Annotated in this window: 53 protein-coding genes and 1 other RNA gene (1 of these 54 running past the window's edge); 28 read left to right on the top strand and 26 right to left on the bottom strand. The window is 32.7% G+C overall.

Annotation, left to right across the window (positions count from 1 at the left end; translation table 11 throughout):
- Positions 1-118, top strand: partial view of a hypothetical protein gene (locus Q0822_RS17400; protein ID WP_299126183.1) — the end only. 1181 nt of this gene lie to the left of the window's left edge; 118 of the gene's 1299 nt are visible here — the last part of the coding sequence; its start codon lies beyond the left edge, outside the window; it ends in the stop codon at positions 116-118.
- A gap of 114 nt (positions 119-232) precedes the next feature.
- Here Q0822_RS17400 and Q0822_RS17395 read toward each other — a convergent pair whose 3' ends face one another.
- From Q0822_RS17395 to Q0822_RS17380, 4 genes are all read right to left on the bottom strand, one after another.
- Positions 233-1693: an oligosaccharide flippase family protein gene (locus tag Q0822_RS17395; RefSeq protein WP_299126181.1), complete on the bottom strand. Its 1461-nt coding sequence runs from the start codon at positions 1691-1693 to the stop codon at positions 233-235.
- A 52-nt stretch (positions 1694-1745) separates the two neighbouring features.
- Positions 1746-3035 (bottom strand): glycosyltransferase family 4 protein, encoded by a 1290-nt coding sequence (locus Q0822_RS17390; protein WP_299126179.1) that lies wholly within the window; start codon positions 3033-3035, stop codon positions 1746-1748.
- Between the two features lie 10 nt (positions 3036-3045).
- Positions 3046-5514 (bottom strand): YfhO family protein, encoded by a 2469-nt coding sequence (locus Q0822_RS17385; RefSeq protein WP_299126178.1) that lies wholly within the window; start codon positions 5512-5514, stop codon positions 3046-3048.
- Between the two features lie 76 nt (positions 5515-5590).
- The gene (locus tag Q0822_RS17380; RefSeq protein ID WP_299126273.1) at positions 5591-5884 is read right to left on the bottom strand and encodes a DUF4834 family protein; all 294 of its coding nucleotides are present in this window, start codon (positions 5882-5884) and stop codon (positions 5591-5593) included.
- Positions 5885-5987: 103 nt separating this feature from the next.
- On the opposite strand from Q0822_RS17380, the gene Q0822_RS17375 reads away from it, so the two are divergent.
- Both Q0822_RS17375 and Q0822_RS17370 read left to right on the top strand, forming a co-directional pair.
- Positions 5988-6968 (top strand): transporter, encoded by a 981-nt coding sequence (locus tag Q0822_RS17375; RefSeq protein WP_299126177.1) that lies wholly within the window; start codon positions 5988-5990, stop codon positions 6966-6968.
- Positions 6969-6976: 8 nt separating this feature from the next.
- Positions 6977-8098, top strand: coding sequence for a GNAT family N-acetyltransferase (locus Q0822_RS17370; RefSeq protein ID WP_299126176.1), 1122 nt, complete (start codon positions 6977-6979; stop codon positions 8096-8098).
- A 48-nt stretch (positions 8099-8146) separates the two neighbouring features.
- Here Q0822_RS17370 and Q0822_RS17365 read toward each other — a convergent pair whose 3' ends face one another.
- The 3 genes from Q0822_RS17365 to Q0822_RS17355 form a co-directional block, all read right to left on the bottom strand.
- Positions 8147-9406 (bottom strand): aminotransferase class I/II-fold pyridoxal phosphate-dependent enzyme, encoded by a 1260-nt coding sequence (locus Q0822_RS17365; RefSeq protein WP_299126174.1) that lies wholly within the window; start codon positions 9404-9406, stop codon positions 8147-8149.
- Positions 9407-9619: 213 nt separating this feature from the next.
- The gene (locus tag Q0822_RS17360) at positions 9620-10657 is read right to left on the bottom strand and encodes a cysteine synthase family protein (protein WP_299126173.1); all 1038 of its coding nucleotides are present in this window, start codon (positions 10655-10657) and stop codon (positions 9620-9622) included.
- Positions 10658-10729: 72 nt separating this feature from the next.
- Positions 10730-12793: a S9 family peptidase gene (locus Q0822_RS17355; protein ID WP_299126172.1), complete on the bottom strand. Its 2064-nt coding sequence runs from the start codon at positions 12791-12793 to the stop codon at positions 10730-10732.
- 78 nt (positions 12794-12871) lie between these two features.
- Here Q0822_RS17355 and Q0822_RS17350 point away from each other — a divergent pair, with 78 nt between their 5' ends.
- Entirely contained in the window at positions 12872-13195 is a 324-nt protein-coding gene (locus Q0822_RS17350; protein ID WP_299126171.1) for a YbaB/EbfC family nucleoid-associated protein, read from the top strand.
- On the opposite strand, the gene Q0822_RS17345 is transcribed toward Q0822_RS17350, so the two are convergent.
- Positions 13188-14207 (bottom strand): GntG family PLP-dependent aldolase, encoded by a 1020-nt coding sequence (locus Q0822_RS17345; protein ID WP_299126169.1) that lies wholly within the window; start codon positions 14205-14207, stop codon positions 13188-13190. The genes Q0822_RS17350 and Q0822_RS17345 overlap by 8 nt on opposite strands.
- 2 nt (positions 14208-14209) lie before the next feature.
- Complete coding sequence (locus Q0822_RS17340; protein WP_299126167.1) at positions 14210-16624, bottom strand: zinc-dependent metalloprotease; 2415 nt, start codon at positions 16622-16624, stop codon at positions 14210-14212.
- A 103-nt stretch (positions 16625-16727) separates the two neighbouring features.
- Between Q0822_RS17340 and prfB the strand changes: the two genes are divergently transcribed.
- From prfB to Q0822_RS17305, 7 genes are all read left to right on the top strand, one after another.
- Positions 16728-17838, top strand: a protein-coding gene (gene prfB / locus Q0822_RS17335) for a peptide chain release factor 2 (RefSeq protein WP_299126166.1) whose coding sequence is annotated in 2 segments (ribosomal slippage) — positions 16728-16790 and positions 16792-17838 — 1110 coding nt in all. Because the reading frame shifts where the segments join, the coding sequence is not laid out codon by codon here.
- A complete protein-coding gene (locus Q0822_RS17330; RefSeq protein ID WP_299126164.1) occupies positions 17839-18456 on the top strand; it encodes an HAD family phosphatase in 618 nt (205 codons plus the stop codon).
- 3 nt (positions 18457-18459) lie between these two features.
- Positions 18460-18801 (top strand): arsenate reductase (glutaredoxin), encoded by a 342-nt coding sequence (gene arsC / locus Q0822_RS17325; protein ID WP_299126162.1) that lies wholly within the window; start codon positions 18460-18462, stop codon positions 18799-18801.
- Positions 18802-18803: 2 nt separating this feature from the next.
- Positions 18804-19277 carry a hypothetical protein gene (locus Q0822_RS17320; protein ID WP_299126160.1) on the top strand — a complete coding sequence of 158 codons (474 nt, stop codon included), beginning with the start codon at positions 18804-18806 and terminating at the stop codon, positions 19275-19277.
- A gap of 323 nt (positions 19278-19600) precedes the next feature.
- Complete coding sequence (locus Q0822_RS17315) at positions 19601-20629, top strand: histidine kinase (protein WP_299126158.1); 1029 nt, start codon at positions 19601-19603, stop codon at positions 20627-20629.
- Positions 20629-21312, top strand: coding sequence for a response regulator transcription factor (locus tag Q0822_RS17310; RefSeq protein ID WP_299126155.1), 684 nt, complete (start codon positions 20629-20631; stop codon positions 21310-21312). The genes Q0822_RS17315 and Q0822_RS17310 overlap by 1 nt, the downstream gene beginning before the upstream one ends.
- Positions 21313-21343: 31 nt before the next feature.
- Positions 21344-23830, top strand: coding sequence for a TonB-dependent receptor (locus tag Q0822_RS17305; protein ID WP_299126153.1), 2487 nt, complete (start codon positions 21344-21346; stop codon positions 23828-23830).
- Positions 23831-23908: 78 nt separating this feature from the next.
- On the opposite strand, the gene Q0822_RS17300 is transcribed toward Q0822_RS17305, so the two are convergent.
- Positions 23909-26500, bottom strand: coding sequence for a zinc-dependent metalloprotease (locus tag Q0822_RS17300; RefSeq protein ID WP_299126151.1), 2592 nt, complete (start codon positions 26498-26500; stop codon positions 23909-23911).
- 125 nt (positions 26501-26625) lie between these two features.
- The gene (locus Q0822_RS17295) at positions 26626-27288 is read right to left on the bottom strand and encodes an HAD family phosphatase (RefSeq protein ID WP_299126149.1); all 663 of its coding nucleotides are present in this window, start codon (positions 27286-27288) and stop codon (positions 26626-26628) included.
- Positions 27289-27358: 70 nt separating this feature from the next.
- Here Q0822_RS17295 and Q0822_RS17290 point away from each other — a divergent pair, with 70 nt between their 5' ends.
- Entirely contained in the window at positions 27359-27523 is a 165-nt protein-coding gene (locus Q0822_RS17290; protein WP_299126147.1) for a hypothetical protein, read from the top strand.
- Between the two features lie 2 nt (positions 27524-27525).
- On the opposite strand, the gene acs is transcribed toward Q0822_RS17290, so the two are convergent.
- Genes acs through Q0822_RS17270 form a run of 4 tightly spaced genes read right to left on the bottom strand, consistent with a single transcriptional unit; the run spans position 27526 to position 32841 of the window.
- Complete coding sequence (gene acs / locus Q0822_RS17285; protein ID WP_299126145.1) at positions 27526-29433, bottom strand: acetate--CoA ligase; 1908 nt, start codon at positions 29431-29433, stop codon at positions 27526-27528.
- 4 nt (positions 29434-29437) lie between these two features.
- Positions 29438-31192: a sodium:solute symporter family protein gene (locus Q0822_RS17280; protein WP_299126271.1), complete on the bottom strand. Its 1755-nt coding sequence runs from the start codon at positions 31190-31192 to the stop codon at positions 29438-29440.
- Positions 31193-31211: 19 nt separating this feature from the next.
- The gene (locus Q0822_RS17275) at positions 31212-31469 is read right to left on the bottom strand and encodes a DUF4212 domain-containing protein (protein ID WP_299126143.1); all 258 of its coding nucleotides are present in this window, start codon (positions 31467-31469) and stop codon (positions 31212-31214) included.
- On the bottom strand, positions 31453-32841 hold the full coding sequence (locus Q0822_RS17270; protein WP_299126141.1) for an alanine/glycine:cation symporter family protein: 1389 nt from the start codon (positions 32839-32841) through the stop codon (positions 31453-31455). Before Q0822_RS17270 ends, Q0822_RS17275 begins: the two co-directional genes overlap by 17 nt.
- Before the next feature lie 161 nt (positions 32842-33002).
- On the opposite strand from Q0822_RS17270, the gene Q0822_RS17265 reads away from it, so the two are divergent.
- The 8 genes from Q0822_RS17265 (at position 33003) to Q0822_RS17230 (ending at position 37712) form a co-directional block, all read left to right on the top strand.
- Complete coding sequence (locus Q0822_RS17265; RefSeq protein WP_299126139.1) at positions 33003-33215, top strand: hypothetical protein; 213 nt, start codon at positions 33003-33005, stop codon at positions 33213-33215.
- A gap of 10 nt (positions 33216-33225) precedes the next feature.
- The gene (locus Q0822_RS17260; RefSeq protein ID WP_299126138.1) at positions 33226-33915 is read left to right on the top strand and encodes a HupE/UreJ family protein; all 690 of its coding nucleotides are present in this window, start codon (positions 33226-33228) and stop codon (positions 33913-33915) included.
- Positions 33916-33926: 11 nt separating this feature from the next.
- Positions 33927-34556 (top strand): hypothetical protein, encoded by a 630-nt coding sequence (locus Q0822_RS17255; protein WP_299126137.1) that lies wholly within the window; start codon positions 33927-33929, stop codon positions 34554-34556.
- A gap of 88 nt (positions 34557-34644) precedes the next feature.
- Positions 34645-34965, top strand: a complete 321-nt coding sequence (locus tag Q0822_RS17250) for a hypothetical protein (protein WP_299126135.1) — start codon at positions 34645-34647, stop codon at positions 34963-34965.
- Between the two features lie 118 nt (positions 34966-35083).
- Positions 35084-36181: a heparan-alpha-glucosaminide N-acetyltransferase domain-containing protein gene (locus Q0822_RS17245; RefSeq protein ID WP_299126133.1), complete on the top strand. Its 1098-nt coding sequence runs from the start codon at positions 35084-35086 to the stop codon at positions 36179-36181.
- A gap of 49 nt (positions 36182-36230) precedes the next feature.
- Complete coding sequence (locus Q0822_RS17240; protein WP_299126131.1) at positions 36231-36683, top strand: hypothetical protein; 453 nt, start codon at positions 36231-36233, stop codon at positions 36681-36683.
- Positions 36684-36685: 2 nt separating this feature from the next.
- Positions 36686-37168, top strand: a complete 483-nt coding sequence (locus Q0822_RS17235) for a nuclear transport factor 2 family protein (RefSeq protein WP_299126129.1) — start codon at positions 36686-36688, stop codon at positions 37166-37168.
- Between the two features lie 130 nt (positions 37169-37298).
- Positions 37299-37712 carry a DUF3052 domain-containing protein gene (locus Q0822_RS17230; RefSeq protein ID WP_299126127.1) on the top strand — a complete coding sequence of 138 codons (414 nt, stop codon included), beginning with the start codon at positions 37299-37301 and terminating at the stop codon, positions 37710-37712.
- A 4-nt stretch (positions 37713-37716) separates the two neighbouring features.
- Here Q0822_RS17230 and Q0822_RS17225 read toward each other — a convergent pair whose 3' ends face one another.
- Genes Q0822_RS17225 through Q0822_RS17200 form a run of 6 tightly spaced genes read right to left on the bottom strand, consistent with a single transcriptional unit; the run spans position 37717 to position 42873 of the window.
- On the bottom strand, positions 37717-38265 hold the full coding sequence (locus Q0822_RS17225) for a 1-acyl-sn-glycerol-3-phosphate acyltransferase (protein WP_299126125.1): 549 nt from the start codon (positions 38263-38265) through the stop codon (positions 37717-37719).
- Between the two features lies 1 nt (position 38266).
- Positions 38267-39349 carry an iron-containing alcohol dehydrogenase family protein gene (locus Q0822_RS17220; RefSeq protein WP_299126123.1) on the bottom strand — a complete coding sequence of 361 codons (1083 nt, stop codon included), beginning with the start codon at positions 39347-39349 and terminating at the stop codon, positions 38267-38269.
- A gap of 35 nt (positions 39350-39384) precedes the next feature.
- A complete protein-coding gene (locus tag Q0822_RS17215) occupies positions 39385-40098 on the bottom strand; it encodes an HAD family hydrolase (RefSeq protein WP_299126121.1) in 714 nt (237 codons plus the stop codon).
- A complete protein-coding gene (gene kdsB, locus Q0822_RS17210) occupies positions 40089-40802 on the bottom strand; it encodes a 3-deoxy-manno-octulosonate cytidylyltransferase (RefSeq protein WP_299126269.1) in 714 nt (237 codons plus the stop codon). Before kdsB ends, Q0822_RS17215 begins: the two co-directional genes overlap by 10 nt.
- 48 nt (positions 40803-40850) lie before the next feature.
- Complete coding sequence (locus tag Q0822_RS17205) at positions 40851-41426, bottom strand: DUF4126 domain-containing protein (protein ID WP_299126118.1); 576 nt, start codon at positions 41424-41426, stop codon at positions 40851-40853.
- Between the two features lie 4 nt (positions 41427-41430).
- Complete coding sequence (locus Q0822_RS17200) at positions 41431-42873, bottom strand: ATP-binding domain-containing protein (protein ID WP_299126116.1); 1443 nt, start codon at positions 42871-42873, stop codon at positions 41431-41433.
- Positions 42874-43029: 156 nt separating this feature from the next.
- On the opposite strand from Q0822_RS17200, the gene Q0822_RS17195 reads away from it, so the two are divergent.
- From Q0822_RS17195 to Q0822_RS17180, 4 genes are all read left to right on the top strand, one after another.
- Positions 43030-43752 carry a hypothetical protein gene (locus Q0822_RS17195; protein WP_299126114.1) on the top strand — a complete coding sequence of 241 codons (723 nt, stop codon included), beginning with the start codon at positions 43030-43032 and terminating at the stop codon, positions 43750-43752.
- A 2-nt stretch (positions 43753-43754) separates the two neighbouring features.
- Positions 43755-44561 (top strand): DUF3822 family protein, encoded by an 807-nt coding sequence (locus Q0822_RS17190; protein WP_299126112.1) that lies wholly within the window; start codon positions 43755-43757, stop codon positions 44559-44561.
- Positions 44561-45097 (top strand): 16S rRNA (guanine(966)-N(2))-methyltransferase RsmD, encoded by a 537-nt coding sequence (gene rsmD, locus Q0822_RS17185; RefSeq protein WP_299126109.1) that lies wholly within the window; start codon positions 44561-44563, stop codon positions 45095-45097. Before Q0822_RS17190 ends, rsmD begins: the two co-directional genes overlap by 1 nt.
- Positions 45098-45239: 142 nt before the next feature.
- Complete coding sequence (locus tag Q0822_RS17180; protein ID WP_299126107.1) at positions 45240-46004, top strand: hypothetical protein; 765 nt, start codon at positions 45240-45242, stop codon at positions 46002-46004.
- A 56-nt stretch (positions 46005-46060) separates the two neighbouring features.
- On the opposite strand, the gene rnpB is transcribed toward Q0822_RS17180, so the two are convergent.
- Positions 46061-46365: RNase P RNA component class A (gene rnpB, locus Q0822_RS17175), an RNA gene on the bottom strand.
- Positions 46366-46466: 101 nt separating this feature from the next.
- Here rnpB and dnaX point away from each other — a divergent pair.
- From dnaX to Q0822_RS17160, 3 genes are read left to right on the top strand one after another with little or no spacing between them, the layout of a single operon-like run.
- Positions 46467-48194 carry a DNA polymerase III subunit gamma/tau gene (dnaX, locus tag Q0822_RS17170; RefSeq protein ID WP_299126105.1) on the top strand — a complete coding sequence of 576 codons (1728 nt, stop codon included), beginning with the start codon at positions 46467-46469 and terminating at the stop codon, positions 48192-48194.
- A gap of 4 nt (positions 48195-48198) precedes the next feature.
- Positions 48199-48765 (top strand): hypothetical protein, encoded by a 567-nt coding sequence (locus Q0822_RS17165; RefSeq protein WP_299126102.1) that lies wholly within the window; start codon positions 48199-48201, stop codon positions 48763-48765.
- 2 nt (positions 48766-48767) lie between these two features.
- Positions 48768-49349 (top strand): tRNA-(ms[2]io[6]A)-hydroxylase, encoded by a 582-nt coding sequence (locus Q0822_RS17160; RefSeq protein ID WP_299126100.1) that lies wholly within the window; start codon positions 48768-48770, stop codon positions 49347-49349.
- Between the two features lie 89 nt (positions 49350-49438).
- Here the strand turns inward: Q0822_RS17160 and Q0822_RS17155 are convergent, their stop codons facing one another.
- The 4 genes from Q0822_RS17155 to Q0822_RS17140 all read right to left on the bottom strand — a co-directional run bounded on the left by Q0822_RS17155 (position 49439) and on the right by Q0822_RS17140 (position 53522).
- Positions 49439-49969 carry a porin family protein gene (locus Q0822_RS17155; protein WP_299126098.1) on the bottom strand — a complete coding sequence of 177 codons (531 nt, stop codon included), beginning with the start codon at positions 49967-49969 and terminating at the stop codon, positions 49439-49441.
- A gap of 106 nt (positions 49970-50075) precedes the next feature.
- Positions 50076-50981 carry a rod shape-determining protein gene (locus Q0822_RS17150; protein WP_299126095.1) on the bottom strand — a complete coding sequence of 302 codons (906 nt, stop codon included), beginning with the start codon at positions 50979-50981 and terminating at the stop codon, positions 50076-50078.
- Position 50982: 1 nt separating this feature from the next.
- Positions 50983-53037, bottom strand: a complete 2055-nt coding sequence (gene ppk1 / locus Q0822_RS17145; protein ID WP_299126092.1) for a polyphosphate kinase 1 — start codon at positions 53035-53037, stop codon at positions 50983-50985.
- Positions 53037-53522, bottom strand: a complete 486-nt coding sequence (locus tag Q0822_RS17140) for a histidine phosphatase family protein (RefSeq protein WP_299126090.1) — start codon at positions 53520-53522, stop codon at positions 53037-53039. Before Q0822_RS17140 ends, ppk1 begins: the two co-directional genes overlap by 1 nt.
- A 313-nt stretch (positions 53523-53835) precedes the next feature.
- Between Q0822_RS17140 and Q0822_RS17135 the strand changes: the two genes are divergently transcribed.
- On the top strand, positions 53836-57671 hold a 3836-nt coding region (locus tag Q0822_RS17135), incomplete at its 3' end, for an Ig-like domain-containing protein (protein ID WP_299126087.1).

Raw genomic sequence — 57671 nt, 5'->3', positions numbered from 1 at the left:
AGTACGAAGTACAGTTCAAAATAAAAGAAAATCATCGTCTGTAAAGACAAGATCTAATACAAGTAGAAAGAGTAATCAAAGTTCTACAAGATCTAGCTCAAGACGATCTAGAGGATAAAATAAAGATTTTTTTTGGTTGGTTAGTAGAAATCCCGCATGATGTATGCCTCAGAGCACCTTGCGGGATTTCTCGTTATTATATTGAACGTGTTTCAGTATCTCTTTATAAGTTCTACTTCAAACGCAAATACTTCCTAATCTGGGTAGAGATATCTTCAGAAATATCTAATTTATAAATAAGACTAAAATACAATGTACCTACTATAGTCGATTTCAGAATAATATTTATTATAGGATTAAATGGAAATTCCCAAAAGTAAAACCCAATTGACAATATAATAAGTGTTACAACGATCTTTACAGAAGCTATTGTAAAAGGCTGTATATTAAACTTCATCTTCACAAAAGCTATCTTAATTGTATTATAGATAAAAACAGCTAAGAACGTTGCAAAAGCCGAACCTTCAATGCCATAGACAGGAATAAAAACCGCATTCAGTACAATGGCCATAATAGCCAGTAAAACACCGAAGAATAGTACCATTTTATAGTAATCACTATTAAATAAAATAGCGTTGTTATTTCCTAAGCTATTATCGTACAACTTTGCTAAACTTACAATGAGAACTACAAAAAGTCCACCAGTAAATTCATCAGGAAGAATTTCATAGAGTTGATTGATATTCAGAATAATTAAAAGGAAAATAAATCCACTAATCACTAGCAAGCTCATTGAGCTACGCTTATATAGGTTTTCTAAAGATGGTATATCATTTTCGTTCAGATATTTTGCAGTTAAAGGCATCATTATTTGATGCATGGCACGTTGTGGTACAGCGATAACAGTTGCTATAAAAATAGCTACACTATAATAGGCAACTTGCTCAATATCTGGCAACATTAAACCAATCATAAACTTATCTATATCGAGAATAAGCATAGCAACTGAACCTGCAATAATCATTAAACCAGAATACTTTATGATTGAAGGTAACTTATTAAGTTTTTCAAACTTCAGCTTTGGGAAACGTATAGAATAGGCATACATTTTCATGATTAGCATCCGCAAAACATACACTCCAACTAAAGATAGTATAAACTGATGTATTGAAAGCCATTTCATATAAACTGCAAACAGTAAAATCATGATGCATACGCGATGAAATATTTCTTTCATCACATTACCAAAAACAGTCTGTAACTGCACTTTAGACCAAGCAAAAAAGATTTCAAAATATGCCATGGCAATAGCTAGAATAAAAATATGCCAAACATAATGCTCTACAATAGTATTCTCACTTGAAAGTAAACCAGCAATAGAATCATAGGCAAAATAACCAATAAAAAAAGCAGGAATTATAAATATCAAAGGCAGAAATAACATCAGCGTTAAAAAGCTATTGATACTGTTTTTTGATTTAAAAGAAGAATAGAATTTAATAATCGCGTTATGAACTCCAAAAGCCATAAACGGCATCATAATATTAGCCGCAGATAGCAAAAATGCAACTAAACCATAATACTCATCAGTCAAAAAATTTGTATAAAGAAAGAGCGTATTAATAGCACCAATACCAAAGCCTAAGTAAGTACTTATTGTATTTTTAAATGATTGGTTTAATACAATTCCCATAGCGATAAAATTACAACTATAAAATATGAAAATCCAAAACGTACTTTACGAATTACTTTTCACTAATGATCTTGCTCAATTTTTCAGTAAGCGCCTTTCTGCTATAAGGTTGTAAACCAATACCGTTTACCTTTAATTCATTGTTTCTATAGGCTTCAAAATAATTCAAGATTTGTGATTTTAATTCTTGCTTTTGGTTGTAATTAAAGTATACTCCTGTATTAGTTGATTTAATGATTTGTTCTACATCAGCATCCTTTGGGCCTATTGCTAGTATTGGTGTTTCAGAAATAAGATATTCAAACACTTTACCTGGAATAATGGCTTTAGTGTCTACGGAATTAATTTCGATTAGCAACAAGAGTTGCGATTTCATTTGAAATTTAATCGCATCATCATGACTAACATAACCAACAACTTCAACATGGTCTTTTAGTCCATTTTGGTTAATGGATTCTAAAACATCATCACTTACAACACCAATTAATTGCAGTTTGAAGGCTTTTGAAAAACCTTCAATCTCTTGAATCAATTCTGAAAGCACTTCCCATAAAACAGTTGGATTTCGCTCAGACAACAGAGAACCAATATGTGATAGTGTGAATTTTTCATCCTTCCCTTCTACTCTGACATTATGAGAATCGTAACCATTAGTAATTACAGAAATGGGCTGCTTTGTTTTAGTTTGAAATTCATTCTTAGTATGATTGCTTGTTACGATAATCTCATCAGCTGTATTTAAAACTTTAGACTCTAAGTTGAGATGTTTTGTTTTTGAAGAATCAGTTAATTTTAATGCTTTATGATAGCCGATAGTGGTCCAAGGATCTCTAAAATCTGCGAGCCATTTTACACCTAATTGCTCTTTTAGTTGAAGTCCAATTAAATGCAAACTATGAGGTGGACCTGTAGAAATAATGGTTTCTATTTGGTATTTTTCTATATAATTTGAAAGGAAAGACACTGAAGGTTTTATCCAATTCTTACGCGCATCTGGTATAAAATAATTCCCTCTCACATAAAGCATTGCTTTTTCTATAAAGGATTGCTTTTTGGCTTTAGGAATTACACCTGAACTAATTTTTTTAGATCTGCCTTTTGAAAATAGATTCGCCAATCCATAAGGTTCTTTTATAGGCTGTTTTAAAATTGTAATATTCTTAGGAATTTCATTAACCAAACTCTCATCTATAATCGGATAGTTTGGATTTTCTGGACAATACACAATAGGTTCTATTCCAAATTCAGGCAAATATTTTACAAACTTTAACCAACGCTGTACGCCAGGACCTCCAGCTGGAGGCCAATAGTACGTAAGTATTAGTGTTTTTTTAGAATTCATTTTTTAACGCTTAAGCTTTCGCTTTTCGTTGCTTAAACTCATAGAAAATACCCAATAAAAGTAATATTCCAAAGATAGCAGAACTGGCCAAAGCCACTTTACTTCCGGTTTCTACAACTGCTGGTTCAAACTTAAACTCAATAGCATGACTACCTTTCGGGATTTCTAAGGCACGTAATACATAATTCACTCTAAAATGTGGTGTTAGTTTACCATCGATGTAAGCATTCCAACCTTGATTATAATAGATTTCTGAAAATACAGCTAAGCCATCGTTTGAATTGCTCGATTCGTATTTTAAATAATTAGGCTTAAATGCTTTTAACTGAATCGAGGCTGTAGAATCTAATTGATAATTAGCTTTCAAATTATTTTCATTAAACACTGTATTTTCTAAAACAGCATGAGACTTTGTATCTAAACTATCTAAAGCAACTATTTCCTGATTAGCTCCTGCAACAGCTTTGAGTTTAGAGACAAACCAAGCATTACCATTAGCATCTGTATTTGTATATGGGAATATATTTCCCTGTTCTTCCGCAATGATATATTTTGTATTCAACATATTTAGAACATTCATGTTGTTTTTATACACATGAAATTCCATTAACTCATTGTAGCGCCCTAATTTAGCTGCATGATATCCAAATAAGGAATTATGAAAATAAGCAGCTCTTCCTGGTTTGCTTTGTCCTTCAGAAGACATGTCTAAAACTCTATAATGGCCTTTATCTTTCAAAATTTCTTTGTCTGCAACTGTGGCTTGATAAGGTTTATCTACTCTCAAAGCAGAGGTGAAATTATCGTTATTAACGTATTGTCTATCTACACTTACTAAGTCAAAAAGTAGCAACACAGCAAATACAACTACTGTTAATGTTTCTGATAGTTTTTTCTTTATAAAGAAATAAACTGTTCCCGCTGAAAGCAATACCAAAACCAATGTTCTCAATGTGTCTGCAGTCATTAATGACTTTCTATCTTCAATAACAGCATCAATAAAAGGTTGACCATAAGCCTCAATGTAATCTCCATCTCTGAAACTTTCAAAATCGAACAAAAATGACTTAAATAATAAAAACACTAGTGTTAAACCTGCAGTAACGATAACAGAATATTTTAAAGCTTTTAGCTTTTCTTCATCTTTCTGAAAATCATTAAACAAACGCACCAACGCAAAAATTCCTAAAATAGGAATACACAGCTCCAGTATCACCTGGATGGAACTCACAGCTCTAAACTTATCATATAAAGGAATATAATCGATAAAGAAATTAGTTATAGGGTTACTATCTGGTTTAGCATTTTCAACAAAAAACCAATTCTTACCAAGAGATAGTATCCATGACAAAACTGTTCCTCCAACTAGCCACCATTTCAGTCGTCCTTTAACTAAGAAAAGCCCAAGAACAAACAAAAATATAATTACAGCACCGACATATGCTGGCGCTTCAACAATAGTCTGATCTCCCCAGTACATTGGTGCATTTCTCGAACCTTCTAAAGCTTCAATAGGTGATGCACCTAGATTTGTATAAGCTTTATAAGTTTCAGAATCTTTACCAACGTCTTCCCTATTACCACCACCCATAAATTTGGGAATGTAGAGATTAAAAGATTCTAAAAGACCATAACTGTATTCCGTTATATATTCTCTACTTAAGCCAGAAGTGACTTCTTTTGCAGAACCATCAGGATTTATGGTTAATTCACTTTTACCTCGTGTACTTTCTTTAACATATTCTTGCGTTGCCAAAATATTAGTGGCATTTAAACCAACAGCCAAAAATGCTGCGATTAATAACAATCCGACAGATTTAAAGAAATGTGGCAATACCTTTTTTCTGTAGGCATCTACTAAATAAGCAATGCCTAGCACTATGACTAAAAGCATGAGATAGTAAGTCATCTGAAAATGATTGGTAACAATTTCCAAGCCTAATGCAACTGTAGTTAATAAAAATCCGAGGATGTATTTTTTTCTGAATGTGAGAATAATTCCTGCCAAAACCAATGGCATATATGCGATGGCATGTGCTTTTGCATTATGCCCAACACCTAAAATTATGATAAGATATGTAGAAAATCCAAATGCCAATGCACCAAGTGCTGCCAGCTTAAAATCGACTTTTAAGCATAATAGTAAAATATAAAAACTAATAAAATACAGAAATAAATAATCAGCTGGTCTTGGTAAAAACCGTAAGGTTAAATCGAGTTTTTTGATGTAGTTATGTGGATATTTTGCACCCAGTTGATAGGTAGGCATACCGCCAAAAGCACTGTTAGTCCAATAGGTTTCTTCACCTTCAGCTTTTGCAAATTCCTTTTGCTGTTGTGCCATACCAATATAGTGTATAATATCACTTTGGTAAATCTTTTTGCCTTGTAAAACAGGACTAAAATAAGCTAATGACAAAACCACAAACCCTATTAAAACTAAGATATGTGGCAATAAACGTTTAAAAGAAAATGACATGGAATTACTTTAAAGTTGAATGATTCTGAAAAGTAGTTATTTTTTTGATAAGAAGAGTACTTTTAAAAAAATTGAACTACTCAATTTCTTCGTAATCGATATATTCTCCAACTTTTTCGTTAGAAGATTTATTTTGGTTTGGCATTTTATCTATAACAGTCTCACCCTCTTTTTGTTTCTGCTGCTGTTTTTGTTGACTTGGATTTTGAAATCCACCAAACTGTTGTCCAAATTTTTCTTCCGCTTTTTTTGCTACAAAACGTAAAAACAAAGGAGCAAAAAGGCGCGCTAATATCTTAATTCCGAAATAGACAAGCAATATAATTAATATGGTTCTCAATAATCCCATGGCCGAAGCTTCTTGTATCATATCTATAAATAATATCAAAAATACAATTATACTCATTTATAATCCGTTATTATTCCTTAAAAAAAGTATAAAATATCTATATTTGAATTTAAACTAACAACTAATGAAACTACTCAAATCATTTTTCACCCTACTTATTTTACTATCGTTTTCGAGTATTTATGCCCAATATACAGAGGTTATTAATTCAAATAGACCTGGTGTTTCAAAAAGTGCTTTTTCTGTCGGAACTGGTGTTGTTCAGTTTGAAGCTGGTGCCTTTACAGTAAAAGAAGAGCACGTACCGTTACAATATGATGTTTCAGGTTTTGGATTAGATTTTGGCATCAGATATGGTGTTCTTTTTGATCAATTAGAATTTTCATTAGAAGGTGTTTATCAAAACGACAACATTACATTTAATAATGCAGCAATACCAGTAGAAGACAAACGCTCAAACTTTAGAAACGTTACTTTAGGTGCTAAATACCTTATTTATGATCCTTATAAAAATACCGAAGATGCAAAACCGAACCTATACAGTTACCATGCCAATAGAACATTTCAATGGAAATCTCTAATACCTGCAGTAGCAGTGTATGCTGGTGCAAACTTTGACACAAAAAACAATCCTTACACAGCTCCTGGTATTGAAGGCTTTAGCCCAAAAGTAATGGTAGCAACCCAAAACAATTTTAATGGTGGTTGGGTGTTTGTTACCAATTTTATATTAGACAGAATTGGTACAGATTACTCTGATTTCCAGTATATCTTAACATTAACACATTCATTTACGCCTCAATGGGTTGTTTTTGGTGAAACACAGGGCATCAGTAGTGATTTTTATGCAGACAATTTACTCCGTTTTGGTGGTGCATATCTATGGACAAGAGATTTTCAATTAGATGCAAATATCGCTTTTAATACTAAAGATACACCTACTGTATTCAATATTGCTTTTGGTGCATCTTATCGTTTAGATTTTCATAGAGACAAAAAAATTGATAATGGAAATTCTGCTGAAGAAGAAGGAGAACGTAAGAAACGAAAAAGTAAAAAGAAGAAAAAGAAAACTGATGTTTTTGATGATTCTGATAGCCTATAAACCCATCTATGATTAAAATTAAAGAAGCCGCATCAAAAAAAGATTTGAAAGCTTTTGTAAAGTTTCCATTTTCACTTTATAAAGATTCAAAATATTGGGTTCCTCCTATTATCAAACAAGAATTAGAAACTTTTAATAAAGATAAAAATCCAATTTTTAAAGATGCTGAGGCCCAATTTTTCTTAGCCTATAGAGATAACGAAATTGTTGGCCGTGTAGCAGCAATTATTAATTGGCTAGAAGTAAACAATCAAAGCATAAAGAAAATGCGCTTTGGTTGGTTTGATTTTATTGATGATGTAGAAGTTAGTAAAGCTTTATTAGAAAAGGTTGAAGAAATAGGGAAAGAACATCAACTAGATTATGCTGAAGGACCCGTTGGATTTTCTAATTTGGATAAAGTTGGTGTAATGACCGAAGGATTTGATAGTATAGCACCAATGATAACTTGGTACAATCACCCATATTATGTAAATCATTATAAAACTCACGGTTACCAAATTGAAAAAGAATATTCCGAAAGCAAGTTTCCGTTTGAAAATGTGAAACCAGAATTTTTTAAAAAAGCACAAGAACTTATAAAACGCCGATATAAATTAAAGGCATTAAAGCTGACCAAAACAGAAGAGGTTATGCCTTATGCGGATCGTATGTTCGATTTATTTAATGAAAGTTATGCTTCTTTATCTTCATTTGTTGAAATTACAGATATTCAAAAAGAATACTTTAAAAAGAAGTTTATAAGTTTTGTGAACCCAGAATATATAAAATTCGTCATTGATGAAAACGATAAACTTATTGGGTTCGCTGTTGTTATGCCACGATTTGCAGAAGCACTTCAGAAAGCGAACGGTAAGTTATTTCCATTTGGCTTTTCGCATGTTTTAAAAGCTAAGAAACACAGTAAAGATGTCATTTTCTATTTAATAGGTATTCATCCAGATTATCAGAATAAAGGTGTACATGCTGTCATTTTTAATGAATATTACGAAACGTTCAAAGAAAAAGGTATTGAGACTTGTTACAGAACTCCTGAATTAGAAGATAATTTGGCAATTCATAAAATCTGGAAACATTTTGATCCTAAAGTATATAAACGTAGAAAGACGTTTAGAAAAGATATTTACTAAAAAAAGCTATCAATTCTGATAGCTTTTTGTATTATGTGAAAAAGGAAATTACTCACCCATAGCCGCAATTAAAGCTGCAGACATTCTTTTATATGTTCCATTTTCTAAACGATTTCTAATAGCATCAAAAGCATCTAATGTCTCTCTAACATCTTCTAAAGTATGTGTTGCAGTAGGAATCATTCTAAGTAAAATTAATCCTTTAGGTATAACAGGGTAAACCACTATAGAACAGAATATTCCGTAGTTTTCACGTAAGTCTCTCACTAAAGCCATAGCTTCAGGAATACTTCCTTTTAAATAAACAGGTGTCACACAACTTTGCGTTGTCCCAATATCAAAACCACGTTCTTTTAAACCCGATTGAAGCGCGTCCACTATTGTCCAAAGATTCTTTTTAAGCTCTGGCATCTTGCGCAACATATCTAAGCGCTTTAAAGCTCCCTTTGTTAAAGTCATTTGTAATGACTTTGCAAACATTTGAGAACGTAAATTATATTTTAAATAATCTATTATTTCTTGGTCAGCAGCTATAAAAGCTCCTGTACTAGCCATAGATTTAGCAAAAGTTGCAAAATAAACATCGATATCATCTTGTACACCTTGCTCCTCTCCTGCTCCTGCACCAGTTGCGCCTAACGTTCCGAATCCGTGGGCATCATCTACTAAAAATCTAAAATTAAACTTTTTCTTTAACTCTACAATTTCTTTTAAACGGCCTTGCTCTCCTCTCATTCCAAAAACTCCTTCTGAAATTACAAGAATTCCACCACCCGTTTGTTCAGCCATTTTAGTTGCACGTTCCAGATTTTTCTCTAAACTAGCTACATCATTGTGTTTATATGTAAAACGTTTACCCATATGCAGACGTACACCATCAATTATACAAGCATGCGCATCAACATCATATACAATGATATCGTCTTTTCCTACCAAAGCATCAATTGTTGACATAATACCTTGGTAACCAAAATTTAATAAATAAGCAGCTTCCTTACTAACAAATTCAGCAAGTTCATTTTGTAATTGTTCGTGCAGATCAGTATGTCCTGACATCATACGAGCACCCATTGGATAGGCAGAACCATATTGCGCCGCAGCCTCAGCATCAACTTTCCTAACTTCAGGATGATTAGCTAATCCTAAGTAATCATTAATACTCCAGGTAATAACATCTTTACCTTGAAACTTCATTCTATTAGATATCTGACCTTCAAGTTTTGGGAAAACAAAATAACCTTCTGCTTGAGCAGCCCATTTACCTAGCGGTCCTTTATCTCTGTAAATCTTTTCAAATAAATCCTTCATGCATTAAAATTGCTATTAATCGTTTATTAACACCTTAGAAAAACGTATTAAAAAACTATTAACTTGTTGTTAATTTAATCTTGTTAGTTGATGCAAAATTAATTAATAATATTATGACTGCATAATTTATTTAATTTATCTATTCACTAAGTTTTGAACATAAAAAAACCTATCACAGTTGCCCATGATAGGTATTTATAATATAATTATAATTTACTTTATATATTCTATAGTCGCTGGAGTAGCAGTTTTGCTATCGAAAAAGCCTTGATCGCTCATCCATTTGTCACTATATACTTTACTCATATAACGCGAACCATGATCAGGAAAAACGACAACAATTTTATCAGTAATCTTAAATTCTCCCTCTGAAACAAGTTGCTTAATAGCTTGCATTGCAGCACCACTAGTATAACCGACAAAAAGACCTTCTGAATTAGAAATCTCTCTTGCTGTATGTGCACTTTCTTCATCAGTCACTTTAACGAACTTATCAATCAAATCGAAATCAGTAGCGGTTGGTATAAGGTTTTTGCCTAATCCTTCAATACGATATGGATAAATCTCTTTATCATCAAACTCGCGCGTTTCGTGATACTTCTTCAATACAGAACCATAAGCATCAACACCTATAACTTTTACGTCAGGGTTTTGTTCTTTTAGATACTTAGAAATACCCGAAATTGTTCCTCCAGTTCCACTACAAGCTACCAAGTGAGTAATTTCACCATTAGTTTGTTCCCATATTTCTGGACCAGTAGTGTTGTAGTGCGCGTCAATATTTAATTGATTAAAATATTGATTTATGTATATAGAGCCTTTATTCTCTTCGTGTAATCGTTTAGCTACTTGATAATACGAACGTGGGTCATCAGCATTAACGTGAGCAGGACATACATAAACCTTAGCACCCATAGACTTTAACATATCTATCTTATCAGCTGAAGATTTTGAGCTTACTGCTAAAATACATTCGTATCCTTTGATAATACTCACCATAGCGATACTAAAACCTGTGTTTCCAGAAGTAGTTTCTATAATTGTATCACCTGGCGATAAGATACCTTGACGCTCAGCTTCTTCAATAATATGCAATGCAATTCGGTCTTTAGAAGAATGACCCGGATTAAATGCTTCTACTTTAGCATAAAAATCACCATCAAAGTCAGCGGTCATTCTATTTAATTTGATTAAGGGAGTGCTACCAATAAGTTGTAACACATTATCAAATACATTTTTGTTGTTGTTCATAAAATGAAAATTTTCGGTAGTCAACATTTATTTGACACCTAAAACCTCGCAAAAGTAACATTTTTTTTTTAATTAGCTTAAAATTCCCTCTAAATCAAGCAAGAAGGCGAACTCTTCAGCATCTTCTTTTAGACTTTCAAAACGACCAGAAGCGCCACCATGACCAGCATCCATATTAGTTTTCATATAAAGCTGATTACTATCAGTTTTCACATCACGTAATTTTGCCACCCATTTTGCTGGCTCCCAATATTGGACTTGAGAATCATTAAGTCCTGTGGTTACTAACATATTCGGATAATCTTTTGCTTCGACATTATCATAAGGTGAATAGGATTTTATGTAATTATAATATAGAATATCATTAGGATTTCCCCATTCATCATACTCGCCTGTAGTTAAAGGAATTGAATCATCTAACATAGTTGTTATAACATCTACAAAAGGAACGGCTGCAATGATTCCGTTATATAATTCTGGTGCTTTATTAATTATGGCTCCCACTAGCAAACCTCCTGCGCTTCCGCCCATAGCATACAAATGCTTTGAAGATGTGTAGCGTTCTTTGATTAAATGAATTGAGCAAGCGACAAAATCTGAAAAAGTATTTTTCTTGTTTAATAACTTTCCGTCTTCGTACCATTGACGACCGAGATATTCTCCTCCTCTAACATGTGAAATAACATAAATAAATCCGCGATCTAAAAGACTGAGCCTAATGGTTGAAAAATAAGGATCTACCGTAGAACCGTAACTACCATATGCATATTGCAATAATGGATTAGTACCATCTTTTTTAATGCCCCTTTTGTAGACCACAGACATTGGTATTTTAGTACCATCATCTGCTGTTGCCCAAATACGTTCTGATGTATAATTATCCTTATTGAATTTTCCGCCTAAGACCTCTTGCTCTTTTAAAACTGTTTTTGTTTTGGTACGCATATTAAATTCAATAACAGAAGAAGGAGTCGTCATCGCATTATAGCCATATCTTAACACTTCCGTATCAAACTCTACATTTGTACCTGTGTAAGCCGTATAGGTTTCATTATCAAACGGCAAATAATAGTCTTGTGTCCCATCCCAACGTTTTATTCTAATTTCATTCAAGCCATTACTGCGTTCACTAATTACCAAATAATCTTTAAAAATATTGATACCTTCAATAAGAACATCTTTTCTGTGCGGAATAACTTCATTCCAATTTTCAACTTTAGTATTAGTCTCTAAAGTCTTCATTAACTTAAAATTAGTCGCTTTGTCTTTATTTGTGAGTATGTAGAAGTGATTATCGTAATGTGAAATACTATACTCTAAACCTCTTATTCGAGGTTGAAAAATTTGAAACTTCCCTTCTGGATTGTCCGCATTTAAAACATGATATTCGTTTGTTAGTGTACTGTAGCATGCAATAATGATATATTTTTTAGATTTCGATTTATATACTGCCACACCAAAAGTATCGTCACCCTCTTGAAAAACCAGTTCATCTTCTGTATTATCGCCCAAGCGATGTTTATAAATTTGAAAGGCTCTTAGCGTAACCTCATCTTTTTTAGTGTAAAACAAAGTTTCGTTATCATTTGCCCAACTTGAAGAACCTGTAGTATTAAATACTCTATCTGAGGCTATTTCTTCTGTTTCTAAATTTTTTATATGAATAGTGTAATTTCGTCTTCCTGTGGTATCAATTCCATATGAAACCAACTTATTATTCGGACTTATGCTTATACCTGCTAACTTAAAAAAGCTCTCACCTTCTGCCATCTTATTGCAGTCAAATAATAATTCTTCAGGATTATCTAAGCTCTCTTTTTTACGTGTGTAAATAGGATAATCTTTACCTTTCTCAAACTTTGTGATATACCAATAGCCATTATACTTGTAAGGTACAGACTGATCATCTTCTTTTATTCTCGCTTTCATTTCTACAAACAAATCCTTCTGAAAAGCTTTAGTATGCGCCATTTTTCTATCGCAATACTCATTCTCTTTATTAAGATAGTCCAATACTTCAGGATGTTCTCTATCCTTCATCCAAAAATAATTATCAATACGCACATCACCATGCTTTTCTAATTGATGTGGAATCTTTTTGGCAATGGGTGGATTTATTTCTGAATTCTTTATCATCTGTTTTTATGAAAATTTTAATCTAATAAGTGGCGCAATTTAGTAATTTTGCTTCGTAAAAATTTAAAACACTTAATTATGTTTGGAGATATGATGGGAATGATGAGCAAATTAAAAGAAGCTCAAAAAAAAGTTGAAGAAACTAAAGAACGCTTGCATACAGTTTTAATTGATGAAGCAAGTAACGACGATAAGTTAAAAGTTACTATAACTGCAAATAGAACAATTAAAGCTATCAGCATTGATGACGAACTACTTCAAGATAAAGACATGTTAGAAGATTATCTTATCTTAACATTAAACAAAGCTATTGAAAAAGCTACTAATGTTAATGAAACTGAGATTGCTGCAGTAGCTAAAGAGGGAATGCCAAATATACCTGGTATGGATATGTTTAAATAGTTTTTAATTCACCTAAAAGCTTTTTGTGCATCTGGCCTGTATAATCTAGATGAGTTACCATCCGAAGCTTATTACTTCCCATACCAATAATATGTATACCTTTTTCTTTCAAAACGTTTAAGAATTGGTCTTCATCTAAGTTATTATTCAATTCAAAGATTACAATATTGGTTTCAATTGGTTCTACTTTCTTAATAGAAGATGATTTAGATAACACTTCACCTATTTCCTTAGCTTTTATATGATCTTCAGAAAGGCGCTCAAAATGATTATCTAAAGCATACAAACCAGCAGCAGCAGCAAAACCAACTTGACGCATACCACCACCAAGAATTTTACGAACTCTTAAAGCTCCTTGCATTAAATCACTATTACCAATGAGTACAGAACCCATTGGACAGCCTAAACCCTTGCTTAAACAAACAGAAATAGTATCGAATAACTCCCCATATTGCTTTGGGCTTTCACCTTTTGTCATAAGTGCATTCCAAAGTCTGGCTCCATCTAAGTGATAGCCTAGTTTATGCTTATCAGCTACTTTTCTGATTTTTTTAAGTTCTTCAAAGTCCCAACAAGCTCCACCTCCTTTATTGGTTGTGTTTTCAACTTCAACTAAAGTACTTAATGGACTATGATAAAAATCTGGTGGATTTATAGACGCTTCAACTTGTTCTGCAGTAAACATTCCTCGGTGGCCATCAATGAGCTTGCAAGAAATTCCGCTATTAAACGATGCTCCACCTCCTTCGTAATTATAGATATGTGCATATTTATCGCAAATAACTTGTTCGCCAGGATTAGTATGTAATTTTAACGCGGTTTGATTTGCCATACTGCCAGTAGGAAAAAATAAGGCTTCATCCATTCCGAACATATCAGCCAATCGCTCCTCTAAAGCGTTTACTGAAGGATCCTCTTTATATACATCATCACCCACTTCTGCTGTTAGCATTGCCTCTAACATGCCTTTAGATGGCTTGGTAACTGTATCGCTTCTTAAATCTATTATCATACTTAATTTGAATTGTAATTACAAACACCACTACCTATAGGAGAACCATCTGGTATTTTTGGTGAAGCTTCTAGTTTAAATTTTTCTGGACGTTGTGAAAATTCTCTAATCATCATACCATATTGTGATGCATACCGATTGCCTTCTTTTTTGTCATAAAGATAGTCGCCAACTATCGAAGATATAAATTTATTCGCAATCGCTTTAACCTGAAAATAGCTTTCTTCACTGACTGCTAAATTCATCAAATACTTCAATACATTTGTATTGATTTGTTGTTGAATTTCTGACAAATAGCTGTCATCATGTTTCTTACCAAAAGAATGTTTTAAAAGCTTGTCGATGACATCTTCTAAACTCATTTGATTGTCATCCAAACTCTTCTGTAACACCAAACGATTAGCTCGTTGGGGGTGTAACAGATACTTTAAAGTCATATCACTAGCTGTATTAGCTGCGCTCAACGGATCAAAAGCAACTCCTGTTTTTCCTTTAAAGGATTCTCGAGAACGATTATAGCCAAATGCCCGTGGTGGAAATAGACCCAGCTTTTCTTTAGGAATTACCAAAGTTTCACCATCAAGCGTTTTAAGAATAGCGTCTAATGTTTCTCTTTGCATAGCTACATCAATTGGTTTTGAGGTCAACTGCTCATCTCCTTTTACAGCATAGTTGTAATCTAAGCCACCAATCACTTTAGTTGCCGCTTCAACTTGAAAGCGATGATAGAAATACAGAGGCACAAAAACATCTTCTAAAACAGAATAAGGCTGATAACTCTTTATGTTATCTTTTGAGAAGTTAGATATTGCTTGTTGACGTAATTCTAAAATAGCATTCAATTCTTCAGCTGGTGTCTTACCATTGTCCCATAAATGAGCCAAAGCATGTGCGCCACCAGAAGCTCTTGCGTCAGAATCTGTGATAAACCGCAAACCACTGTCTTGAGCATTCTTTAAAATTCTATTTAAAGCCTCTTTTTCATTTGTTGTTTTATCAAATTCAGAATAACTATAAGCAACTGTTACTTTATCCCATTCTCCTATTCCAGTAGCATAGGCGTTACTAAAATCAATTTTTCCATTATTTACTGAAATTTGAGGATGTGGATAATCCATAACCGAAGCTCTATTATTTGTGCTTGCAGCAAAATTATGCGTAAAACCGATCGTATGACCAACCTCATGAGCACTTAGTTGTCTTATTCTCGCCAGTGCCATATCTAACATCGGCTGGTAATTATCATCGCTCTCTGCAAAAGGTTCATTCATCAACGCTTGTGCAATCATAAAATCTTGACGAATTCGTAAACTTCCTAAACTCACATGGCCTTTTATAATCTCTCCTGTTCTTGGATCTACAACACTTGCTCCATAACTCCAACCTCTTGTGCTTCTATGAACCCATTGAATGACATTATAACGACAATCCATAGGATCAGCATCTTTTGGCAACATTTTCACCTGAAAAGCATCTTTAAAGCCAATAGCTTCATAAGCTTCATTCCACCATTGAGCTCCTTCTAATAATGCTGAACGTACTGGTTCTGGAGTACCAGGATCTAGATAATAGATAATTGGCTCTTTAGCTTCACTAATTTCTTCACTTGGATTTTTCTTTTCTAAACGATGACGTATCACAAAACGCTTTTTTATATCCTCTTGTATTGGAGTTGCATAGTCCATGTAAGACATAGAAATTGCTCCGCTGCGCGTATCAAAAACTCTTGGTTTGTAATTATTATTCGGAAGTTTAATAAATGAATGATGCTGAACAACTGTAACTAAAGATCCTGTTGGAGTTACACTTCTTAAATTTCTTCCTGTTGGTTGTCCTTTAAAAGTCAACAACGCTTCAAACTCAACATTTTCGGGGAATGCTTTTGTTCGTTCTAACTCTAATACACTCTTAGAAGCATCAATTTTGTACGTGCCTTCTTTATTTCTTTTTAATCGCGTAGAAACACCATGAGTATCTTGCATTAAAAATGGAGTGAAATCAATGATATATTCGTAATCTTTTTTAGACAAAATTTTAAAGCCAAATAATACCGACTTTGCAAACGCTTGCTCAATACTTTTCTTTTCTAGTGCATTGTCTGTATTCGCTCTGTACTTTAAATTAGGCTGAATAAGTAACAACTTATTACCTGCTTTTTTAAAATACACCAAACGTTCATTGCCTAGTTGTCCTCTATCTAAACCTATATCGTTACTACCAACACCAGAAGCTAATGAATTCACATATAGAAATTCTTCATTCAGCCTTTCAACTTTCAGGTAGATTTTATCCGTACTTTCTTCGTAATAAAAATCAAAATAACCTTCATATGCTTTCAGGTCTTTCTTATCTAGAATTTGTGCTTGAAACTGAACACTCATACAAACAAAACAAAAGAGGAAAACTAATTTTTTCATATTTAAAAAATTGAATCATAAAACTACGGAATTTCTAAAAAACCGTTTCAAAATTATGGCACTTTAAATCCACACTATATATTTGCAGAAATTACTACTATTTATGATAACATCAGATCAAATAAAAGATCTTAATTCCCGTCTAGACACACTTAGACAATATCTTTGACTTAGATGCTAAGCTCATAGAAATCGCTAACGAAGAAGAACAAACATTCGACCCTAATTTCTGGAACAACTCAAAAGCAGCCGAAATGGTTATGAAGTCCATTAGAGAGAAAAAGAGTTGGGTTAATGATTACAATTCTGCGAAAACCTTATTTGAAGATCTAGAAGTCATCTATGAATTCTACAAGGAGGACGAAGCTCCAATGGAAAACGTAGAAAATCGTTTTGAGGCTGCTGTAAATGCAATCGAAAAGCTAGAGTTTAAAAATATGCTTTCAGAAGAAGGTGATAGTTTAAGTGCTGTACTTCAGATTACAGCTGGTGCAGGTGGTACAGAATCTTGTGATTGGGCAAGTATGTTAATGCGGATGTATTTGATGTATGCCGAGAAAAGTGGATTTAAAGTTAAGGAGCTCAACCTACAAGATGGTGATGTTGCTGGTATTAAAACAGTGACCTTAGAGATTGAAGGTGATTATGCTTTTGGTTGGCTTAAAGGAGAAAATGGTGTACATCGTCTGGTACGTATTTCCCCTTTTGACAGCAATGCCAAACGTCATACAAGTTTTGCTTCAGTTTATGTCTATCCGTTAGTAGACGATTCTATAGAAATTGAAATTAATCCTGCTGACATTGAAATTACAACAGCACGTTCTAGCGGTGCTGGTGGACAGAATGTAAATAAAGTTGAGACTAAAGTACAGTTATTACATAAACCTTCTGGAATACAAATCCAATGTTCCGAAACCCGTTCTCAGCATGATAATAGAACAAGAGCATTGCAAATGCTAAAGTCTCAGTTGTATGAAATTGAGCTACAAAAGCAAATGGCTCAGCGCGATGATATTGAAGCTGGAAAAATGAAAATTGAATGGGGAAGCCAAATTAGAAATTATGTGATGCATCCATACAAATTAGTAAAAGATGTACGTTCGGCTCATGAAACAGGAAATGTAGATGCTGTAATGGATGGTGATATTGAACCATTTTTAAAAGCCTATTTGATGATGATGGGACAACAAGAAGTAGATTCAAATAAATTATAAATGAAAAAAATAGATACGATAATATTTGATTTAGGTGGAGTCTTAATCGACTGGAATCCAGAATACGTGTATTTAGATGTATTTAATGGTGATCGAGAAAAAATGCAATGGTTTTTTGATACTATTTGTACCAGTGATTGGAATGAAAATCAGGACGCTGGTTACCCAATGCAAAAAGCTACAGAAGAACGCATCGCTTTATTTCCAGAACATGAAGAACTTATTCGTATGTTCTATGGAAGGTGGGAAGAAATGTTAGGTGACGCTATTCATGGAACAGTTGATATACTTAGAAAGCTTATTGATAATCCGAGTTACAAAGTAGTAGCCTTAACCAATTGGAGCCATGAGACATTTCCAATTGCATTAGAGCGATTTGATTTTCTACATTGGTTTGAAGGTATTTTGGTTTCTGGTGAAGAAAAGACACGAAAGCCCTTTCCAGAAATTTATGAGTTAACATTAAAACGATTCAATATCAAGGCAGAAAATTCTATTTTCATTGATGATAATCTCAGAAATATAAAGGCTGCTGAAGCCTTCGGAATTAATGGCATACATTTTGAAACACCAGAAGTATTGATTGATAAACTAAATACGTATTCAGTACATATATAAGTTATGATAAAAATATACCACAATCCAAGGTGTTCAAAATCTAGACAAGGTCTAGCCATTTTAGAAGCTTCAGGTAAAGATTTTGAAGTTGTAAAGTATTTAGATACAGACTTGACAGTAGACCAATTAACAAGAGTTATTTCAAAATTAGGTATAAAACCTATAAATTTGATACGTACAAATGAAGCTATTTGGAAATCTGAATATAAGGGTAAAACACTTTCGGACCTACAAATAATTGAGGCTATGGTTGCAAACCCAAAGCTAATAGAGCGACCAATAGTTATCAATGGTAAAAAAGCAGTGGTTGGTAGACCACCAGAAACAATACTAAATATTATTTAAAAATGAAAAAGACAGTCCTTATTATTTTTGCACTGTTAATAGGTCTTAACGTCTTTGGACAAATGAGACGAAACAGAAACAGTGGTATTCCTCAAACCACTAGAGAACCATCTGAAAAAGATATAGAAAAACGAAAGCGATTGATGGAAGAGCGCAAAGATGAATACATTGCAAACTTCATATCGACATTAGAAGCTGACGATTTTCAAAAGGAAATTATCAAACAATACTTAAACAGTTATTATGATGCAAAAGTGGCTCTTTTAAAAATCCGTTTTGAGCATAGTTTGGATCGTGAAAAAGCTATAAAAAATTTAGATGACACTCATTTTGTAGACCTCAAAGAATTAATTTCTGAAGGAGATATGGAAAAAATCAAAGGTATGATTAAGGGGGAGTTTGATGAAAACGAAGTTGTAAAAAAGAAAAAGAAAGAAAAGAAAAGAAAGAAAAAGAAAAAAAAGGATGAAGGTTAAATAGCACATATCTATTTCAAAAATATAGGTTATTTTTTTTAAAAACATTACGTAATATTCGTCCTTAATAGCACATTTAGATTTTAAATCTTAATTATGATTATTTTATATAATTAGAAAGCAATCATAATTCGATTTTATCAAGTTTCTCCTAAAACATTAAATTACATCACTAGTATCCATATCAGTATTTTATGCATTAAGATAAAGTTGTAAAAAACAAAAATGTTGTTTATACCTTTAAATGAGTTGTTTAGAGTATTAATGGTTGAGTTGACAAATTTTGATTCTTTTCCTCCTACGGAAATAATTATTTTTACGATGTGAAATCGAATATAAACACATCGAGACTTTCTTTTAAGGAACTATTATTCCAAATCGTTCTTAATATCGTAGTGTTTGTTTTTTTTGCATTCGATAAGCGATTACCAGGAATTGAATCACATCAGGTTTTTTTCTATCTAAATTTTGCCGTTGCAGGTATTTTTATCAATTACTTTTTATTACCAAGATATTTATACAAAAATAAATATTGGCAGTTTACTATCTATACATTGATTGTTGTAGCTCTAGTTATCACTATAGAAGAAGCCTTTTTAGAGCAAATTTTTTATCCTGAAACGCGTGCGAAAAGATTTTTGGGGATTTTCTATAATTTATTGAGTACGTTGCCAACCATAACTATTTTGGTAGGTTGCAAGTTTGCTTGGGATGCTTTAAATAGTCAACGAGAAGTCCTTGAGCTAAAAAATTCTGTTAAGGAAAGTGAATTACAATATCTTAAATCACAGATAAACCCTCACTTCCTGTTCAACAACATTAACAATCTTTACGCCTACGCGGTAGAAAATTCACCAAAAACACCAGAGCTTATTTTAGAACTCTCATCCGTTTTACGCTATATGTTGTATGAATGTAAAGCTCAATTTGTGCCACTCAAAAAAGAAATTGAACACCTCAAAAACTATATTAATTTAAGTAAACTACAAATTGAAGGTCGTGGAAGCGTGGATATTGACATAGAAAATGTACCTGAAGATTACCAAATCGCACCTATAATTTTATCAGTTTTTATAGAAAATGCTTTTAAGCACAGTGCTTCCAGTCAAACGGAAGATATATCAATTAATGTAAAACTTAATATAGATAAAAACGGAAAGCTCATTTTTTTGTGCAGTAACACCTATCATGCACAAAGTAATATCGACAATCTCGATAGTGGTATAGGACTAGAAAACGTGAGAAAAAGACTGGCATTGATTTATCCAAATTCGCATAAACTGGATATTACAACCAAAAATAATCTCTATCAAGTAGAATTAACTATAGGCTTAAGTAAAATTCAACACTAATGAACTGTATAATTATAGAGGACCAATTACCAGCACAGCGAATTTTGAAAAAATATATCGCAGATACAAGTACATTAACATTAGTTGGTGCTTACACTGACGCCTTGCAAGCAATTGATGTCTTAAAGTCCAAAACAATTGATATTATTTTCCTAGATATTCATTTGCCAAAATTATCAGGAATGGATTTTTTAAAATCCCTTTCAAATCCACCAAAAGTTATTTTAACTACTGCTTTTCAAGACTATGCACTCGAAAGTTATGAATACAATGTGGTAGATTATTTATTGAAACCCTTTTCATTCCAGCGCTTTGTAAAAGCAATTTCTAAAGTTAAAAATGACAAAATTGACAACGAAAATTCAACTTCTTTAGAAGAAATTTACATAAAAAGTGGTTATGATCATATCCGCGTTAAAACCAACGAAATACTTTTTATTAAAGCAGATTCAGATTATACTGAAATTCACCTAAAAAACAAAAAGCACCTTTCGTCAGAATCACTGCGCTACTGGGAAGAGTTTCTTTCTAAAAAAATGTTTCTGCGATTACATAAATCGTATATCATCAACACCAAAAAAATTAAAAAGGTTTCAGGGAATCAGGTTTTTATAGAAAATAACGTTGTCATTCCCATTGGTAGAGCCTATAAAAACGAATTTACAAAACAACTTATAAAGTAATATATCTATGATCTTATATATAAATAGAAACATGAAATTCAAATTTATTTTTACGCTCCTAGCTATTGTTTCTGTTGCTGTTTCACATGCTCAAAAAGAAGTTAAAGTTCAGGGAACTGTGGTTGAACAAGGTTCTAATATCCCATTAGAATACGCTACGATTACGTTTCAGTCTAAATCAGACAATACAATAATTGAAGGAACTATTACTGATTCTAAGGGGAAGTTCAACTTAAAAATACCTATTGGTAGGTATGATATTGTTGTAGAATATATCTCATACAAGTCTAAAAATTACTATGACAAAAATATTTCGGAAGATATAAATCTTGGTACTGTAGCACTTAATGTAGATGTAGAATCCCTAAACGAAGTTGAAGTTATTGCTGAACGTACAACTGTAGAGATAAAACTTGATAAGAAAGTATATAATGTTGGCAAAGATTTAACCGTTAGAGGTGGTACTGTAAGTGATGTATTAGATAACGTACCATCTGTTTCAGTTGATGTAGAAGGTGCAGTTTCGTTAAGAGGAAATGATGACGTTAGAATTTTAATCAATGGCAAGCCATCTGGGTTAGTTGGCCTTAACTCAACCGATGCCTTGCGTCAGTTGCCTGCTGAAGCAATAGAACGCGTAGAAGTCATAACATCTCCTTCAGCTAGATACGATGCAGAGGGATCAGCAGGTATACTAAACATAATCCTTAGACGAAGTAAACTTCAAGGTTTAAATGGTGCAATTACTGTAAATGGTGGTTACCCTCTACAAGCAGGTATTTCTGGAAATATAAATTATAGAACTGGTGATGTTAATATTTTTAATACTACAAGCTACAATTATAGAGAAACACCAGGAAATGCGCTCAACGAAACTGAGTTTTTCAATGGTGATGATCCAAGTACATTTTTAGTAGAAAAGCGCGATTTTGATCGTGTTAGGAAAGGTTATAGCACTAATACAGGTGTTGAATGGTATGTCAATGAAACTAGCTCATTGACTGCAACCTTAGTTTACAGAGATAGTGATAACGAAAGTAATACCTTTAATCGCACACAAGAATTTGACGCCAATAACACACTTACCAATACAACCATTCGAAGAGATCCTGAACTCGAGGATGACAAAACAGTACAATACGCATTAAGCTACGACAAGCAGTTTAATGGTAACAGTCAGCATAAATTAACTTTCGATTTTCAATACGAAGACAGTAGAGAGTTAGAACAATCTATGATTAACCAAAATGGTTTTGATGTTGAAAATGTACTTACGGACGAAAACCAAGGCCGTATTCTTTTACAAGCGGACTATGTACAACCAATTAACGAAACAGGGCAGTTTGAATTTGGTTATCGTGGTGAGTTTTTTGATTTATTTACAGACTATCTTGTAGAATCTAGTTTTGATAATGGTGAGACATTCCAGGTGAATACAAACCTCAGTAATTCTCTAGATTTTAAACAACAAGTCAATGCATTTTACTCGCAATATGGTAATAAAATTGGCGACAAGTTTTCTTACTTATTAGGATTACGTTATGAAGGAACGCGCATTGCTATTGACCAAGTGACAAGTGGTGATTTCGATAAAAAAGAGTATCACCAGTTATTCCCTACTGTTAATCTAGCCTTTGAATTATCTGAAGATGAAAATATAACATTAGGCTACAATAGACGTATAAGAAGACCACGATCTCGATTTATAAATCCATTTCCTTCGAGAAGTAGTGCCACTAACCTATTTCAAGGAAATCCAGATTTGGATCCAAGTACATCTAATGCTTTTGATATTGGTTATTTCAAAAAATTCGGTAAGCTATCTTTAACTAGTTCAATATATTTTCAGCGTGCTAAAGATGCCTTCAATTTTGTTGCCCTGGAAACGGATAACTTCTACATTTTTGAAACTAACCAGACTATTAATATTAATGACCCAGATTTTGAACAGTTAAATGAAAATTTTGATTTGGTACCTGTGATAAGACGCTCTCCTATTAATTTAGCAACTAACGACAGGTTCGGTTTAGAATTTACATTAACCTATAGACCAACAAAAAAGTGGAACCTAAATGGTAATTTTAATCTATTTAATTCTAGTACTAGAGGTGATTTCGAAGGACAAAACTTCGATGCAGACAATCTAAGCTGGTTCGTAAGGCTTAATAATAAATATACATTACCAGGAAATGTAGATTGGCAAACACGTCTATTTTATAGAGGTCCTATAGAAACTGCTCAAAGCCGCAATCAGGGTATTTTCTCAATGGATCTAGCATTTAGTAAAGACTTATTTAAAGATAAGGCTTCTATAGCATTTAACATTAGAGATGTGTTTAATTCTCGTAAACGCATAAGCGATAATTTTACTGATAGTTTTAATAACTATGGTGAATTCCAAAGGCGCGTGCGCTCATTTAATTTAGCATTTACATATCGTTTTAATCAAAAGAAAAGGCGAGAACGTTCTGGTCGTGACAATGGAAACGGTGGTGATGACTTTGATTTTGAAGGGTAACATGATTTAATAAAAAAAGCACAAATGATAAAACTTAAATGTCATTTGTGCTTTCGGTAAGTCTAATACTTAAAGTTATTATTTTACTTCTTTAAGTGCATTATCTATTAAAGTACGCAAATGCTGTTTATGAGCCTTACTAGAGACATTGCCTGCAGGTGCAGCCATGGTTCTAATGCGTTTTAAATTATATAATGCCATTGATTTTGCATTATTTGTATATCTACTGTTTTGCTTTCCTGTTAACATATCGATAAGCATGTCGGTATATGCAATTTGTAAATTTTGTCTAAACGAATTAACATTACCATAAATATCAGCTTTAAAAATAGCAGAATTTAAGTCTGTCATAAAAGAAGATAAAGTATACTCATTACCATATAACTCACTATCTGTAATTCTTTGCAAAGTATTTGGATGTAAGATATGTCTTAGAATATTTTGTTGATAAATTAATACCTGCCTATGGATTTTTGGATCTTCTGGACCTCCAAAAAAGTTATAACCACGACGCTGCATTGCTAAGTAATTATATAACTCACTTGGTGCACTAAAAGCATCTGGTGCGAAAGCGTACTTCTTTAAAGCATTCATAGCGCGTTTTTGGTCTTCTAAACTTACTGGTGTATATGGTTGCGTACCACCTTCTTGACCAATCATTGCTCTATCTACATAAACACCACCTATAAATCTAGAAATAACACCTGTAGCTATGGCGCGTTGTCCACTTAATAAATAATAAGCACGTCTTAATTCTTGGTAAGATTCTCCAGATTTAGAAAATTTGGATTTAACAGAGTTCATCATACTATCTACTAACGCTATTCTGTCAATAGAATATCCTATTTGATCATTAGATAAATCCCCAATCATTACTCTAGGATCAATTGCTTTTCCTGGTGCACGCATATCATCTGCATCATTACCAAATATTAATTCGGGTTCTGTAGATCTATTTAATAACGCAACTTTTTCGCTTTCAGAGTTAAAAGGCGTATAACCAAACTGTATTGCCCAAACGTCGTATGGACCAACTGAGGTATCATAGTATTGTCCTTGTTTAGATCTATCTTTAGTAAGATTAATACCTGCATAGTCCATTACAGAACCTGTCAAGCATTTACCTTCTATAAAATCTTTATTTGCTAATTCCTCAGGTGAAAATAATTGACTCGCCTTCATGTTATGGTTTAAACCAAGAGTATGACCAACTTCATGCATAATTAAAGCTAGCATCGATTCTTTTTTCATACGAGCCATCTCTAAATCAGAGTTACCAGACGCTTCAATAACTGCTTGTCCAAACATCGTGTTTTCGTGCATTACATGACCGAAAGAGCATAAAACCTTATTCTTTTTTAAATATTCTGAAGCATCAAATTCCACATCAGCTTTTGCTAACTCAAATAATTGGTCATAGAATACTCTATTTGTAAAATGCACATACTCTAACATAATATCTGCACCAATTATTTCTCCTGTCTTCGGGTTTACGAAGCTTGGTCCATAACCACCAAAAGGTGGATTAGGTGAAGACGTCCAACGTAATACGTTATAGTTAATATCACCAGCGTCCCAATCTGCATCATCTGGTTGCATTTTTACGACCATTGCATTTTTAAATCCTGCTTTTTCAAAGGCTTTATTCCATTCTAATACACCTTGTGTAATTGTTTCTCTCCACTCTACAGGTGTAGAATTTTCCATCCACCATGTGATTGGTTCTACAGGTTCAGAAATTGCAGCGCTTGGGTCCTTTTTAACTAAATTCCAGCGATGTACCAAATCTTTAAAAGGTGTTGAGTTGGTAGCAGTTTGGTCATTAACCTGAGTTGTAAAATAACCTACTCTAGGATCGTCTAAAAGAGGTTCATAATCATTCTCTGGCATGGCGATTAAACTATGAAATACTTTAATACTAACATTTCTGCCATCTGTGACTGCTCTAGAACCACCGTTTAAAATTGAGGGTTTTGAGTATACATACTCAACTTCAAGGTTTGTGTTATCCTCATAGTTTTTAATACTATTAATCTTAGTTTTTGTTTTATCAAGATTACCAAGGCTAAAGGCGAATGGACTAGAACCAGGAAAACGTGGTGGCTTTACTTGAGCAAATATTTCTTTTAGAAATAAATCATCAGCTTTAATTAAATAAAGACCTTCTTTTTTGTCATGAGCTTCAATTTTTACAGATGCCATGATACCTTCACTCATATTAGCATCTTTGGATTTAGAAATAGCATTTTCTGGATCAAAGTAGAAAGAGGTATTTTGAGATACAAATTCTATTTTATTATAGTATTTTTTTACTTTGAAAACTTTTGAACCACCATAGGCTCCTCTAAATCTTCCAGCATCAAGCACACCATTTGACACTTGATTGAAATGAATGTAATCTTTGTCTAAGTGGTCATCACTAACTACCATTTGTAAAGTACCAGTAACAGTATCTCTATACATAGTAAAAAGTCCTTCAATCTTCTTGCTAGATTTTGTAAGATCTTTTATGGACTTTTCTTTTGATTTAGGTTTTGGTGCAGGCGCTTCAGTTTTATCTTTTTTCTTTTTCTTTTTACGCTGAGCTTCTAGATTTTGAGGTGCAACAAATGCGCACATCAGAAATGCTAGAGACAATAATCTAAGGACATTTCGTTTTTTGATATTCATAATTTTTTTGATTAATTAATATGGTTTTGATTCACACAAGATATAGAATAATTGAGAAATTTCTATGTTATTAATTGTTAAAATCTATATCATTCAAATTACTTAATGTTCTCTAGTATAACTTTTTAGTTTTTCAATTTTATTGAAAGATTATGAGTGCTTATTTCCGAAAAATCTGAAATAACAATATTTGCTAAACTATAATCTTGACCTAAAGAGTGCTCACTTCTAAAACCTGTGCAAAAAATACCGGCTGCATGAGCTGCTTTTATACCGTTTGTAGAATCTTCAATTACCATACATTCAGACTTTTTGAAGCCTGTTGATTTGGCCGCTTTAATGAAAATTTCTGGGTGTGGTTTCGATTTTTTTAAATCTGCTCCGCTAAATTTTGCAGAGAAATATTGATTAAGATTAAAGCGTTTAAAGATTTGATTGATCCCATCCATCGAAGCAGAAGAAGCTACTACTAATTTTATACCATTATCATAATAATCTATTATGCAATCTAAAACACCTTCAATTAAAGTTAGCTCATCATCATTTTCAAATAAATATTTATAGTGCTTACGTTTTAAGCTCATTAAGTTTTCAGGTGAATCACTTAGGCCAAAATGTTCAACGAGACGCTTACAAATATTTATAGTAGATTGCCCTGTAAAGGATTCATACAAAGTTGAATCAACTTTGATATTTACATCCTCAAACATTTGATGATAGGCTTTTCTATGTAGTGGCTCTGTATCTACTATGACACCATCCATATCAAATAAAACTGCTTTAAGCATAGATCGAGATTTAAGCAGGCGAAGATAAATATTATAAGTTGTAATTTCACTACCTATAAATATTCATACTATGGCAAAAAAAGGACGTGAGAAAAACACAGCTAACAAAGCCAAGCATAGCAAGCTGATTGCTCAAAAAAAGAATAAAATTAAATCTAAAGAAGCTGAGCGCAAAGCACGTTTAAAAGCTATTGTTGAATTAGCAAAAACTAAAAAAGCAAACAATACTGAATAACTTTAAAGCGCATTATTTATAATATCTTGGACCACTTCAGGATTTAATAATGTACTCGTATCACCTAACTGATCTGTTTCATTACTAGCAATTTTCCTCAAAATTCTTCTCATTATTTTACCAGAACGCGTTTTAGGCAAACCTTCTGTGAATTGAATTTTATCTAGTTTTGCAATTGGACCAATTCGGTCTGTAATTAATTGATTAATTTCTTTTTTTAGATTATCATGATTTCTACTCTCTCCACTATCTTTAAGTGTAACATAACCATAGAGTGCATTTCCTTTAACATCGTGAGGAAAACCAACAATAGCAGATTCTGCAACTGCAGGATGTTCATTAATAGCATCTTCAATTGGTGCTGTTCCTAAGTTGTGACCAGAAACAATAATAACGTCATCTACTCTACCTGTAATTCTGTAATAACCCACTTCGTCTCTTAATGCACCATCACCAGTAAAATACATGTTTTCAAAGGCTGAAAAATAAGTATCTTTATAGCGCTGGTGATTTCCCCAAATTGTTCTTGCCATTGAAGGCCAAGGAAATTTTATACATAAACGACCATCAACTTGATTTCCTTTTATTTCTTTCCCTGCTTCATCCATTAAAGCTGGTTGAATTCCAATAAATGGTAAGGTAGCATATGTTGGTTTTGTTGGTGTTGAAAACGGAATCGGAGTAATCATAATACCTCCTGTTTCTGTTTGCCACCAAGTATCTACTATTGGGCTTTTCTTTTTGCCTATATTTTCATCGTACCAATGCCATGCTTCTTCATTAATAGGTTCTCCTACAGTTCCTAAAACTTTTAGAGATGATAAATCATATTTTTCTACAAACTCTGTACCTTGTTTTGCTAAAGCTCTAATGGCAGTTGGTGCTGTGTAAAATTGATTCACTTTATGCTTTTCTACAATATCCCAAAAACGACCAAAGTCTGGATAACTAGGCACACCTTCAAACATTACTGTAGTTGCCCCATTAGCTAAAGGGCCATAAACAATATAACTATGACCAGTAATCCAACCAATATCTGCTGTACACCAATACACGTCATCATCTCTATATTGAAATACGTTCTTAAACGTGTATGCAGTGTAAACCATGTAACCACCACTAGTGTGCATCATACCTTTAGGCTTTCCTGTTGAGCCAGATGTATATAATATAAATAATGGATCTTCTGCATCTAAGATTTCGGCATTACAATCACTGTATGCATCATCCAAAAGCGGTTTCAACCAAAAATCACGACCGTCTTTCATATTAATATCAGAATTAATACGCTTCGCTACTAGAACAGATGCTATGTTTGGACAGTCTTCTAAAGCTTCATCAACAATACCTTTTAAGTCTATAGTTTTTGCACCACGATAAGAACCATCTGAGGTAATTACCATTTTGGCATCACAATCATTTATTCTTGTAGACAATGCTGTTGAAGAAAAGCCTGCAAAGACAACTGAATGAATAGCTCCTATTCTTGCACAAGCCAAAACTGAAATTGCCAATTCAGGAATCATTGGTAAATAAATACAGACCCTATCCCCTTTTTCTATGCCTTTTTCTTTAAGCACGTTAGCAAATCTACAAACGCGCTCATGCAACTGTTTGTATGATATATGCTCTGCATCTTCGTTTGGGTCATTGGGTTCAAAAATAATTGCTGTCTTATCTCCTCTTGTGGGCAGATGTCTGTCTAGACAATTTTCTGTGATGTTGAGCTGCGCACCTTCAAACCATTTGACCTCTGGTTTCGAAAAATCCCAACTTAAAACATTGTTCCACTTTTTTCTCCATACAAAATGCTCTTCAGCAATTTCTTCCCAAAATTGTTCTGGATTTCTGACTGATTTTCTGTAGACTTGAAAGTATTCTTCAAACTGTTTTATATGGTAATTACTCATTTAATTAGTGATTTAAAGCTTCTTTTGCACCACTTGGAATTCTTATATTTTCCACAATGTCTTGAACCTCTTGAGGTGGTGCTTTAGTAAATTTCATAATGGTTATTGAAACGATAAAGTTAAGCAACATGGCAATAGTACCAAAACCTTCAGGAGAAATTCCGAACCACCACTCACTTTTGCTAGGAAGAACGTCATCAAGCCAACCCAATTTGTACTTTATCATATACAAAAGCATACTTACTATACCTACAATCATTCCTGCAATAGCACCTTCTTTATTCATTCGTTTATAAAAAATCCCTAGAATAATAGCTGGAAAAAAAGATGCAGCAGCTAAGCCAAAAGCTAAAGCGACAACTGCAGCTACAAATCCAGGAGGATTAATTCCGAAATAACCAGCTATACAAACTGCACCAACTGCAGACAAACGCGCAGCGATCAGTTCCCCATTTTCAGATATAGAAGGTTTAACTATTTTCTTTATTAAATCGTGAGATACAGAAGACGAAATCACTAGTAAAAGTCCAGCAGCTGTAGATAATGCAGCAGCTAAGCCACCAGCAGCAACTAAGGCAATAACCCAATTTGGAAGCTTAGCAATTTCAGGATTTGCTAATACCATGATATCTCGATCTATGTATAATTCATTTTTAGTGCTTAGATTCGGTTGATTAAAATCAAATTTTCCATTCTCACCTTTTATAAAAGCATCACCAGCCAAATACTGGATATTACCATCTGAATTTTTATCAGTAAATACTACTAATTCTGTTTCTTCCCATTTCTTAAACCATTCTGGTACCTTAGCGTAAGGTTGATTTGAAACGGTTTCAATCATGTTAGTTCTAGCAAAAACAGCAACGGCAGGTGCAGAAGTATATAATATAACTATAAGCAGCAAAGCAATACCAGCAGATTTTCTTGCATCCTTTACACGCTTCACGGTGAAAAATCGAACTATAACATGCGGTAAACCAGCTGTACCAACCATAAGTGCTAAAGTAATTGCAAATACATCAATCATCGATTTCGAACCTTCGGTATATTCTGCAAAACCTAGTTCCGTACTGAGACCATCTAATTTATCTAATAAATAAGTTCCTGATCCATCACTCAATTCACTTCCAAACCCCAATTGTGGAATAGGATTACCCGTCATTTGAATAGAAATAAAAATTGCAGGCACCATAAATGCAAAAATCAGAACACAATATTGGGCTACCTGTGTATATGTTATCCCTTTCATTCCTCCGAGAACAGCATAAAATAACACAATTAACATTCCAATAATAACACCTGTATTAATATCGACTTCCAAGAATCTTGAAAATACAATACCTACTCCACGCATTTGCCCTGCAACATAAGTAAATGAAACTAGCAACGCGCAAAATACAGCAACTATACGAGCTGCTTTAGAATAATAACGATCACCAATAAAATCTGGAACTGTAAATTTTCCAAACTTGCGTAAGTATGGCGCCAAGAGTAAAGCTAAAAGAACGTAACCGCCTGTCCAACCCATTAGGTAAACTGCTCCATCATAACCTGCAAAAGAAATAATACCTGCCATTGAAATAAAGGATGCCGCACTCATCCAATCTGCTGCGGTAGCCATACCATTGGCTAAAGGAGAAACGCCTCCACCGGCAACATAAAATTCTCTAGTAGAACCAGCTCTAGACCAAATGGCAATACCAATGTAGAGTGTGAATGTAAGTCCGACTAAAATGTATGTCCAAGTTTGTACGTCCATTTCGGTTGTAAGAAATAGTCTATTCATCATAGCCATATTTTTTATCGAGCTTATTCATTAATCTTACATAAACAAAAATTAAAATAACAAAGACATACATTGAGCCTTGTTGTGCAAACCAAAAGCCTAATTTGAAACCCCCTATTTTAAATGTATTTAACTCATCTTTAAATAAAATTCCAGCGCCATAAGACACAATAAACCATATAACCAATAAGATTAATACGTACTTTATATTGTCTCTCCAATAGGCTTTTGCATTATTGTCGGTTTTCATTTTTTGCTTGTTTTAGTCTATTAGTGTATGACTTTAGTTCTTTAACCACTTTTGGAGCTAAAATTATCGTAGCAACCATAGTTGGTATTGCCATAAATGCAAATACTCCATCGATGAAGTTAATCATAGCTTCAAATTCCGTGGTCGCAGCTAGAATGATGCTTGAAATATATAGGTAATTATAGTAGTGCTTTTTATCTGCACCAATTAAAAAAGACATACATTTTGTACCATAATAAGCATAGCTGAAAAGTGACGATATGCTAAATATAAAAACACAAAGCATTAATAAATACTGACCATGCGGAAGCGCATCTTTAAAAGCTGAGGCCGTAAGACTCACACCATTATCAGTCGTCGTTTGCCAAACTCCGGTTACTAGTATTGCTAAAGCCGTAAGTGTACATACAATTAAGGTATCTATAACCGGTCCTAGCATAGCAACTAAACCTTCTCTAACTGGCTCATCAGTTCTAGCAGCACCATGAGCCATAGGAGCAGTTCCTATACCAGCTTCATTAGAAAAAGCACCACGTTTTATACCCAAAAGGATTAAAGCGCCTAACATGCCCCCAAACATTGCATCTCCTTTTATATAATTAGCTTCAAAAGCATCTGTGAAAATCATGATAAAATATCTAGGCACTTCGGAATAATTAATACCAAGAATTAAAAGCACTAGAACAAAATATAACAACACCATTGAAGGCACCATTTTAGAAGCTATAGCACTTATGCGTTTTATACCACCAAGAATAACAATTGTAGTAAAAAGTACTAAAACTGCGGCGATGATGAGATTAGTATTAAAGTTTACTTCTACTCCATTCGGAATTAAAATAATATCATTTATGGCTTGTTTAAGCTGATTAACATTTACAACAGGCAAAGCACCAAGCATACCAAAGATGCTAAACATTACTGCTAAAAATTTCCAGTTCTTGCCTAAACCTTCTGTTATAAAATACATTGGTCCACCTTGTAACTCACCATTACTATCTTTTCCTCTATATAATATTGCTAAAGTAGATGTGAAAAATTTTGTGCTCATACCAACAATAGCACTTACCCACATCCAAAACATCGCACCAGGACCTCCAACTGAAATAGCTAAAGCCACACCAGCAATATTACCCATACCAATAGTAGATGACAATGCGGTTGTTAAGGCTTGAAAATGAGATATTTGACCAGCAGCGTTTGGGTCGTCATACTTTCCACGTAGTACACTAATAGCGTGTCCGATATAGCGAAATGGTAAAAACTGTGAACGGATTAATAAATACAATCCACCTCCAATTAATAAAATAAGCAATGGTAAACCCCAAGCAAATGATGAAAAATCTTTGAGTAGTTGGTTAAGTGACTCCATAGGTTATAAATGTAGTAAACCCTTTAAACTTATGGAATAATGTTTACAATTAATTTTTGAGTTATTGATTTTAAGATTGGAAAACATTAACTTCGCTTATATGGCTTAACTTTTATAAGTATAGTCATGATATAGATAATCAAAACTAATTTTTTTACAGTATGAAAACTAAAACATTAATTATTGCCTTAATATTATCAATAGGCATATTCACAGCTTGTACAGATAAGAAAAAAACTAAAGAGAAAACCGAAGTTGAAACCGAAATCATATCTGAAGAAAGCAAAACTACAGCCGAAGAGACAATTGATGAAGACGAAAAAAGAAGACTCGATAGTATTCGTCAGGTGAAAGAGCATGGACATGCACACTAATTAATATTAAATGAAATTAGTAAAAATAGCTACTCCATTGATAGCCATACTTTGCTGTCTTGTTTCAGTTTCTGCCTATGCACACGGTGTAGATGAAGAGACACAATCATTTTTGACAACCAATAAAGGTGTTGCTTTTGGGCCTTTTCTTTATATAGGCGCTAAACATATGATTACAGGTTACGACCACTTACTTTTTTTAGTGGGTGTTATCTTTTTCTTATACAGAACAAAAGAAATTATTATCTATGTAAGCTTCTTTACCATTGGACATAGTGCTACACTTTTATTTGGTGTTATGGCAGATATAAATGTAAATGCCTATTTAATTGATGCTATAATTGCCTTATCCATTGTCTATAAGGGTTTTGACAATTTAGGAGGATTCAAAAAGATACTTGGAAAGCAGCCGAACACTAAAGCAGCTGTTTTAATTTTTGGGTTATTTCACGGGTTTGGACTTGCAACTAAATTGCAAGAGTTTGAGTTTGATAAGGAAGGGCTTTTTGTTAATTTACTAGGCTTCAACTTAGGTGTAGAAATTGGTCAATTTTTAGCATTAGGATTAGTACTATTAATCATTTCATTTTGGCGACAGTATAATAGTTATCTTAAATTTTCCAAAATCACCAATATATTTCTCATGGCAGCTGGGTTTTTATTACTTGGCTATCAATTAACAGGATACTTTATTTCTTAACACATAATAATATGACAATAAATAATCAACCAAACTTAAATAAGGGTCAGTTATTAAAATCACTAATTATTGCTATAATCATTGGAGCGTTAGTATTCGTAACTGCTGTTTTACCTGCAGAGTATGGTATTGATCCTTTAGGAACTGGTAAACTACTTGGTTTTTCTAAATTATATTCGGGAAATGAGCAAGCCGAAAATTATGAAAGCTATTCTAATTTGAATTTCAAGAAAATAAAAATGGAAAAATTAGGCTCCCCAAAGAGTGTGCCTAAGCCTAGTGAGGCTAACAATCTACCTCCAAAACTTCAATATCCTGAAAGAGAAGATACTATAGAAGTCGTAGTGCCAGCTGACAAAGGGATTGAATATAAATTTAAAAGTCTTAAATACGGCAGTACAAAATACGAATGGTCTTTAGATAAAGGTGTTGTTTATATAGATTTTCATGGAGAAGTAAAACAAGATAACCCTCCAAAAAATGTATTTTACGAAAGTTATACTCTCGCTTATTCTAATAACATGGCAGGAACATTCACTGCACCTTTTGAAGGAAAACATGGTTGGTATTTTAGAAACGAAACCAACGAAGATATCGTCGTGACTATAAGACTAAATGGACAGTATGAATTGCTCAAATAAAGTGACGAGTAAACCCCTAAAAAAACTAAATTACAATTTCTGGCTTTATTAAATATTACTATGTTTATATTAAATTAATGAAATAAATATGCTTGGACTATTATTACTGTATTGGATTGGCAAATATTTTTACAAATTAGCAGAAGAATATAATAAAAGTAAATGGGGATTTTCAATTTTAGGAATTGCGGTTTATTATGCTGGGATTATATTAGCGAGTTTTACAACAGGAATTGTAATCGGCATTTTCTATCCTCAAATGTTAGAGAACACTAATGAAACTGTGCTTGGTTTGTTCATGCTACCTTTTGGAATCTTAAGCTGTTATCTATTATATATAATTTTAGAAAAGACTTGGAAGAAAGCTAAGTCGGATGAGAATAGGTTTTTAAATCAAATTAGCGAATAAGGACAAATCTACTAATTGTGCTTAGGTATTAAATTTTTTAAATGAGAAAATGGCAAATAAGCTATAGAATAACGTATTATTCTCTAAATCTTACCTTTGTATTTCAACAGAATATTATTTGAGCGCAAAACGTCTATATTTTATTGATGCTGTAAGAGCATTTGCCATTTTAATGATGCTTCAAGGTCATTTCATAGATACGCTTCTAGATATGTCCTATAGAGATTCTAGCAACATGGTTTTTAAAACTTGGGAATACTTTAGAGGGATTACCGCACCTACGTTTTTTACCATTTCGGGTCTAATATTTTCTTATCTACTCATTAAAGCAAAACACCGTGGCAACGAGAAAAAGCGAATGCGAAAAGGTTTGCTAAGAGGATTGATGCTTATTGGCATAGGATACTCACTTAGAATTCCAGTTTTCGAGTGGCTTATTGGTAAATTCAATGGTTATTTTTTAATTATTGATGTTCTACAATGTATTGGTCTATCCTTAATAATTATTGTTCTTGTATATCGATTAACCTTTAAGAAAACGCTCATATTCTCTATATTAATGTTGTTGATTGGGATTACTATATTTATTACAGAACCTCTATATAGAAGCTTAGAATTGACTAATGTCCCTGATATATTTGCCAACTATTTATCAAAGTCTAATGGTTCAATTTTTAATATCATTCCTTGGTTTGGTTATGTGGCTTTTGGAGGCTTTATTTCTACTCTATTTTATAGATTTGTAGAACGCCCACGTTTTAAAATTGCTATAGTATCTGGTTTTTTTGTTGTAGGTATCCTGTTGATTACTAAATCATCTTGGCTGTTAATGCAACTCTACTTTATTACAGATATAGAACTACTAAAAGATGTAGCATATTATAATTATCTGTTTACCAGATTTGGAAATGTTTTAATTCTTTTTGGATTATTCTATGCTGCAGAAAAATATATTAAACAACCCATTATTCTAAAAATTGGACAGAAAACACTTTCTATTTATGTTATTCATTTTATAATTATTTATGGAAGTTATACAGGCATAGGATTACATCAGGTTATAGGTAAAACTTTAGTTCCTTGGCAAGCCATTATTGGAGCATTAATATTTTTAACTACGGTTTGTTTTATTTCTTTTCATTATGTTAAAACCAATAAATTTATATACTCTAGTGCTAGAAACATTATCGATAAAGTAAAAAAATACACAAGATAGAACACCTAAAAAAAGAGTATCTTTAAGTCCTTAAATCATACAACTAATCATGAAATTATATAAAATTATAAGTGTTACACTACTAACCATTTTAATGTCTTGCAATAGAATTGTAGATAAAACTAAAGAAGGTATAAATAGAGGTGGTGAGGTTGTTGGTGAATCTGCTACAGAATTTTTTGATGGTGTATCCGAAGGTGTAGACAAGACATTAGATTGCGAAATTTTACTTTCCCAAAATCTTGTAAATAAAGGTTTAAAAAAAGGTGTTTATAATATTGAAAGTCAACCTATTGGAAACAACAATAAACTTACTTTATATTTGATTTTTGATAAAGATTTTAGCAAGGAAATAATGGCTAAAGCATACAATACTAAAGGACAAGAAATAGGAAGGGCTAAAACAATTATTGAAGGAAAATCTGGAGATGCTGCATATTTTGATTTTGAATTCGATGAGCGTACAGATATAGGTTTTAGAAATAAAATTACAATTCAATAATTATGGAAACTACAATTGAAAATTTTTATAACGCTTTTTCAAATTTTGATGCAGATACTATGATCACATACTATCATGATGACATTGTTTTTGAAGATCCTGCCTTTGGTATTTTAAGAGGAGAACGAGCTAAAGCCATGTGGCAAATGTTATGTCAATCACAAAAAAAGAAGGGTCAAAACTTTAAAGTTGTTTACTCAGATATTAAAGCTTTTGAGAATAGAGGTTCAGCGCATTGGGAAGCCTTTTATGAGTTTAGTAAAACTGGTAGAAAAGTTCATAATAAGATTGATGCACAATTTGAATTTAAAGATGGTTTAATTATCAAACACATCGATTACTTTAATTTACACAGTTGGGCCAAACAAGCTATAGGAATAAAAGGCTTACTGTTCGGAGGTATGGGTTTTTTCAAAACGAAATTACAAAAACAGACCAACTACCTGCTAGATAAGTTTATAGAAGAAAAAAAGCCATCTTCTTAGCGGTAGATAGCTTTTTTTATTAGCAATGTTTCTTTTTAGTGACTTAAGAGTTTACTTTATGTTTCATTGCATAATATCTAATACAAATCTTATGCCAAAGATTATTTGTTTTTAAAGTTAAATATTTGAAATGAAATCAGGTTATTCTACGACACCATTGGCAAAAAAATTAGGTCTAAAAGCAGATTTTAAAATCTATCTATATCAAGCACCAGATCATTATGTCGATTTATTCGATAAACTACCTGATAGCTTAGAATACACAAAGACTTTAGACGTTGTAAAATTAGATTTCATCCATGCCTTTTTCACTTCAAAAGAAGCTTTAAAAATGATGATTCAAAAATTAAAAAATGGCTTAAAACAAAATGGGATATTATGGGTAAGTTGGCCAAAAGGTGCTTCGAAAATTGAAACTGATGTTAATAGAGAAATTGTAAGATCTGCTGTTTTAGAAACGGGATTGGTAGATGTTAAAGTAGCAGCAATAGATGAGGATTGGAGTGGGCTTAAATTCATGTATCGACTTAAAGACCGAAACTAAATAACTAACTATAATCCTTCACCTTACCTTCTACTCCTTTGTAAAATGATTTCATGAATTTAAAATCGGCCTCCATATCATCTGTAGGATAAAAAGGTTCCGACACATTGTTTTGCTTGTTCTTAAAATCTAAGGTGTACATCATTATTGGCACTTTAGCCGCTTTAGCAATATAATAAAATCCCGTTTTCCAATTTTCAACCTTCTTTCGCGTACCTTCTGGAGCTAATGCTAAACGAAATTCATCTTCATCTTTAAACAGTTTTGCTATGGCCTCTACCTTATTTTGTCCAGAAGTTCTGTCTAAAGCTTTTCCTCCAACTGCTCTAAAATAATAGCCAAACGGCCAAGTAAAAAGTTCTTTTTTACCAACAAAATTAGTTTTTACACCAACAACTTTTCGTAATAATACTGAAATAGCAAAATCGTACCAACTCGTATGCGGAACAGCTATAATAACAGCTTTTTTAATTTTGTCTTTAGAAAAATTGATATTACCAGCAACTTTCCAACCCAATAATTTAAAGTAAATAAATTTAGCTAACCAGCGCATCTTACATTTTTTTGTAGAGCTCTAAAAGTTTTTGCCTTGTTATGGTAGTCCTCCAATTTTTACCAATAGCATTTTCCCAAAGTGGCACTAAGCTTAATGCTACATCAATCATTTTATCAAATTCGTAGTCTTCTAAATTGGCACAGATACCTTGAGGTAGCTCAATATTATGCTTAGCTTTCATTTTCTTAAATAATGTAACACCTTCAGGGTAATAATCTTCTAAATGATCAAAAACAATACAATTACCTATGCCATGCTTTATTCCCAAAAGATAACTGAGTCCGTAGCTCATAGCATGTGCAACTCCAACTTGTGAGTAAGCAATGCTCATACCACCATGCCAAGATGCCATCATTAATTTGTCTTGCGCTTCTTCTTTGCTTAGAGTATCTTCTAAGAATATTTCTTTACAAAGTCCAAATGCCTTTTCTCCATAACTCTGACTAAATGCATTTAAAAATGTACCATTGAGTGACTCTATGCAATGTACGAAACAATCCATACCTGTATAAAACCATTGATTCTTTGGAACATTCTTAGTTAATTCAGGATCTAGTATTACCTGATCGAAAGGTGTATGGTCACTGTTGATACCCAATTTGCGTTCTGGACCAGTTAAAATTGTAGTACGAGAGACCTCAGCACCAGTTCCAGAAATTGTAGGAATACCAACATGGTAAATCGCAGGATATTTAATTAAATCCCAACCTTGATAATCTTTAGACTCACCTTTATTGGTTAGCATTAAAGACACAGCTTTGGCAATATCCATAACTATACCTCCACCTATACCAATAATACCAGATGGTAATTCGCTATACTCAAGAATTATATCCTCAACGAGTTGATCTATTTGAGACGTTTTTGGCTCTTCTTTTGTTGGTACATAAATGATTTTATCCTTGTAGGACAATGTTATTCTAGAAGTTAACCAATGATTACCTTTGAAGACATCATCGACATAAAATATAAATGGTGCATCTCGATTCTTTCGTTTTGGCGCTAAAATCTCATCTAATTGATTGAAACTTCCGCGTCCGAAAACGACTCGAGACACCATTGGATAATTTTTATATATCATTTACTTTATTGCTTTGACAAAAATAACAACTTAGTTTATTTTTTAGTACTGAAAAAATCTAAAATTTCCGCTAAATTATTTACGGTTTTATAATCAGATCCATTTGTTTCTTTTTTGGTAACCTTCTCATGCTGCCAAGTTGTATGAAAAGGAACATGAATAGCTTTCGCTCCAATATTTACTAATGGCAAAATATCAGATTTTAAGGAATTGCCTACCATTAAGAAAGCCTCAGGTTCAATATCTAAATGCTTTAATAATTTAGAATAATTAGCTTCTTGTTTTTCACTCAAAACTTCTATATGATGAAAATATTTTAATAAACCAGATTTTTCTAATTTTCGTTCTTGATCTAATAAATCACCTTTAGTAGCCACAATTAATCTGTAATCTTTTGATAAGACCCTAAGTACTTCTTCAACTCCATCGAGCAACTCGATTGGTTTATTAATCATGTCTTTACCTATCTTCAACATTTCTGTAACAACCTTATTAGAAACTGTTCCGTTAGATAGTTCAATGGCAAGCTCAATCATAGACAAAATGAATCCTTTAACTCCATAACCGTATGTAGGAAGATTTTTAATTTCTATCCTAAAGAGTTCCTGATCTATCTTATTGGGTGTTTCGTAATGAGATAACAATAAACCTGCTGCTTCTTCCGCTGCTCTAAAATAGGTTTCGTTTACCCAAAGGGTATCGTCTGCATCGAAGCCTATTACTTTTATATTTTTATAATCTACTTCCACAAACGCTTCGCTTTTTCTAAATCCTCTGGTGTATCAATTTCAACTCCCTGTACTTCAGTCTCTACCATTTTAATACGCTTTCCATATTCCAAATACCGAATACATTCTATTTTTTCTGTTGCTTCAAGAAATTGCATTGGTAATACTGCAAAATCTAATATGGCATCTTTTCTGAATGCATAGATACCTTTGTGTTTAAAATATCGTGTCGCCACATCCTTATCTCTTGGAAATGGAATCGGGCTTCTAGAAAAATATAAAGCAAAATTATTCTGGTCAACAATAACTTTTACCGTGTTTGGATTGTTAATTTCTTCCCAATCCTTAATTTCTACCATCAAGGATGCCAAATCAATTTCCTTATTCACATCGCTTTTAAATACCTCTAAAACACTATGTAAACTCTGACGCTCTGTAAACGGCTCATCACCTTGTACATTAACTACAATATCACAATCTACATTTGCTACGGCTTCTGCTATTCTATCACTGCCAGATTCGTGCTCCTTTACACTCATAATAGCTTTTCCACCATTATTCACAATTTCATTGAAAATAATGTCACTGTCAGTAACTACATATACTTCACTAAAAAGTTTCGTCTCGACAGTAGCCTCATAGGTTCTTAAAATCACTGATTTGCCTGCTAAATTTTGCATCAATTTACCTGGAAATCGCGATGCACTAAAACGTGCAGGAATCATGGATATAATTTTCATTTATAGAATTTGTGTAAATTCAAAAATACATTTTTAAGATGATTTTGGTCGGTTTGGACGTATCTTTTTATAAAGCTTATAAATCATGTAGAATATAAAAGCAACTAGAATTATTGCCACTATTGGCAAAAAGATAGAAACTATGGACATTACAATGGACGTAGCTGTTTCTATTGTTGATACTAACGGATTTGCAAAACCAGCAGTTGAAACTGTTGAACCTAATCTTGTAGCACTAGTCGAACTTTTTACGGCTGCTGCTGTACCTCCACCAGCAATTATAGCCAATGCCCAAGTAATTACTGGACTTAGATCTGCAACTGTCGATACCATTACTGCTGTACCAGCAATAGTTGCCAGTGGAATAGCTATAGTATCTAAGGCATTATCAACTACCGGAATATAGTAGGCTACAATCTCAACCAAAGTAGCAATACCAAGAGTGATTACAGCTGTTGAACTACCTATCCATAACCAAGATTCATTAAGATCCCATTTGCCAAAATAGGTTGCTAAACTTAAAGCAAACAAAGGCAAGAATACTCTAAAACCCACAGATGCAGCAAGTCCGACACCTAAGAACACACTAATAATAGTTTCAGTTGTCATACTTCTAATTTATATCTTTTTCAACAAACATCTCGTCTTTAAATCCAATTAAATACAGTTTCTCCTTGGCTCTTGTAATTGCTGTATATAACCAACGTATATAATCTCTGTCCATACCATTTGGTAAATAAGGTTGCTCTACAAAAATAGTATTCCACTGTCCACCTTGTGATTTATGACATGTAATTGCATAAGAGAATTTAACTTGCAATGCATTAAAGAACTTATTATTTTTTACTCCTAAGAAACGTTTGTAGTTAGAGGCTTCATCTTCATAGTCCTTAGAAACCTCTTGATACAACCGATTAGATTCGTCATAACTTAATGATGCGCTCTCTACATCAATCGTATCTAAAAGTAAAACCGTTTCAAAAGGTCGCATATTAGGGTAATCTACCATTTTCACTTTAACTTCAGCAAATCTAAACCCATACAATTCTTTAATACTGAAGATTTCGAGAACTTCAATTATATCGCCATTGGCAATAAAACCGGCTTCCGTTGTTGGTTTAATCCAAAAGTAATTATTCTTAACTACCATTAAATAATCTCCGGCTGATAGTTCGGTTTCATTAAACAAAATACGCTGCCTGATTTGTTGGTTATAAGCATTTGCACGTTTGTTACTTCTGACAATAATAGCAGTTTCTTCGTAACCATTTTCACTGTAAGCGTCATTAATAGCGTCCATAATCTCGTATCCATCAATTAACCGTACACTATCTGTAAATCCATCTAAATCGAATTTGAAGCTGTCGTAAAAATTAGATTCTAAAACCGCTCTAAGTTCTGTAGCATTGCTCAAAATGCCTGAATCTTGTTCTTGTCGTACCACTTCATCTAACTCAATACCAATAACATCCTTGTTATAATTTAAGCTCAACTTGTTTTCATCTAAAGCTGGACTCAAATCCGATTTTACTGGAGGTAACTGGGCTTTATCCCCAATAAGTAATAGTTTACACTGATGCCCAGAATATACGTATTGCATTAAATCATCGAGTAAAGAACTACTTTCAAAGGATTTTGAATCTGAGGGCGTGTCTGGTATCATAGATGCTTCATCAACTATAAAAATTGTGTTTCTATGCTTATTGGGTTGCATTACAAATTTTACTCCTCCACCCTTATCTTTTTTTGGGAAATAGATTTTCTTATGAATAGTGAATGCTTCCTTTTTAGAATAATTTGAAATTACCTTGGCTGCTCTTCCTGTCGGAGCTAATAAAATAGCACTTTTTTTTGCTTGCCATAAATTAGAAACTATGGTGCCTATGATACTTGTTTTACCTGTTCCGGCGTAGCCTTTGAGAAGATAAATTGAATTTTTATTAGTATCAAAAATAAATTGAGAAAGCTGCATTAACACCATATCTTGCTTAGAAGTTGGCGTGAATGGGAACTTAGATTTTAATAGCGAATAGAATGCAGAAGCATTAGAAATCATAAAGAAATAAATATATAGCAAGATAGTATTATTCTATATTTTTCAGACACATAACTCATTTAGTTCGATATTTTTAGTCATTTTTATTTTAGATAGTTTTAACCAACAAAAAAAAATTGTAGATTTGCGATAGACCTAATTAATAAACTCTCATATATGATAATTTTAGCAATTGTATTAATTATACTATTGACCATCGCTATTGTTTGGTTGATTGACAAGTTTGTTCCAAAGAAAATGAAGCCGCTTATTCACCTTGTACTTTGGGCAATAATTATTTTCTTAAGTTATTCAACGTTCATGTCTGTATACCAAGAAATTAAATTCAATAAGCTTAAGGTTGAGCGTTACAAAAAAGTTATTGATCGCCTAATAGATATTAGAGATTCTGAATTGGCATATAAGGATGTACATGGTAAGTATACTGATAATTTTGATTCGTTAATAAGTTTTGTTGAAAACGGAAAAGTGCCTATTAAACAAAGACGTGATACGTTAGTATTAGATGTAGAGAGAACTGCAGCTTTTGGTGGTGTAGAAACTTTTAAGACATTAACTATAATTGATACCTTAAGTTTTTACTCTGTTAAGGATTCAATTTTCGGTGGTAGTGATCGCTATAAAACAATGATGAATGTTGGTGTTGGTAAAGAAGGAGCAAAATTTGTACTTAAAGCAGGAGAACTAGAAGAAATACCTGTATTTGAAGCTAGTGTAGAAAAAGCTGTGATTTTAAATGACCAAGAAAAATACCTAATCGAAAAAGAAAACCAAGTGGTTTCTGTAGATGGTGTTAATGGATCTAGATTAACTGTCGGTTCTATGGAAGAAGTATTCACTAAAGGAAACTGGCCAAAGACCTACACAACGAAAGAATAAGTTTGAAAAAAAATAATATTAAAGAACTGTCCATTCAAATTAATTTGAATGGGCTTTCTTTTTGTATTCTAAATAGAGAAACGAAATCCATTGAGTTTCTCAACACAATTACATTTGCAAATAAGCTAACGCCAAATGATATTCTAGACCATCTCAAGGCAGAATTAAGTAGTAATACAGCATTTTCTGAAGATTTTGATGCCGTTATAGTGATTCATCAAAATGAGTTAGCAACTCTTGTTCCTAAAAATTTATACAACGAAAACAATAAGGCAGACTATTTAAAATTTAATTCTAAAATTCTTAGAACTGATTTTATCACAGAAGATGATATTAATATAAATGAAAGTATAAATGTTTATGTACCATACGTAAACATCAATAACTATATTTTTGAAACCTTTGGCGAGTTTATTTACAAACACTCATCTAGCATACTAGTGGATACTATTTTAAGTAAAGAAAAAGCTACAGAAGAGCCAATCGTATATATAAACATTAATAAAAATACCATTGAATTATTAGTTATTAATAAAGGGCAACTTCAATTGTTTAATGTTTTTGAATATCATAGTAAAGAAGATTTCATTTACTACATCCTATTTGTGTACGAGCAATTAAAACTCGATGTAGAAACCACTCCAATAAAATTAAGTGGAATTGTTGATAAAGATGATGAACTTTATTCCATTTTATATACCTATGTAAGACACATAGATTTTATCGATACAGATTTTAAATATAAAATTTCGGAAGGGATTAAAGATAAAACTGTTCACCATCATTATCTTATTTTAAATTCCTTTTAATGCGTATAATATCTGGTATTTACAAAGGCCGACGAATCACAGCTCCTAAAAAGCTACCTGTTAGACCGACAACAGATATGGCTAAAGAAGCACTTTTCAATATCTTAAATAATCAGTATTATTTTGATGATATATCCATTTTAGATTTATTCTCTGGCACCGGAAATATTAGTTATGAATTTGCTTCAAGAGGTACAGAACAAATCACAGCCGTTGATGACAATTATGGTTGTATTAAGTTTATCAACGAAACAGCTGAAGCATTTGAAATGTCTATTAGTACTATAAAAAGTGATGTTTTTAAGTATTTAGAAAAATCCAAGCAACAGTATACGATCATCTTTGCCGATCCACCATATAATTTTGAGCTTGATGCGTTTTCTAAAATCCCAGAATTGGTATTTGAAAATCAACTATTAGAAGACGAAGGTTTACTGATTATAGAGCATTCTAAACATACTGATTTAAGTGCTTTAAAATATTATTCGCATTATAAAAGTTATGGAGGTAATAGGTTTAGTTTTTTTAAAAATTAGCTGATTATCAATATTGTAGCCTAATTCCTAATTAAATATATTCACTAAATTTATATGCCTTAACAGATTATTCTGTTAATATTTCTACATGTTTCTTCTTCAATTGTTATGGTTAAACGCTATTAATTAAAACCAAACAATTATGAAAACTTTCAAAACAAGATTTTTGATTCTAATGACTGTGTTATTTGCATTCAACCTTGCAAATGCACAAGACGAACAACCAACAATGTTTGCAGTACACACAGACAATGTTACCTTTGACATGATGCCCAAGTACGAGGAACTGGCTAAAAAATTAAAAGAAAATTGCGAGAAATATAACATTGATATCAACTGGACAGCTATAAGTGTCGAAGATGGTCGCTATGTTTATGTAACTCCAATTAAAAACATGGCCGAGTTAGATGAAAATCCTATGGGCAATTTAGCTGAAAAAATGGGTAAAGAAGCCATGGGCGAAATGTTTAATGAAATGGATGATTGCTACGATTCTCACAGTGATTCTGTTATCCATCTAATGCCAGAATTGTCATATATACCAGAAGGCTATAGTACTGAAGGAAAAAACCATCGTGAGTATCATTTTCTTTATTATTCGCCAAAGAATGCAAAAGAGATGAAAGAAGGTATGGCTAAAGTAAAAGAAATGTTCAAAACAAAAGGTGTTAAAAATGGCTACAGTGTTTACCATAGTGGTTTTGGGAGTGAAGAAAGTTATTATATGGTTTCAGTCGCTGGAAGTAGTGATTTAAGCATCGCTCAAGGTGGAGAAGAAAATGATAAACTTTTAGGAGATGATAAAGATGCAACTTTCTGGAATGTAATAAAATTAGCAACAAAGTACGATCAAGTAGAAGCAGATATCAGACCAGATTTAAGTTATAGTCCATCGGAGGAGCAATAGTATAGATATTTTAATATTAATAAAACCCTTTACACAACATTGTAAAGGGTTTTTTATATCTAAGCAAATCTATAAGCCGAATTCTGTACTCTAAAGAGTCCTTATCATTTATCTACATTTACTGTTACCAGCAAACTTAAGCTGTCTACCCTCTAGCATCGCGCGTGTACGCTCAAACACTAGTTTACATGACATTGCACCACATAGAGTTTACCTGGTTTCACTACAGCATTACCTGTACATACTTTCTGTTGCACTTTTCCTCACCTTTCGATGGATGGCTGTTAGCCACTATGATTACACTATGGTGTTCGGACTTTCCTACCCTAAATAAATTAGAATCGATAAGGCGATCTACTTGCTGCAAAAGTACGTAAATTGTTAATAACTCATACTAAATTTAAGTCCTAACAATCGGCTATTTATAGGTTATTCTTAAATTTGTAATTCAGTAAAATTACAATGGAACATTTTGTAGTATCGGCGCGCAAATACAGACCACAAACCTTTAAGGACGTTGTTGGTCAGCAAGCTATTACAAATACTTTACTGAATGCCATTGAGAACAATCACTTAGCACAAGCTTTATTATTTACTGGTCCGCGTGGTGTTGGTAAAACAACATGTGCACGTATTTTGGCTAAAATGATTAATAGTGATGGTGACACTAAAGAAGATGAAGATTTCGCTTTCAATATTTTTGAATTGGATGCAGCATCTAACAATTCGGTTGATGATATTAGAAACTTAACAGACCAAGTCCGTATTCCTCCTCAAGTTGGAAAATATAAGGTATACATCATCGATGAGGTACACATGTTATCTCAAGCTGCTTTTAACGCGTTTTTGAAAACCTTAGAAGAACCACCAAAGCATTGCATATTCATTTTAGCAACTACTGAGAAGCATAAAATCATTCCAACGATTTTATCGCGTTGTCAGATATTCGATTTTAAGCGTATTACAGTAACAGACGCAAAAGAATACCTAAGGTACATTGCTAAAGAACAAGATATTTCTGCAGAAGACGATGCCCTGCATATCATAGCTCAAAAAGCAGATGGTGCTATGCGAGATGCATTATCAATCTTTGATCGTGTGGTAAGTTTTTCTGGTAAAAACCTAACTAGACAAGCGGTTACTGAAAACCTTAATGTACTAGATTACGAAACTTATTTTACCAGTACAGACTTAATTTTACAAAATAAAATTCCTGAGTTATTGGTGCAATTCAACACCATACTCTCAAAAGGCTTTGATGGTCATCACTACATAGCTGGTTTAGCATCTCACTTTAGGGATTTAATGGTTTGCAAAAATCAAGCAACAATAGAATTACTTGAAGTTGGTGAAGACACCAAACAGAAGTATATTGAGCAATCACAGAAAACTTCTAATAGTTTTCTAATGAAAGGCATTCAGCTGGCTAACGATTGTGATTTAAAATACAAGACTAGTAAAAATCAGCGCTTACTCGTTGAACTGACACTTATGCAATTAGCCTCTATCACTTTTGATGGAGAAAAAAAAAACAGTAAGCATTTCATAATTCCTCCTTCTTACTTTAAGGCTAAAGGTATTAATCCAATTCCTGTAAAAAAGCCAGAAGTAGATAAGGTTAGAACTTCTGAAAAAGAAACAGTTACTGAAATACAAGTCATCCAAAATGAAACGCTTTCGGCAGTTGCAGAATCTGCAGTCATCCCTAAAATATCAATTAATAAACCCAGTAAAATTACTTCGGGATTATCATTAAAAAGTATAAAAGAAAAGAAGGAACATCTCATACGGCAAATGGATGTGGTTATAGATGAAGATGATTTACCAAAAGAACCAGTTACACAAGAAGCCCTAACTAAGGCATGGAAGGCTTATACAGCTAAAATGGACAAAAAAGGTGAAAAAATTATGGCATCAATTTTACAAATGGATGAACCTAAATTAAAAGACACTACCATACATCTAACCTATTCCAATAATACCAATAAAATTGAATTAGAACGTGCAGAATTTCCTTTAATGGCTTTTTTAAAGAAGACATTACTTAATTATGATTTAAAACTAGATATAACTGTTAATGAAGAAGTTGCTAAAAAATACGCCTTTACTCCACAAGAGAAATATGAAAAACTAAAAGAGAAAAACCCAAATATTGAGCTTTTGCGAAAAACTTTTGGATTAGATATTTAGTACTATGAAAAACTTACTTGGACTGTTATTAATTTTAGTTACTGCTTTTACAAGTTGTGAGGGAAGAAAAACACACGACCAATCATTGGCTGAAAGTATTGAAGAATTTAATAAAAAAAATACATTAATAGAAAAAGTTTCATACAAACCCGAAATGTATACTGAAGTTGCAACAGATACAATTCTGAGTAATGGTTTCAAGGTAAATGTTAAATATTTTTCTGATATGAATAATCAAATATTAGACGAAGTAATTCAGGAAGGTATTATCTACAAAAGGAATTATAGAGAATTTATTGCTCAAATAAATATTTCTAAAAATGGTAAAGAAATTTTTAATGGAATAATTGATAAAAATTTCATTAAAACTCAAAAAGACTTGACTCCAGACTTTATAGATTTCACAATAATGAGTAATGTATTGATCAATTTTGAATCTGTTGACCATAAAAATTTAAATCTAGAAATTTGGTTTAAAAAGATTAAAACTGATATTCATAAAATCTATACTTTAAAATTTGATAAAACGGGAATGTATAAAATAGAAGATAACGGAGAAATCGAATTTTAACTATGCTAGGACTAAAATTACCAACAGACCCAAGATGGGTTAATATCGTTGAAAAGAATATTGAAGATATTTTGACTGACCACGCTTATTGTGAGCAAAAAGCAGCGAGTACTGCCATTTCTTTAATTGTCAGTTTCCCTGAATATACTGAGCTTATAGAGGAAATGATTGAACTTGTTAATGAAGAAATGAGCCATTTTAAAATGGTTCACGATCTTATACTTGAAAGAGGTTGGATACTTGGTAGAGACCGCAAAGATGATTATGTGATTGCTTTGTTAAAATTCTTCCCAAAAGGAGGAAGCAGAACAACACAATTAGTCCATCGTCTTTTATACGCAGCATTAATTGAAGCCCGCAGCTGTGAACGATTTAGGCTACTATCTGAAGAACTTGAGGATAAAAAACTTGCTAAATTTTATAGAAAATTAATGATAAGCGAAGCTAGTCACTACACTATGTTTTTAAATTTTGCTAGAAAATATGGAGACAGAAAAGAAGTGGATGAAAAGTGGGAACAACTTCTTGCTTATGAAGCTGAAATAATAAAAAATCTAGGAAATAAAGAAACTATTCACGGATGATAGTTCACTTTCTATTCTAAATAAATATTATAAAAAAGCCTCAACATAGTTGAAGCTTGTTTTATTTAGTTATTAATAAGTTTCTAAACTTATATCTTTATTCCAAATCCAAATTGAAGCACGTGGTTTTTTGCTTTATCATCTGTAAAATCTTGGTCTAGGATATTACTAAAACCATAAGTAGCTCTTGCGTCTATAAATAATTCGTCTGTAATCATATATTCTAATCCAACAACTCCAGAAGCCGTAAAAGTTGCAAATCCATCTCTATCCTTCCATGTTTTTAAGGCAGCTTGTGGACCTACTCCTAAAATAAAACGATCAGACAATGAAAATCTTAATAGAATAGGCATTTTAATATAGTCTGCTCTAATAGATTCATCTTTACCACCTTCAGCAGACCATTGTAACCCAGTTAATAAAGATACTTTATCAGTAAAACCAAAATCTACAAATCCACCAAAAGCAAATCCGTTACGGTGTTGATTTGCAAAATCTGCATCAGGATCAAAATCTAGATTAGAAATATTTAGCGCGCCTCTTACACCGTATCTAATCTCTTGTGACATACAAACGGTTGTGAACGTTACTAATACTAAAGCAAATAAATATTTTTTCATAATTTTTAATTTGAAATGGCAAATATATATTAAAATATAAAAATCAAATGAATTTACAGATTTTCATAGAGAAAAATCGGACAAATGGATACTTTTTCCTAAATGACTAAACCACTACGCTAGAAACGGTTTCGAAATACATACTTTTTATAATTCCATCTGAGAGTCCAATTTTTGGTACAAAAATGTCTTTTGCTCCACTCCATTTCATTGCAGATAAGTAAATACGTGTAGCAGGAATTATAACATCTGCTCTATCTTGATTAAGGTTTAATTTAGAAATACGCTCTTCATAAGAATAATTCTGAAGTGTCTTATAATAACTTGTTAAATAGAAATAAGTTAAAGGTTTACCTATATCTTTTCCTGAAATTTTAAATATTTTATTAATATTTCCACCAGAACCTATCAGCGCTATTTTATAGTATTGTTTGGTGTTTTCTTTTATCCAATGCTCTAACTCTAACCAAGTTTCATTTTTAACAATATCATTCAATAACCTTACTGTTCCTATTCTAAAGGATTTTGACTGTATTTTTTTACCATTATGAATTATGGAAAACTCAGTACTACCGCCACCAACATCAACATATAGATAGGTTTTATTTGGATCTATATAAGTATTCAAATCAGTAGCAGCTATAATTGCAGCTTCCTCTTCACCATCAATAATATCTATATTAATACCTGAGGTATTCATTATCTTTTCTGAAAGTTGTAAACTATTATTAGCTTCTCGCATAGCTGATGTGGCACAAGCTTTATAACGAGTAACACCATGAGACTTAATTAAAAGACTAAAAGCCGTCATAGTATCTACCATACGCTCTTGGTTATATTCAGATATTTCGCCTTTGAGAAATACATCAGCTCCCAATCTAATTGGCACACGTACTAATGAGTTCTTTTTAAAACGTACAGGTTCATCATCTTGCTCAATAATGTTTGAAATTAATAACCTTACTGCATTAGATCCAATATCTATAGCCGCGTATTTCTGTATCTTCAGCATATTATCTCTCTAATTTATTTAAGTAATAGTTATATGTTTCAAACTGGGCTCTTACTTTTGGTTTGTCATTTCTGCGATATGTATTATTTTGTGTTTCATTGATGATTCTTGCTTTTACGTTATCGTTCCAGCAAATATTAAATAGATCTTGTAGCTCCAGTTTAATATCTTTGTCATATATCGGACAACTTACTTCCACTCTAGTATCTATATTTCTAGTCATCCAATCTGCAGAAGATATATAAATTTTTGGGTCATTATTGTTCGCAAAAATATATAATCTGGTGTGTTCTAAAAATTTATCAATTATACTTATTATCTCAATATTTTCGCTCATACCTTTAACACCAGGAACTAAACAACACAGTCCTCTAACTATCATCTGTATTTTAACACCTGCTCTACTTGCTTCATATAATTTATCTACCATTTTATAGCTACTTATACTATTCAATTTTAGTTTTATATAAGCTTGCTTCCCATTTTTAACACTTTCTATTTCGTTATCAATTAATGCAAATAACTTGGATTGTGTGTAATGAGGAGACGTAATAATATGTTTATATCTGTAAATTTTATAGTTGACCTCAAAAAAATTAAATACTTTATTTATGTCTTTTAGGATTTTAGCATTGGCAGTTAACAGTGTAAAATCAGTATAGATTTTTGCTGTAGATTCATTAAAATTACCTGTGCTTATAAAGCCATATCTAACTAATTTATCGTTTTCTTCGCGTTCAATTACACACATTTTGCAGTGCACTTTTAAACCTGTGACACCAAATAGCATTTTAATACCTTCATCTTGCATTTGCTCTGCATAGTTAATATTTGCTGCTTCATCAAAACGCGCTCTAAGTTCTATAGACACAGTTACTTTTTTACCATTTTTTGCCGCATTTATTAAAGAACTTGCTACGTGCGAAATCTGTGCTAACCTATAAATAGTAATTTTTATAGTTTTTACTTTAGGATCTAATGCAGCTTCTCTCAAAAACTTAACGATATACGAAAATGTGTGATAAGGTGTATAAACCAAATAATCTTTCTTCGCTATGGTTTTAAAAATACTATCTTCTAGACTCAGGCCTTTTACAGGAAGTGGTTTAATTTTATCATAAAGTAAATCTGTTCTTCCCAAACTTGGAAAACTCATGTAATCTCTACGGTTATGATAGCGACCGCCAGGTATTATACTTTCCTTTTTATGTATAGACATGCGTTCTAACAGAAAGGCTAACGTATCTTCTTCAATACGCTTATCATAAACAAATCTAACAGGATCACCACTTTGACGATCTTTAACACTTTCTGATAACTTATCTATAAAACTTTTACTTAAATCACTATCAAAATCTAACTCACCATCTCTAGTGATTTTAATCATATGTGCACTTATATTTTCATAACTAAATATGTTGAAAATATCATCTAGACAATATCTTAAAATATCATCTATCATTATAATATAATTACTGCCATCTTTACTTGGCAGCACAACAAATCGATCCATTTCTGAGGAAATTTCAACTAAAGCTACTTGAAACTTACCATCAGCGTTTGTCATTTTTACTGTTAAATATGCCGAAATGTCCATTAATTCAGGTAGAGCCACATCTTCATTTAACATAATAACTACAAGAGCTGGACTTATTTCTTGGTAGAAATAATTCTTGATGAACTCATGATGTTCTTTGTCTATTTCTGTTTCATTTATTATATAGATATTTTCATTTTCGAGCTCTTTATCAATTTTATCAAGAATTTCTAAACTTTCAGTTTGTTGCTCAATAACAATTTTTGTGATTTCCTCTAAAAGATCACCAGCTTTTATGCCACCTAGCTCACTTTTACCACCTTTCCCTGCTTCATATATTCTTTTAACTGTTGCATATCTTACTTTAAAGAATTCGTCAAGGTTATTTGAGAATATCCCTAGGAATCTTAAGCGCTCTATTAAGGGGACTCCTTTATCTGCAGCTTCTTGTAATACTCGAGCATTAAATTGCAACCAACTTAATTCTCTATTTATATAAACGTTTTTGTCTTTTGTCATTATTTTAATTCCTTTGGAATAATAATCAATTCAGTAGTGCCTTTTTTTAAATCTTTCCAATGGTCAATATCAAAATTCAGCTTTATTAATCCGCTGGTTGGAAGATTTGCTATAAAAGTGCTTCCAAATATATTAGAAATTGATGTGAAAGCATGATTGTGACCAAAAATCATTATCTCATTGCAATCATTTGGTAATTTTTTGATAAAATTGATGACACTTTCACCTCCAAAATCATATAAATCCTCAACTACCTCAATTGAATTTTCTGACAAATCAAAGATCTTAGTAAAAATCTTACAAGTACTTAGTGCTCTATTTGCTGGACTAGAATATATCTTTTCAGGAATATTATGATGCTTAATAAATTGATTAGCAACTAATTTAGCATCATTAATTCCTCTCGTTTTTAGTGGTCTATTTTTATCAGAAACATCAAATTCCCATGATGATTTACCATGTCTTATTAGTGTAATTTGTTTCATACTTAATCGATTAAATGCAAATTAATTCGATAAAAGGTTGCGTATTTCCGTTTTAACGATTAAATTGCCGACTTAACTCTAATGTTTGTTTATAATTTAAGTTATAAGTTCTTTTGTTTGTGTAAAATTAATGTAAATGACCCCAAATCAAAAATATATTAATCCATTCTATTTTTCATTTACTTTAATAATACTTCCCTCTATTTTATCAAGAACAAAATTAATGTTGGTAAAGACTAACTAGTTTAATCTTAGGATTAATACTACGCCTCCTTTAACAGCATCATCAACATTATAAGTTATTATGTACAGTATGAGAAAAAAATACAGTAGTATTTCTGTCGTAAATTTAACAAAGGCTATAGTTATAGCTTTATTTGTTGTTTTACCAAATTTAATAACAGCCCAACAAAAACCTTCAATTCAGACAGGTGTAACTTTTCAATGGGCAGATACACAACCTAACGGAACTTACCCAGCGACTATTGAGTCAGTTACCATAAACGGACAAGTATATAGTACTTTTGTTGTGCCTTCTAACTATGAAATGACCAGGCTTGGCCCTAATGGCCATGGCCCAAATCATATAAGACAAAACGGTTCTAATATAAGAAATGGAAGTGGGAATCCTGTTTGGGAAGCAGATGCCTTAGTAGCATTTCAAGACAAAAATTTAAATCACTTTTTCTCTGCAAGTTCTAATGGAGACAATATTTGTTTAGATTTTGATGCCGTAGAAACTACTGATGCACAAAAGCAAACTATTTTTTATAACCCATCCATTCCTGCTAATGAAGGTGGTGTTTTAGCTGTAACAGAACGAAATGCTAACAATTGTTTTCATATCGCTATATACGGAAATCCTGTTGGAGGTGGTCCAGAAGAGTTTCTAGGAGAAACTTTTGTTAGACCTAATAACTCTAGTTTATACAATCCGTATTTTATACCCAATCAAGAACCTAATCCTGGCACTGATTATTGGAAAACAGACCGTGTTGTAGATAGTGATAAGACACTGGGTATGGCGTTGTTCTATTTGAGCGATATAGTACCTATTGGTTCTAATATTACAAAAATTGAATTTAACGCTTCAACGAATGATCATGGTGATGGTAAGTTTTTAATTATGCAGAAATATGCAGTTGATAAACACCAAACCAATTGTATCAATGAAAAATATTCTGGTGATTTAGCTTCTACTAATAACGCACCAGAGAATTCTACATATCAACTTATCTCCGGACCATCAACAACTGGTCTGGATTTTGAGTTTAATACAGATGGTACTTACAGTTATACTCCTGCTGATGGCTTTACTGGTGAAGTAACTTTTAATTATAGTGTATGTTTACCAGCACCTAATAATACTGTATGCGACGAAGCTACCGTAACTATTACTTTTGTTGATTTACCAGAAAATCCAACATATAGTCTTTCTTGTGGTTCCGCTGAAGATACATATACAATTTCAGTGAACAGCCCTCTAGGTCCTGAATATGAATACTCTATTGATAATAGCAGCACTTATCAGGCATCACCAGAATTTAATGATTTACCTGAAGGAACCTATAATCTAGTGGTAAGGAACACTTATACAAATTGTTTTAGTGACTACTTAGGTAATCCAATAATTATTGACATAAGTTTAGAATTAGACGTACCAAACTCACTTACAATTGAAGGCTGCGATACTTCTGATATAACGAGCTCAAACGCTATATTTCCTTTTAGCGATACAACGTCTGGAGATGTGAAAGATACATTCGCATCCAACCCAGATTACAATGTCTTTAGTGCATTAGATATTCAAAGTATCATATACAAAGATAGTGTAGCCTTTAAGGATGATTGTTTAACTACAGTATCAAGAACTTTTACCCTCACAGATATTTGTGGTAATACTGCAACTACGATACAAACTATTACTGTAGAAGACACAAAGCCACCAACTCTAGATGCCAATGCATTTGACTTAACGGTTCAGTGCAGCGAAAATAGCCAAGCAGCATTAAATAATTGGCTAAATACTAATGCTAGTGCATTTGCTTTTGATGACTGTGGTAGTGTTACTTGGTCTAATAACTTTAATGGGCTTACTGATGGATGTGGAGAAACCGGTTCAGCAACAGTAACATTTACTGCAACAGATCCTTGTGGAAACGCTACATCTACAACAGCAACATTTACAATAGAAGATACTGTAGGACCAACATTTGTAGGTTTTCCTTCTGATGTAAATAATGATATACCAGAATGTGTAAATAAACCTATTTTAACATTCAATAACTATTTAGAAGAATCTGGTGACGGGGATAATACGACCTTCTTAGAAGGTGAAGTATTTAGATTTAGTGATGTATCTGCAGATATTGATGCTCTTGTTACTATTGTAGAAACAGTAAACGCATCCCTGCCTGTACTTGATGATAATGCTACAGGACCAAGTGCACTTAAACCAAGAACAGCATTTGAGATAACAAATATTGGAGATCGTGCATATGTAGAATTCCAAATTGATTTTGTTAATTCTTCAACAGGTGATCCTGCAAGTTTACCAGAATTTTATACAAATTTTAATGATATTGATGGTAATTCTAGTTATGGTGAAGTTAACTGGACTCAATTTTCATCTAGTTACACAGTTAACGACCCAACAGATTTAACTATTACAGAAGAAGGGTCTTGGATTGTAGCTACTGCAGGAATGATAGAATATACTGGAGTTACAAACGTAAATCCACAAGCAAATATTACAACTAAAAATACCAACTCTAGTTCTTATAAATTTAGATTAGGAGCTGTGGCTAGAGCCGCTAATGTATCGAGTTCTGGGAGACAACATAATATTGAGTTTAGTTGTATATCAAACTATACAACACCAGAAACAACAACAAATGAAATTACTTTAGAATGTAGTGATTTACAACCAGCCGAAACATTAACAGCAACAGATGCATGTGGAAGCGCAGCAGTAACTTTTCAAGAAATAAGAACTGATGGCGATTGTGCTAACACTTACACATTAGAGAGAATATGGACAGCTACTGACGATTGTGGAAACGAAACTGTTAGAACACTTATTATAAATGTAGAAGACACGACTAATCCGACTTTCACTACACCTGATGATATTACAATCCAATGTGATGTAGATGTTAATGATTTAAGCATTGTTGGAGATGTTACAGATGAGAGCGATGGATGTTCACCTTCTTCGGCAGCATTTGATTTTGAAGCAACTTATACAGATGCTGTTACAGCTGGTAGTTGTGATAATGAATATACAATTACTAGAACTTGGACATTAATCGATGAGTGTGATAATACTGTAACAGATACACAAACCATTTCTGTTATTGATACAACTAATCCTAACTTTAATGAAAGTTTACCTACTGATACTACCGTAACATCTGATACTATCCCAACGGCAGCAACCTTAACAGCTTCTGATAGTTGTGATACCGATGTTGAAGTGACTTTTTCAGAAACACAAAATGGTAATGATTGTGATGCATCTCATGATATTGTGAGGCAATGGATCGCTGAAGATAATTGTGGCAATACTGTAGAACATACACAAACAATTACAGTAAACCATCCTATCCTTTCTGCAACTATAGATACGGTAAATGATGTCGATTGTTATGGTGAAGCTACTGGTGATATCTTTATCAATGTAACAGGTGGTAACCAGCCTTATACATATTTATGGAGCAATGGAGCAACCACTGAAGATTTAATAGATGTTGTTGCGGGGACATATTCTGTAATCGTAACTGATGCAAATGGTTGTAAAACTACAAATCAAGGCACTATTAATGAACCTTCTGATGATTTATCAGCTTCGATAACTTCACAAACAGATATAGTGTGTGTTGGATTAGGTGAGATTACAGTTGAAGGATCTGGAGGTACACCACCTTATTCATACTCAATAGATAACGGAGTAAATATTGTTACAAATGGAACATTCACAGATCTTGTTGAAGGAAGTTATTTTGTTGATGTTTTTGATGTAAACGGATGTAACTTTAAAATTGCAATCGACATACTAAAAAACTGTACCTATGCCATTGCTGATATCAACAATACATTTGTAGATCAACCTGTCTCTGGTAACGTATTAACTAACGACGAAGACTTTGA

The sequence above is a fragment of the uncultured Winogradskyella sp. genome (assembly GCF_947496485.1).
In the GTDB taxonomy this organism is placed as follows: Bacteria; Bacteroidota; Bacteroidia; order Flavobacteriales; family Flavobacteriaceae; genus Winogradskyella.
The sequence above is the reverse complement of the archived record's forward strand: the minus strand, read 5'-3'. Positions and strand labels throughout refer to the sequence as shown.

Bases quoted from the DNA above. Each gene is read 5' to 3' on its own strand.
- Q0822_RS17395 (WP_299126181.1), bottom strand. From the start codon at position 1,693: ATGGGAATTGTATTAAACCAATCATTTAAAAATACAATAAGTACTTAC.
- Q0822_RS17390 (WP_299126179.1), bottom strand. From the start codon at position 3,035: ATGAATTCTAAAAAAACACTAATACTTACGTACTATTGGCCTCCAGCT.
- Q0822_RS17385 (WP_299126178.1), bottom strand. From the start codon at position 5,514: ATGTCATTTTCTTTTAAACGTTTATTGCCACATATCTTAGTTTTAATA.
- Q0822_RS17380 (WP_299126273.1), bottom strand. From the start codon at position 5,884: ATGATACAAGAAGCTTCGGCCATGGGATTATTGAGAACCATATTAATT.
- Q0822_RS17375 (WP_299126177.1), top strand. From the start codon at position 5,988: ATGAAACTACTCAAATCATTTTTCACCCTACTTATTTTACTATCGTTT.
- Q0822_RS17370 (WP_299126176.1), top strand. From the start codon at position 6,977: ATGATTAAAATTAAAGAAGCCGCATCAAAAAAAGATTTGAAAGCTTTT.
- Q0822_RS17365 (WP_299126174.1), bottom strand. From the start codon at position 9,406: ATGAAGGATTTATTTGAAAAGATTTACAGAGATAAAGGACCGCTAGGT.
- Q0822_RS17360 (WP_299126173.1), bottom strand. From the start codon at position 10,657: ATGAACAACAACAAAAATGTATTTGATAATGTGTTACAACTTATTGGT.
- Q0822_RS17355 (WP_299126172.1), bottom strand. From the start codon at position 12,793: ATGATAAAGAATTCAGAAATAAATCCACCCATTGCCAAAAAGATTCCA.
- Q0822_RS17350 (WP_299126171.1), top strand. From the start codon at position 12,872: ATGTTTGGAGATATGATGGGAATGATGAGCAAATTAAAAGAAGCTCAA.
- Q0822_RS17345 (WP_299126169.1), bottom strand. From the start codon at position 14,207: ATGATAATAGATTTAAGAAGCGATACAGTTACCAAGCCATCTAAAGGC.
- Q0822_RS17340 (WP_299126167.1), bottom strand. From the start codon at position 16,624: ATGAAAAAATTAGTTTTCCTCTTTTGTTTTGTTTGTATGAGTGTTCAG.
- Q0822_RS17330 (WP_299126164.1), top strand. From the start codon at position 17,839: ATGAAAAAAATAGATACGATAATATTTGATTTAGGTGGAGTCTTAATC.
- arsC (WP_299126162.1), top strand. From the start codon at position 18,460: ATGATAAAAATATACCACAATCCAAGGTGTTCAAAATCTAGACAAGGT.
- Q0822_RS17320 (WP_299126160.1), top strand. From the start codon at position 18,804: ATGAAAAAGACAGTCCTTATTATTTTTGCACTGTTAATAGGTCTTAAC.
- Q0822_RS17310 (WP_299126155.1), top strand. From the start codon at position 20,629: ATGAACTGTATAATTATAGAGGACCAATTACCAGCACAGCGAATTTTG.
- Q0822_RS17305 (WP_299126153.1), top strand. From the start codon at position 21,344: ATGAAATTCAAATTTATTTTTACGCTCCTAGCTATTGTTTCTGTTGCT.
- Q0822_RS17300 (WP_299126151.1), bottom strand. From the start codon at position 26,500: ATGAATATCAAAAAACGAAATGTCCTTAGATTATTGTCTCTAGCATTT.
- Q0822_RS17295 (WP_299126149.1), bottom strand. From the start codon at position 27,288: ATGCTTAAAGCAGTTTTATTTGATATGGATGGTGTCATAGTAGATACA.
- Q0822_RS17290 (WP_299126147.1), top strand. From the start codon at position 27,359: ATGGCAAAAAAAGGACGTGAGAAAAACACAGCTAACAAAGCCAAGCAT.
- acs (WP_299126145.1), bottom strand. From the start codon at position 29,433: ATGAGTAATTACCATATAAAACAGTTTGAAGAATACTTTCAAGTCTAC.
- Q0822_RS17280 (WP_299126271.1), bottom strand. From the start codon at position 31,192: ATGGACGTACAAACTTGGACATACATTTTAGTCGGACTTACATTCACA.
- Q0822_RS17275 (WP_299126143.1), bottom strand. From the start codon at position 31,469: ATGAAAACCGACAATAATGCAAAAGCCTATTGGAGAGACAATATAAAG.
- Q0822_RS17270 (WP_299126141.1), bottom strand. From the start codon at position 32,841: ATGGAGTCACTTAACCAACTACTCAAAGATTTTTCATCATTTGCTTGG.
- Q0822_RS17265 (WP_299126139.1), top strand. From the start codon at position 33,003: ATGAAAACTAAAACATTAATTATTGCCTTAATATTATCAATAGGCATA.
- Q0822_RS17260 (WP_299126138.1), top strand. From the start codon at position 33,226: ATGAAATTAGTAAAAATAGCTACTCCATTGATAGCCATACTTTGCTGT.
- Q0822_RS17255 (WP_299126137.1), top strand. From the start codon at position 33,927: ATGACAATAAATAATCAACCAAACTTAAATAAGGGTCAGTTATTAAAA.
- Q0822_RS17250 (WP_299126135.1), top strand. From the start codon at position 34,645: ATGCTTGGACTATTATTACTGTATTGGATTGGCAAATATTTTTACAAA.
- Q0822_RS17240 (WP_299126131.1), top strand. From the start codon at position 36,231: ATGAAATTATATAAAATTATAAGTGTTACACTACTAACCATTTTAATG.
- Q0822_RS17235 (WP_299126129.1), top strand. From the start codon at position 36,686: ATGGAAACTACAATTGAAAATTTTTATAACGCTTTTTCAAATTTTGAT.
- Q0822_RS17230 (WP_299126127.1), top strand. From the start codon at position 37,299: ATGAAATCAGGTTATTCTACGACACCATTGGCAAAAAAATTAGGTCTA.
- Q0822_RS17225 (WP_299126125.1), bottom strand. From the start codon at position 38,265: ATGCGCTGGTTAGCTAAATTTATTTACTTTAAATTATTGGGTTGGAAA.
- Q0822_RS17220 (WP_299126123.1), bottom strand. From the start codon at position 39,349: ATGATATATAAAAATTATCCAATGGTGTCTCGAGTCGTTTTCGGACGC.
- kdsB (WP_299126269.1), bottom strand. From the start codon at position 40,802: ATGATTCCTGCACGTTTTAGTGCATCGCGATTTCCAGGTAAATTGATG.
- Q0822_RS17205 (WP_299126118.1), bottom strand. From the start codon at position 41,426: ATGACAACTGAAACTATTATTAGTGTGTTCTTAGGTGTCGGACTTGCT.
- Q0822_RS17200 (WP_299126116.1), bottom strand. From the start codon at position 42,873: ATGATTTCTAATGCTTCTGCATTCTATTCGCTATTAAAATCTAAGTTC.
- Q0822_RS17195 (WP_299126114.1), top strand. From the start codon at position 43,030: ATGATAATTTTAGCAATTGTATTAATTATACTATTGACCATCGCTATT.
- rsmD (WP_299126109.1), top strand. From the start codon at position 44,561: ATGCGTATAATATCTGGTATTTACAAAGGCCGACGAATCACAGCTCCT.
- Q0822_RS17180 (WP_299126107.1), top strand. From the start codon at position 45,240: ATGAAAACTTTCAAAACAAGATTTTTGATTCTAATGACTGTGTTATTT.
- dnaX (WP_299126105.1), top strand. From the start codon at position 46,467: ATGGAACATTTTGTAGTATCGGCGCGCAAATACAGACCACAAACCTTT.
- Q0822_RS17165 (WP_299126102.1), top strand. From the start codon at position 48,199: ATGAAAAACTTACTTGGACTGTTATTAATTTTAGTTACTGCTTTTACA.
- Q0822_RS17160 (WP_299126100.1), top strand. From the start codon at position 48,768: ATGCTAGGACTAAAATTACCAACAGACCCAAGATGGGTTAATATCGTT.
- Q0822_RS17155 (WP_299126098.1), bottom strand. From the start codon at position 49,969: ATGAAAAAATATTTATTTGCTTTAGTATTAGTAACGTTCACAACCGTT.
- Q0822_RS17150 (WP_299126095.1), bottom strand. From the start codon at position 50,981: ATGCTGAAGATACAGAAATACGCGGCTATAGATATTGGATCTAATGCA.
- ppk1 (WP_299126092.1), bottom strand. From the start codon at position 53,037: ATGACAAAAGACAAAAACGTTTATATAAATAGAGAATTAAGTTGGTTG.
- Q0822_RS17140 (WP_299126090.1), bottom strand. From the start codon at position 53,522: ATGAAACAAATTACACTAATAAGACATGGTAAATCATCATGGGAATTT.